The sequence below is a fragment of the Neobacillus cucumis genome, from assembly GCF_023715505.1.
On record NZ_JAMBOH010000004.1, the window covers coordinates 288,357 to 346,027 of the forward strand.

The 57,671-nt window shown below is 38.2% G+C and carries 38 protein-coding genes and 2 pseudogenes (2 of these 40 cut by a window edge); 34 read left to right on the top strand and 6 right to left on the bottom strand.

The window, feature by feature from the left end; translation table 11 throughout:
• The 4 genes from M3226_RS08700 to M3226_RS08715 form a co-directional block, all read left to right on the top strand.
• Positions 1–173 carry the end of an alpha/beta hydrolase gene (locus M3226_RS08700; protein ID WP_251564408.1) on the top strand. Its footprint begins 781 nt before the window's first position, so only the last 173 of its 954 coding nucleotides appear in the window; the start codon falls outside the window, past its left edge; the stop codon is at positions 171–173.
• A gap of 886 nt (positions 174–1,059) precedes the next feature.
• On the top strand, positions 1,060–2,331 hold the full coding sequence (locus tag M3226_RS08705) for an MFS transporter (RefSeq protein WP_251564410.1): 1,272 nt from the start codon (positions 1,060–1,062) through the stop codon (positions 2,329–2,331).
• Positions 2,332–2,503: 172 nt separating this feature from the next.
• Positions 2,504–5,158, top strand: a complete 2,655-nt coding sequence (locus M3226_RS08710; protein ID WP_251564412.1) for an alpha-L-rhamnosidase — start codon at positions 2,504–2,506, stop codon at positions 5,156–5,158.
• Positions 5,107–5,334 carry a hypothetical protein gene (locus M3226_RS08715; RefSeq protein ID WP_251564414.1) on the top strand — a complete coding sequence of 76 codons (228 nt, stop codon included), beginning with the start codon at positions 5,107–5,109 and terminating at the stop codon, positions 5,332–5,334. Before M3226_RS08710 ends, M3226_RS08715 begins: the two co-directional genes overlap by 52 nt.
• Positions 5,335–5,560: 226 nt before the next feature.
• On the opposite strand, the gene dcuS is transcribed toward M3226_RS08715, so the two are convergent.
• The 4 genes from dcuS to M3226_RS08735 form a co-directional block, all read right to left on the bottom strand.
• Positions 5,561–7,150: a DcuS/MalK family sensor histidine kinase gene (dcuS, locus tag M3226_RS08720; RefSeq protein WP_251564416.1), complete on the bottom strand. Its 1,590-nt coding sequence runs from the start codon at positions 7,148–7,150 to the stop codon at positions 5,561–5,563.
• A 31-nt stretch (positions 7,151–7,181) separates the two neighbouring features.
• Positions 7,182–7,859, bottom strand: coding sequence for a response regulator (locus tag M3226_RS08725; protein ID WP_251564418.1), 678 nt, complete (start codon positions 7,857–7,859; stop codon positions 7,182–7,184).
• A gap of 111 nt (positions 7,860–7,970) precedes the next feature.
• The gene (gene dctA / locus M3226_RS08730) at positions 7,971–9,224 is read right to left on the bottom strand and encodes a C4-dicarboxylate transporter DctA (RefSeq protein WP_251564420.1); all 1,254 of its coding nucleotides are present in this window, start codon (positions 9,222–9,224) and stop codon (positions 7,971–7,973) included.
• 160 nt (positions 9,225–9,384) lie between these two features.
• Positions 9,385–10,431, bottom strand: a complete 1,047-nt coding sequence (locus tag M3226_RS08735; RefSeq protein ID WP_251564422.1) for an AraC family transcriptional regulator — start codon at positions 10,429–10,431, stop codon at positions 9,385–9,387.
• A gap of 237 nt (positions 10,432–10,668) precedes the next feature.
• Here M3226_RS08735 and M3226_RS08740 point away from each other — a divergent pair, with 237 nt between their 5' ends.
• The 13 genes and pseudogenes from M3226_RS08740 to M3226_RS08795 all read left to right on the top strand — a co-directional run bounded on the left by M3226_RS08740 (position 10,669) and on the right by M3226_RS08795 (position 29,428).
• The gene (locus M3226_RS08740; protein ID WP_251564424.1) at positions 10,669–11,586 is read left to right on the top strand and encodes a DMT family transporter; all 918 of its coding nucleotides are present in this window, start codon (positions 10,669–10,671) and stop codon (positions 11,584–11,586) included.
• Between the two features lie 173 nt (positions 11,587–11,759).
• Entirely contained in the window at positions 11,760–12,968 is a 1,209-nt protein-coding gene (locus M3226_RS08745) for an MFS transporter (protein WP_251564426.1), read from the top strand.
• A 163-nt stretch (positions 12,969–13,131) separates the two neighbouring features.
• A complete protein-coding gene (gene rhaB, locus M3226_RS08750; RefSeq protein ID WP_251564428.1) occupies positions 13,132–14,550 on the top strand; it encodes a rhamnulokinase in 1,419 nt (472 codons plus the stop codon).
• A 21-nt stretch (positions 14,551–14,571) separates the two neighbouring features.
• Complete coding sequence (gene rhaA, locus M3226_RS08755) at positions 14,572–15,825, top strand: L-rhamnose isomerase (protein ID WP_251564430.1); 1,254 nt, start codon at positions 14,572–14,574, stop codon at positions 15,823–15,825.
• Between the two features lie 234 nt (positions 15,826–16,059).
• Positions 16,060–17,085 carry an AraC family transcriptional regulator gene (locus M3226_RS08760; RefSeq protein ID WP_251564432.1) on the top strand — a complete coding sequence of 342 codons (1,026 nt, stop codon included), beginning with the start codon at positions 16,060–16,062 and terminating at the stop codon, positions 17,083–17,085.
• Between the two features lie 165 nt (positions 17,086–17,250).
• A pseudogene (locus M3226_RS32695) lies at positions 17,251–17,688 on the top strand (family 1 glycosylhydrolase); the annotation flags it as partial.
• A 378-nt stretch (positions 17,689–18,066) separates the two neighbouring features.
• Positions 18,067–18,519, top strand: a complete 453-nt coding sequence (locus tag M3226_RS32700) for a family 1 glycosylhydrolase (protein ID WP_374110576.1) — start codon at positions 18,067–18,069, stop codon at positions 18,517–18,519.
• A gap of 207 nt (positions 18,520–18,726) precedes the next feature.
• Positions 18,727–20,019, top strand: a complete 1,293-nt coding sequence (locus M3226_RS08770; protein WP_251564436.1) for an MFS transporter — start codon at positions 18,727–18,729, stop codon at positions 20,017–20,019.
• Between the two features lie 117 nt (positions 20,020–20,136).
• A complete protein-coding gene (locus tag M3226_RS08775) occupies positions 20,137–23,058 on the top strand; it encodes an alpha-L-rhamnosidase (RefSeq protein WP_251564437.1) in 2,922 nt (973 codons plus the stop codon).
• A 429-nt stretch (positions 23,059–23,487) separates the two neighbouring features.
• Positions 23,488–24,249, top strand: a complete 762-nt coding sequence (locus M3226_RS08780; RefSeq protein WP_251564439.1) for a DeoR/GlpR family DNA-binding transcription regulator — start codon at positions 23,488–23,490, stop codon at positions 24,247–24,249.
• Between the two features lie 91 nt (positions 24,250–24,340).
• Positions 24,341–26,845, top strand: coding sequence for a GH39 family glycosyl hydrolase (locus M3226_RS08785; RefSeq protein WP_251564441.1), 2,505 nt, complete (start codon positions 24,341–24,343; stop codon positions 26,843–26,845).
• 276 nt (positions 26,846–27,121) lie between these two features.
• Positions 27,122–28,414, top strand: a complete 1,293-nt coding sequence (locus tag M3226_RS08790; protein ID WP_251564443.1) for an MFS transporter — start codon at positions 27,122–27,124, stop codon at positions 28,412–28,414.
• A 108-nt stretch (positions 28,415–28,522) separates the two neighbouring features.
• Positions 28,523–29,428, top strand: a complete 906-nt coding sequence (locus M3226_RS08795; RefSeq protein WP_251564445.1) for an alpha/beta hydrolase — start codon at positions 28,523–28,525, stop codon at positions 29,426–29,428.
• Positions 29,429–29,467: 39 nt separating this feature from the next.
• Here M3226_RS08795 and M3226_RS08800 read toward each other — a convergent pair whose 3' ends face one another.
• Complete coding sequence (locus M3226_RS08800; RefSeq protein ID WP_251564446.1) at positions 29,468–30,448, bottom strand: AraC family transcriptional regulator; 981 nt, start codon at positions 30,446–30,448, stop codon at positions 29,468–29,470.
• Between the two features lie 228 nt (positions 30,449–30,676).
• Between M3226_RS08800 and M3226_RS08805 the strand changes: the two genes are divergently transcribed.
• Both M3226_RS08805 and M3226_RS08810 read left to right on the top strand, forming a co-directional pair.
• Complete coding sequence (locus M3226_RS08805) at positions 30,677–31,987, top strand: glycoside hydrolase family 1 protein (RefSeq protein WP_251564448.1); 1,311 nt, start codon at positions 30,677–30,679, stop codon at positions 31,985–31,987.
• Complete coding sequence (locus M3226_RS08810; protein ID WP_251564450.1) at positions 31,984–33,504, top strand: glycoside hydrolase family 43 protein; 1,521 nt, start codon at positions 31,984–31,986, stop codon at positions 33,502–33,504. Before M3226_RS08805 ends, M3226_RS08810 begins: the two co-directional genes overlap by 4 nt.
• Before the next feature lie 199 nt (positions 33,505–33,703).
• Here M3226_RS08810 and M3226_RS08815 read toward each other — a convergent pair whose 3' ends face one another.
• Positions 33,704–34,714: a phosphotransferase gene (locus M3226_RS08815; protein WP_251564452.1), complete on the bottom strand. Its 1,011-nt coding sequence runs from the start codon at positions 34,712–34,714 to the stop codon at positions 33,704–33,706.
• A gap of 422 nt (positions 34,715–35,136) precedes the next feature.
• Here M3226_RS08815 and M3226_RS08820 point away from each other — a divergent pair, with 422 nt between their 5' ends.
• The 15 genes and pseudogenes from M3226_RS08820 to M3226_RS08890 form a co-directional block, all read left to right on the top strand.
• A complete protein-coding gene (locus M3226_RS08820; protein ID WP_251564454.1) occupies positions 35,137–36,249 on the top strand; it encodes an alpha/beta hydrolase in 1,113 nt (370 codons plus the stop codon).
• Between the two features lie 297 nt (positions 36,250–36,546).
• Positions 36,547–37,209, top strand: a complete 663-nt coding sequence (gene pgmB, locus M3226_RS08825) for a beta-phosphoglucomutase (protein ID WP_251564456.1) — start codon at positions 36,547–36,549, stop codon at positions 37,207–37,209.
• Positions 37,210–37,214: 5 nt separating this feature from the next.
• Positions 37,215–38,939: a glycoside hydrolase family 3 protein gene (locus M3226_RS08830; RefSeq protein ID WP_251564458.1), complete on the top strand. Its 1,725-nt coding sequence runs from the start codon at positions 37,215–37,217 to the stop codon at positions 38,937–38,939.
• 215 nt (positions 38,940–39,154) lie between these two features.
• The gene (locus M3226_RS08835) at positions 39,155–41,998 is read left to right on the top strand and encodes an alpha-L-rhamnosidase (protein ID WP_251564460.1); all 2,844 of its coding nucleotides are present in this window, start codon (positions 39,155–39,157) and stop codon (positions 41,996–41,998) included.
• Positions 41,999–42,251: 253 nt separating this feature from the next.
• Positions 42,252–43,847: a glycoside hydrolase family 43 protein gene (locus tag M3226_RS08840; protein WP_251564461.1), complete on the top strand. Its 1,596-nt coding sequence runs from the start codon at positions 42,252–42,254 to the stop codon at positions 43,845–43,847.
• 45 nt (positions 43,848–43,892) lie between these two features.
• Positions 43,893–46,421 (top strand): glycoside hydrolase family 3 N-terminal domain-containing protein, encoded by a 2,529-nt coding sequence (locus tag M3226_RS08845; protein WP_251564463.1) that lies wholly within the window; start codon positions 43,893–43,895, stop codon positions 46,419–46,421.
• A 109-nt stretch (positions 46,422–46,530) separates the two neighbouring features.
• Entirely contained in the window at positions 46,531–47,403 is an 873-nt protein-coding gene (locus tag M3226_RS08850) for a sugar phosphate isomerase/epimerase family protein (protein ID WP_251564464.1), read from the top strand.
• A gap of 21 nt (positions 47,404–47,424) precedes the next feature.
• Positions 47,425–48,522: a Gfo/Idh/MocA family protein gene (locus M3226_RS08855; RefSeq protein ID WP_251564466.1), complete on the top strand. Its 1,098-nt coding sequence runs from the start codon at positions 47,425–47,427 to the stop codon at positions 48,520–48,522.
• Positions 48,523–48,680: 158 nt separating this feature from the next.
• A pseudogene (locus tag M3226_RS08860) lies at positions 48,681–50,957 on the top strand (glycoside hydrolase family 3 N-terminal domain-containing protein).
• A 123-nt stretch (positions 50,958–51,080) separates the two neighbouring features.
• Positions 51,081–52,205, top strand: a complete 1,125-nt coding sequence (locus M3226_RS08865; RefSeq protein ID WP_251564469.1) for a chitobiase/beta-hexosaminidase C-terminal domain-containing protein — start codon at positions 51,081–51,083, stop codon at positions 52,203–52,205.
• An 11-nt stretch (positions 52,206–52,216) separates the two neighbouring features.
• Positions 52,217–53,059, top strand: coding sequence for a polysaccharide deacetylase family protein (locus M3226_RS08870; protein WP_251564471.1), 843 nt, complete (start codon positions 52,217–52,219; stop codon positions 53,057–53,059).
• A 196-nt stretch (positions 53,060–53,255) separates the two neighbouring features.
• Positions 53,256–53,471 carry an acyclic terpene utilization AtuA family protein gene (locus tag M3226_RS08875; RefSeq protein ID WP_285857773.1) on the top strand — a complete coding sequence of 72 codons (216 nt, stop codon included), beginning with the start codon at positions 53,256–53,258 and terminating at the stop codon, positions 53,469–53,471.
• A 266-nt stretch (positions 53,472–53,737) separates the two neighbouring features.
• Positions 53,738–55,228, top strand: a complete 1,491-nt coding sequence (locus tag M3226_RS08880; protein ID WP_251564475.1) for an ABC transporter substrate-binding protein — start codon at positions 53,738–53,740, stop codon at positions 55,226–55,228.
• 106 nt (positions 55,229–55,334) lie between these two features.
• Positions 55,335–56,495, top strand: coding sequence for a serine hydrolase domain-containing protein (locus M3226_RS08885; RefSeq protein WP_251564476.1), 1,161 nt, complete (start codon positions 55,335–55,337; stop codon positions 56,493–56,495).
• 561 nt (positions 56,496–57,056) lie between these two features.
• Positions 57,057–57,671, top strand: partial view of a sensor histidine kinase gene (locus M3226_RS08890; RefSeq protein WP_251564477.1) — the start only. 1,110 nt of this gene lie beyond the right edge of the window; 615 of the gene's 1,725 nt are visible here — the first part of the coding sequence; it begins with the start codon at positions 57,057–57,059; its stop codon lies beyond the right edge, outside the window.

Genomic DNA, 57,671 nt, shown 5'->3' on the forward strand with positions numbered 1-57,671 from the left:
ATCTTATTAATGGGCTGGGCCATGGATTCCTGAATCGTACAAATTTAGATGAAGGTGGCCCAAGGATATCAACGTATTATGCCTCAAAGAATGAGGTAGAGGAGATTGTTGAAGAAATGGATTTGTTGATTTTTAATACAATAGAAGATTTTTTTCGAAGAGAACTTTCATAAGGGAAAACTAGTACAAGTAGGGCCGATATTTAAATGTGCCTTCCAAGGGCCTTCTGGTAAACATTAAATAAAATTGCAATTTAATAAGATAAAAGAATTGGAGATTCATGCATTGTACTTTAGATAAAAGTTTATGATGAGTAAAAGAAGTTTGGCTAAGTCCACGCACATAAATGCGTGGATTTTTTAATCAACATAAGAGAGTGGTTTTTTGCTTCTCTGACAGTTATAAACGACCTTTACCATGAAAAAATCGTAAAACTATTGTTTAAATAAAAAAAAACTAGTCACATTTCTTAATAAAACTAATTTGAAGTTGAGACGACATAAAAAAGATGATTTCATCATATTTATCATCAATGAGAGGTTAAAGAGGTGAAAATATGTTACACAATGTTGGCAGAAGATTCATCTGGTTTCTGATCGGAAGTACGATCTTTGCTAGCTTTATCGGATATGCCCTGTTTAAGGCTGGCCTCATATCATTTCCAGGTAGTCCTAAGTCCCAAAGAGCACTGAATATTAAAGATGGTAATGGAAATAGAAGAGTTGGTAAAATTCGAGTTACTTAGAGCTTTCTAGATCAACACTGTGTGCTTTTAGTTGCTCAAATCTTGATTAATTTTAATATAGAAATTATTTATTTAAGGGCAAGCAGTTCGGAATAAACTGCTTGCCCTTTTTTATGATGGTCCCGCTAGAATGGTTATCCTTCTTTACAATTGCTAGTGCGAATAAAAATTCAGACTATTTTAATAAACTTATGTTTGAAATGGATAGGAATTATGTCGCATATGGCTATAGTTAACCATTAGTGTCTCCTTTAAACTAAGAATAGAAGCGCTCTCAAATTGTTGAAAAATAAAATAGGAAAGAAGGTTAAATAATGAATCCTAATGTAATCAAAACACCTTTTCCTCGTTTAATTGCTGGTATTTCGATTGGAAGCTTTGGTTATAATCTCGCACTCATTACACCACTAGCGTTCCTGCTAACAGTGAAATTAGCTATGCTTGACCCTGCGAACGTTACCAAAAACTTTAGTATCATTGGTCTAACTACAGGCATTATTGGTATTTTAAGTCAATACATGGCAGGCGTGATTAGCGACAGAACAACTTGGAAAATAGGACGAAGACGCCCTTGGATCTTGATTGGTTCAATAGGGGGAGCCGCTGCACTTTACGGGGTGGGGGCTGCTAAATCGTTTACAATGGTCTCGTTATTTTGGGCACTTGCCAAACTCTTGTTAAGTTTTATGAGTACGGCCATAACCGCTTTAATTCCTGATCAAGTTCCGGAAAACAAACGTGGTACTGCTTCTGGGATATATGGGCTTGTCAGCCCGCTTGCGATTATGATTGGGATTAACTTTATGTTTATCTTAAATAGCTGGGCGATTGAAAAGAAATTTTTATTACTTGGAATGATTTGTGTTGTCTTTGCCATTATTACAAGCTTTTTAATAAAAGAAGGAAAAGTGGAGTATCAACAAGAACGCGGTAAAAATGATTCCTTAACATTCGGTGAAAAAATGTCTCTGATTTATCCAAGTCCAAGAAAATATCCTTACTTCACATTTGGAGTATTAACCAGATTTTTCATGGGTATTGCCTATACGGCTGCTTCTTTTACTAGTGTCTATTATCTAGAGCGTTTTCATGTTTCTCAGCAAGATCTAGCAGGTATTGTCTCTACAAGTATGAACATTACCATCCCAATCTTAGCAGTGGCCAGTATCATCGGTGGTGGTCTCTCTGATAAATTTGGACGCCAAAAACCATTTGTATTTCTTGCGGCAGCCGTAACGGCAATCGGTATTTTAGGCTATGGTTTTGCTCCTAGTATTGGCTTTTCCTATGTATGTGGTTCAGTCATTTCCCTTGGCTTTGGAATGTTCTTAGCAGTCGATATTGCACTGATGTCAAGAGTCCTTCCACATCCTGAAGATGCAGCAAAAGATATGGGAATCGTCAACATTGCCAATGATATTGGAGGATCGCTTGCCAACTCGGCAGCAAGTCCAATTGTTGCGGCAGGAGGCTATCCATTATTCTTTGGAGTACTGGCTATTTTCGGAATACTAGTAGGAATTATCGTTAAACCAATTCCAGAATTGGAAAGGAAAGAAGCTGCTAATATTGAAATTGCCCAGTAAAAAAATGATAAGATCCGCTCCTTAATTGCGTGGATTTTATCCATATGTTGGAGGTTACACGTGAATATAACCTTGATACTCATTGCAATAGCAGTGGTTCTTTTTGAAATAATGGTAGCACCACTTATTGTAAACAACATGAGATATAGAGGGCAAATGAGGAGGAAAAATCTTGATCCAGGTCATCAAGTTAAAAATAGAAAATCAAGATAGTCTGATGGGAGCAGATATCCTGCAGCCGCGTTTCAGCTGGATAATAGAAAGTGAAGGGACAGGCATAAATCAGTCTGCCTATCAAATAAATGTGTTTGAAAAAGAATCTTCAGGTTTTAAAAAGCTGATTTGGGATTCCCATATGGTACATTCTCAAATTTCGGTAAACATTCCATACGAAGGTCCTTTATTGAAGAGTAAAACCACCTACACCTGGCAAGTCCGTGTTTGGAGTTCTAATGATGAGGAATCAGCATGGAGAAGTGAAGGACATTGGGAAATGGGCCTTTTACACGAGGATGAATGGGTAGCAAAATGGATTGAACCACAGCAAGAAAATGTAATAGAAGAACCGGAATTGACATTAGAGGATATGTTTATTAATAAGAAGAAAGGGGATTTACCATCCCCAGAAGGTAGATTGCACCCGCCAAAATTGGTTCGTAAATCCTTCCACATTGACCAGAAGAAAATAGCGAAAGCTCGCCTTTACATTACTGCTCATGGACTTTATCACGCAAAAATCAATGGTCAAAAAATCACGGATGCAGAATTTACACCTGATTACACATCATATTCCAACTATCTGCAGTATCAAACCTATGATGTTTTGCCGTATCTTTGTGACGGTGAAAATGTTTTGGGCGTGATTCTTGCAGATGGATGGTATGCAGGTAGGATAAGTATTCCGGGAGGAAGCGCCCAATACGGCTACAGATTAGGATTGCTAGCACAATTGGAAATATCTTTTACAGACCAAACAAAACAAATAATCGCAACAGACAGTTCGTTTTTATCATCTAACAGTCACTTTGTTTACAGCGATATTTTCATCGGGGAAAAACAGGACAAAAACCTTGAAAAGTCTGGATGGGATCGACCTGGATATGAAAGTGTAACACATGAATGGACACCCGTTGCAGTTGCTGATTATAGGTTAGATAACTTACGAGCACAATATGGTGAATTTGTTAAGCCGGTTGAAATTCTATCTCCTGTTGATATTTGGAAGGATCAGAGCCAAGCATATATCATCGACTTCGGCCAAGTAATTGCAGGTCGTATCCGGTTTCGCGTGTATGGTTCAAAAGGGCAGGAACTTAAATTTGAACACAGTGAAGTCTTGGATGCAAACGGTGAGTTTTTTAACAATATAGTAGGAAGAAATAAAGAGCAAACGGATTATTATGTTACGAGCGGTGAGATTGGAGAGGTTTTTGAACCAACATTTACTTTCCATGGTTTCCGTTATGTCCGGCTATCAGGCTTTCATTCTGAGCTTCATCGAGAGGATATCTCAGCAATTGTCTTGTACTCAAATATGAAGGTAACAGGACATTTTACAACATCTGATCCAGAGATTAATCAACTCTGGAAAAATATCCAATGGAGCCAAAAAGGGAATATGCTGTCAATTCCGACAGATTGCCCGCAACGAGAACGAGCAGGCTGGACCGGTGATTTACAAGTTTTTGCTCCCACCGCTGCTTTTAATATGGATGTCCAGGCATTTTTGACAAGGTGGCTTTGGAATTTACAGCAAGAGCAGACAGAAGATGGAGAAATTCTTAATTTCAGCCCTGCTCCAAAGAACATTTGGAATGACAAAAAATTTACTGGAACTATTTCTTCAGCCGGCTGGGGAGATGCTATTCTTATTGTTCCTTGGGTACTTTATCGGAGATACGGGGATAAACATATCCTTGAACAATGCTTCCCTGCAATGGAAAAATGGCTTGATTTTGTACAAAAAAGTGCAGCAGAAAATAAAGAAAATGTGGAAGAAGACTATGTTCGCTATTTATGGGATACAAAGTTCCATTTTGGTGACTGGATGATCCCGAGTTTTATGCTTGGTAAAGAGCCGCAAGGACCTATCGCTTCTGCATTTGCTACCAAGGATTCTATTGCTACTGCCTATTATGCTTATTCCGCTGGTTTATTAGCTGAGATTGCAAAAATCCTGGGAAAACAAGAGCAGTCTGATTATTATCACACTCTTCATAATAAGGTAAAGGAAGCATTTGGAATTGCTTGTGTCACAGAATCAGGGATGATGACTTCGGATTACCAGGGTGTTTATACGTTAGCACTTGCATTTAATCTGCTTTCAGAAGTGCAAAAGAAAAGAGCGGTAGAAAGATTAGTAGCGTTAATCAAGAAAAATAATTATAAAATTGATACAGGATTCTTATCTGTTCCGTATATTATGGATGTCTTATGTGAAAATGGCTATGAGGAAATTGCCTATAAGCTGCTCTTCCAAACAGCCTGCCCTTCATGGCTTTATGAAGTCAAGAATGGTGCAACAACCATTTGGGAATCATGGGAAGCGATTAAACCGGATGGTACTGTGGGGGCTTTCTCTTTTAACCACTATGCATTCGGTTGTGTAGGGGATTGGCTGGTTCGCCATATTGGCGGCTTAACTCCAATTGAACCAGGATACAGCAAGTTTAAGATCGAACCGCATTATAATGACCGATTAAAATATGCGAAAACGCAATTTGAATCTATTTATGGTGATATTAAGGTGAAATGGGAGATAAAAGAAGAAAAAAAATGTTCTTACAAGTCATGGTACCAGCTAATTCAATTGCTGTTATTTCACTAACAAATGTCGAACCAGGCTGCATTCAAGAGCTGAATGATTATGTGACCGAGATGGAATATTCAAATTATCAATATTATGAAAAGGAAAGAAGAGTTGAATTCACTGCACCATCTGGACAAATTAATATTGAATACAAATTAAATGAGTTATGTAGGATAAATGAGCTTAAAAGCTAAAAGGTTAAAATCCATGAATCGCTTAAAGAAAAAGGGACCGCCTCTTATCATTGGCGGTCCCTTAACTCTAATATAGACTAATAGGTTATTACGACCTAAATTTTGGCTGAATTTGCTGCCCTCCGAAGCTCTTTGCATGCCACACCTGTTTCATGCGTTGCTTTGACAACCGCTGCCCGGACTTTTTCTCTTGCTCTATCAATAAACACACTGTTAGCTCTTCCCTTTAATTGTAGGGGAGAGTAACAGTAAATCTCGTTCCTTTTCCAACCTCTGTAGAAAGTTCTATCTGACCGTGAAGTTTATCTACGCTGCGTTTAACAAGAAATAAACCGATTCCTCGATCGTTCCCTTTTGTAGAAAACCCCTTCGAAAATACCTGCTTAACTATATCCTCTTCTATCCCGGGACCATTGTCCGCTATTTCAATTAAAAGCTCATGATCATAATAATCAAAATGAATGAATACCTTTTTATTCTCTTGACCGGAAAGAGCCTCTAAAGCATTATCAGTTAAGTTTCCAATTATAGTGATTATTTCATGAGTAGTTTCAGGCAGGGCAGGCTCAGGCAAGGTACTTTCTCCTGAAAAAGAAAGTTCTGCCCCCATTTCCCTTGCGTAGCTCATTTTTCCAAGTATGAACCCTGCTAGAGCGGGGTCCTTTATTTTACTGACAATATAACCGACTTCATTTTGAAGTTGGTCGGAAATCTGATCAATATAATCGGAAAGCTTTTCATATTGCTGCAAGTGAACTAATCCTAACACAACATGAAGTTTGTTCATGAATTCATGGGATTGGGCCCTTAATGCCTCTGCATAAAGTGTGACCCCAGTGAGCTCTTCTGCTAACTTATTAATTTCTGTTTTGTTACGAAAAGTAGTAATGGCACCAACCATTTGATTACCGACAATAATCGGTAGTTGGTTTGCAAATAGGGTAATACCAGATAAATCAACTTCAATATTCAGACTCGGTTTCCCTGTTTCTAAGACATTTCGCAATTGAAGTTGAGGGAGGTATTGGTCCACTAAGTGGCCGACAGGGTTTTCTTTCATTCCCGCTTCTTCGAATAACCGCAGTGCCTCATTATTAATGAGTGTGATGCGGGCATCCTGATCAACAGCTAGAATTCCTTCCTTAGTTGATTGAAGCATGGCACTTCTTTCTTCAAGTAATTTACCAATTTCAAATGGTTCCAGTCCAAACATACTTTTCTTTATTTTTCTAGCTAAAAAAATTGCCCCAATAACTCCAATTAATACGCCGAAAATAACAGCTAAATAAATGACATGTTTGCTGTTTTTAACGTCATGCTTCACCTTATTAAGAGAAATTCCTACCGCAACAGCGCCAATTTGTTTTCCAGAGTCTGAAAATACGGGAGTAAAGGCTCTTAAAGAGTACCCTAATGTTCCCTTTGCGATGGAGGTCTTTTCTTGACCCCGGAGAACGGGTCCTTCATCGCCTCCAACAAAATGTTGACCAATTTTATCTGGACTAGGATGCGTTTTCCGTATCCCATTCATATCCATCACAACAATAAATTCGACGGCAGTTATCTTAGTCATTTCGCTGGTATAATTCTGTATCTCCCGTTCATTTTGCTTTTGTTCCAAATTGTTAATAGTAAGGGGAGAATGCGCAACCATCCTGGCAATATTCATCGCTTTATCCGTTTGATTATTTAGTGTCGTTTCTCCAATTTCATGACTTATGAGCAAATCGGTGACAAATAAAGCAAGGGCCACAACCCCGCATACTAAAAAGGTCATAGTTGTTTGAAGACGAAACCGTGGTCTTTTTTTTCGCACAGGATCACCCCTTTCCATTTTAAAAAAAAGGCTATAACCTGTACTTATTCATTGGACGGCCGACAGAACCATATTGAATCTCCATCACAATATCGCCTTTTTTCTCTAGATAGTCTAAATACCGGCGAACAGTGACACGTGCTAATCCAATGCCTGCGGCAACATCTTCAGAAGAAAGAGGTTCAGCTTGTCCTTTTAAAAATTGTAAAATTTGTTGGAGAGTTCTGTCATTTAACCCTTTTGGCAAATATTCCTCTGACTCGCCTTCCTTTAGTTGAACTCCCATTAATGCATCCAAATCCGCCTGCTCAAAGGGTCTATTTTCTTTGAATTTTTTTAAGGTTTGACGATATTGCTCAAGTGCTGTTTGAAAACGGTCAAACCGGAATGGTTTGACAATATAATCCACAACACCTGCCCGGAAAATCTCCTGGATATGTTGTGGATCGCGATTGGCTGTTAAGAGAATAACGTCTAAAGGATAATGGTTATTTCTAATGGTTTGTAACAAAGTAAGTCCATTTGTGTCTGGTAAAAAGAAATCTAACAAAACGAGATTTGGCTTTTCTTCGTTGATGAATGAGAGCGCTTCTTTACCATTGAAAGCTTTTCCAGCTAACTTAAAGCCAGTAAGCTTGGAAACGAATTGAGCATTAATCTCCATGACCATTGGGTCATCCTCGACAATCAAAACTTTGATTGGCTCCATACTTTTCTCCTTTAATATCTTTTCTACCATTATACCCTACTTTTTTTCCTATCCTCAAAAAAACAGCCACGGTTTTCGTGGCTGAAGTCTATTATCTAGATTTGAACGAGGTTAGGCCGTTTTACTAATAGATTGCTTGGAATTAACATTCTCATCGAACTCATTTTCCATTTTCGAAACAACAACTGTTGCGACCCCATTGCCAATTAAGTTTGTTAAGGCACGAGCTGTAGACATAAATCGGTCAACCCCTAGAAGAAGGGCAATTCCTTCAACTGGAACACTTGGGAAGGCAGCTAGTGTTGCCGCCAAAGTAACAAACCCGGAGCCTGTTACACCCGCAGCTCCTTTGGAGGTAAGCATTAATACTCCTAGTAATGTAACCTCTTGAACAAAGCTTAAGTGAACCCCGAAAGCCTGCGCAATAAATAGGGCAGCCATAGAAAGATAGATAGATGTTCCATCTAGATTAAAAGAGTATCCAGTAGGAACGACAAGACCTACAACTGACTTAGAACAACCATATTTCTCTAGCTTTTCAACCATTTTAGGAAGAGCCGATTCAGATGATGATGTCCCTAGGACTAAGAAAATTTCATCTTTGATATAACTTATAAATTGAAAGATATTAAATCGATAGAACTTCGCAATACCGCCCAGAATGACAACAATAAACACTACCATAGCTAAGACAGTTAACCCGAATAATTTTCCAAGAGATACGAGGGAACCGATACCGAATTCACCAATTGTATAGGAGATAGCACCAAACGCTGCTATAGGTGAATAGTACATAATAATATTTACAATCCGAAAGAATGTTTCAGACAGTTTTTCAAAAAGATCAATAACTGATTTTCCTTTTTCGCCAAGGCCAGATAAGGCAATTCCAAATAGTACAGCTAAGAAAAGAATTGGAAGAAGCTGACCGTTTACCATCGCGCCTAAAAAGTTATCAGGAATGATTCCCATGATAAAATCCATGAAACTGTGACTTCCTTCGGCGGCTTGTTTAGTAAATTGAGTAATATCTGCTTTCGCACTATGTGCATTAACTCCCGCACCAGGTTTAAAAATAGTGGCAAACAGGATTCCGATTGCCAAAGATATAGTGGAAACGATTTCAAAGTATAATAATGCTTTTCCGCCGATCCTTCCGACTTTTTTCATATCCCCCATACCGGCAATCCCAACGACAATTGTTAAGAAGATAATCGGTGCAATCACCATTTTGATCATTTTAACAAAGATATCCGATAAGACTTTTAAATCCGCACCTGCTTTAGGAAATATCGCACCAAAGATAATACCAAGAACTATTGCGATTACAACCTGTGTTGTCAGACCTTTAAAATTGATTTTCATTTCCCAATCCTCCGATTCTTATAAAATTGTAAACACTTACAAAAAATGAATTAAGCCAAGATGTAAACTCTAATTGAAAGTATAAATTTTAAAGAATAGTCTGACAATGTTTTGGTTATATCGTTCTTTTTGGTGATTTTGGTCACAATTTGTTCACAAATTAATTTGCAACTAAAAACCACGAAAGTCTACTAAGGAATAGGGCTTTCGTGGTTCTTTTTGCGATATCGGCAGGAGTAACGCAATGAATTTTTTTAAATGATTTATAGAAAAAGGTAATATTGGTGTACCCAACTTTATTTGCGATCTGATCGATTGTAAAATCAGTATTCTCTAACAGGGTGCAGGCATTTTTTATTTTTAATTGATGTGATAATTCAATAAATGTCTTACCTAAATTGGTTTTTAGTAATCTAGTTAGATGATTCGGATGAAAGTGAAACTTCTCAGCCGTTTGTTCTAGTGTCATCGATTGATAATTTTGTTCCATAAAACTTAGAATCTCCGAGATAATCGCTTTCTTAAAGGTTTGTTCTTCTTTGTCTTTAGAATAGCTATTATAAATCCTTAAAAGCTCTATAAAAATTAACAGCATATAAGAATTGATGGCCTCATTCGAGCAAAGCTGCGGATGAAAGAATTCTCCCAATGCTTGGATGATGATTTCTTTAAGTCGATTGTTGGAACCTTTAGGAAAAATGATATACCTGCTATCTTTCTTTTGTTGATAAATGGCATTTACGAAAAAGTCGGTTAATAAATCATTTCCTGATAGTCTTTGAAGCAGTGCCGAATCAAAATAACTTGTTCGAATCATGATGTTGATAATAATATCATTTTCGGAGGCGCTTTCAATTCCGTGCATAACATTGGTATCTAGTAAACAAAGATCTCCTTCTTTGAGGATAACCTCTTTGCCATTAATGTATTGTGTACAAGTACCTGAGTATACATAGTTCATTTCAATAAAGGAATGTCTATGTTCGGTAAATTTGATAAAACGAGGATGTTTTAAAAAAACAACATTTTGAAAAGGTTTAAAAAAGTAATCTACTGGAACAATGTCGGGTGCTTGAATGCCCTTAGAAAAAGTAAGTTCTGAGTCTTCTAAGTGGGAGTAATGTCTTGGGTGTTCAGCTGTGCCTGAATACCTTTTTTCATATTCACTCATTTCCATCAATTTTTTCTCAATAACAGTTGTATCCATGTTAATCACCCTCCTTTGTTGGCCTAAAATTCTTATAATTATAGTTTATCAATATCCTATTCTTATATATAGTAGAAAAAGGGATAGACTGCTGGCAAATAAAGAGAATCTACTCCGTTATCCTTTAGGAAAAATGAATGAAATTTCCCTTTGATACTTCTTTCGATATGCGAAATACCGTGCTATACTAATAAAAGTCACCAACAAAATCGTTTTGAGAAGGGTTGTCTAAGGTAAATGTCGAGTAGTATGATAAAAGCTTTTATTAGTCTCTTTTTGGTTTCTGTTTTATGGGGGTGTAATTATCCGGTCAGTGCCTTTTTACTGCAAGGTTTTTCACCTGTTTTTTTATCAACCGTTCGAATTTGCTTTACATCACTTTTTTTGATAATCGTTGCTATGATTCATAAAGGAATGAAGCGTCCCACCCTTTCAGAGTGGAAATACCTCATTGGTGTTGGAATCTTTGGAACCCTGTTAAATCAAACCTTTTATTTTACTGGTCTCCATCATACAACACCAGCTAACGCATCATTAATTATTTCCTTGGCACCAGTAGCGACAATTTTAATGGAACGAATCATCCTTAAGGTCAAGTTTACAATAAAAAAATCGGTAGGAGCCATTATTAGTTTAATTGGTGTTTTTTCAATTATTGGCGTTGCAAATGGGGGTTTGGGAATATCCTGGGGAGATTTTAACATACTAATCGCCATGCTTTGCCTTTCGATTAGTATATTGTTTATCCGAGGTTTATCCAAAACTATGAACACGTTTATTATTACGATATACTCAACCGTCCTAGGAAGTGTACTGATGATTCCTGCTGCCGGAGTCGAAAGTTTTGTTAGCGGCTCTGTCATCAGCCATTCTCTTTTTATGTGGATTTTGTTGATTTTTGCTGGAATCATGGCTCAAGGTATTGCCGGCTTTTGGTGGAATAAAGGCGTAGCTAAAGTGGGTGCAGGTACAGCTTCAATGTTTATGAATATTCAGCCGTTTGTCGCCATTCTTGCCTCTCATTTTATTCTAGGAAATCATATTTTATTAAATCAAATTATTGGCGGTATTTTGGTATTATTAGGTGTATTTATTGCGAATATGCCATCGGCTAAAAGTGCAGTGTCTACTGGGTCAAATAAAGCGGCAATGTGATTAGTTCTCCCACTCAGGGAAGACTTTTTATTAGTCTAACAGATCGTCTGACCGGTTAATAATCTGTCTCCTCAAATAATAATTTTTCTTGCGTGAAAATGGAGTGATTCTTTTCTAATAGAGTAAAATAATTAAAATATGACTAACGGGATTGGGAATAGGGAGAAATACGAATGACAAACAATGTAACAGAGCTTGAAATGAATAAACCAAAAGGGCAGATACTAACAAAACGACTAGTCTTACTGATGTCAATCACATGTGGACTTGCAGTGGCAAACCTTTATTACAATCAGCCGCTTTTAGCTGATATGGGCCGTACATTTCATGCGAATTCCCACCAAATCGGCAACATTTCAATGTTTACACAAATTGGTTATGCGATTGGCATGTTTTTGTTTGTACCGTTAGGGGATATGAGGGAGCGACGTCTGCTTATAACTATTTTATTAAGTGCCGTAACGGTTTCACTCGTTGGAGTAGCAGCCGCTCAAAATCTCCCCTGGATTTATATCGCTAGTTTGGCCGTTGGGATTACAACGGTTGTACCTCAAGTCATTATTCCACTAGCAGCACAGATGGCTGAGCCGCTAGAAAGAGGAAAAGTGATTGGAAGTGTCATGAGCGGATTACTTTTTGGGATTCTTCTTGCTCGAACCATAGCGGGTTTTATTGGTGGAAGTTTTGGCTGGCGGTCAATGTATTGGGTAGCTGCTATTTTAATGCTGGCATTAGCGGTCATTTTGCGAAGTTTCTTGCCAAAAAGCCATCCGGAAACGACGTTGACGTACCGTCAAGTATTAACGTCCTTAGGAGAGTTAATCATAACCCAGCCAACTTTACGAGAAGCCTCTCTTGTAGGTGCACTGTTGTTCGGAAGTTTCAGTGTATTCTGGACATCGCTTGCTTTTTATCTAGAGGGGAATCCTTATAATTTTGGAAGTCAAGAGACCGGCCTATTTGGATTAGTAGGAGTGGTAGGGGCGGCCGCAGCTCCAGCTGTCGGACGGTTAGCCGATCGGTTTAGTACAAAGTCTATGGTTGGCATGTTCATACTGATTACGTTGTTATCCTATTTATTCTTTGGTCTTTTTGGTTCATCTATATGGGGATTGATCGTAGGAGTGATCCTATTAGATTTAGGAGTTCAGGGAGCACAGGTTTCAAATCAAACAAGGATTTACAGTTTAGTCCCAGAGGCTAGAAGCCGGTTAAATACCGTTTTTATGGTGACTTACTTCCTTGGTGGTTCACTTGGTTCATCGATTGGCAGCTATGCTTGGAACATGTGGAAGTGGCAGGGGGTTTGTTTGACTGGAGGAACGATGATTGCTCTAAGTTTTATTGTATGGGGAGTTCATCGCCGTAAATATATTGGATAATTTTAAAACACCACAGGAGGATTTGTGGTGTTTTTTATATGAGAAATCAAAGGAAAATGCAAATAAGGACAATAAATTAGTTGAATCAAGTTATAGGAAATACGTCATTTTCTAGTATTATATAAGTATATCAGTAAGCGTTTCCAACCGAGAGGTGATGTTAATGACAAAATACAGTATTGCTGTAGATATTGGTGCATCAAGCGGCCGGCTTATTTTAGGCTACTTAGAAAATGGGTTATTAAAACTAGATGAAATTCATCGTTTTGAAAACAATATTGTCAAAAAAGGTGACTCCTATTGCTGGGAAGCTGACAAGCTTTTTCAAGAAATAAAAAATGGATTAAAAAAGTGCAATGAACTTGGCATAAAGCCGGATAGTATCGGAATTGATACTTGGGCAGTCGACTTTGTGTTATTGGATGAAAAGGATCAACCATTAACAGAGGCAGTCTCTTATCGTGACCCTAGAACAGATGGAATGATGGAACAGGTTTTTGAAAAAATCATGAAGGAACGCCTTTATCTAGAAACAGGTATCCAGTTCCAAAAGTTTAATACCATTTATCAACTTTATTCTATTAAACAAAACTCACCGGAAATCCTAGATAAGGCAAAATCATTCTTAATGATTCCGGATTATTTTAATTATCTACTTACAGGAAAAAAAGCAAATGAATATACCAATGCTACATCGACACAGTTAGTTAATGCCTTTACGAAAAAGTGGGATCATGACTTATTGGATCTATTGGGAATAAATAAGGAAATGTTCCATGAAATTAAGACACCGAAGACTGTTCTTGGAACATTAACAGAAGAACTGGTTTCAGAGTTGGGTTTTGACCTCCAAGTGATTCTACCGGCAACACATGATACAGGTTCAGCTGTTATTGCCGTACCTGAAGAAAATGAAACGATTTATATCAGTTCTGGTACATGGTCTTTAATTGGGGTAGAAAACTACTTCCCTATCTGTGTAACAAAGGCACTGGACTACAATTTTACGAATGAAGGCGGAATCGATTATCAATACCGGTTCTTAAAAAATATTATGGGCCTTTGGATGATTCAAGAGGTAAGACGCAACTACAATAATGAGTATTCGTTTGCCGAACTGGTGGATTTGGCCAGAGAAGCAGAGAACTTCAGAGCTATTGTTAACGTCAATGATGACCGTTTCTTAAAACCTGAGAACATGGTTCAGGAAATCATGAATTATTGTGTGGAAACGGGTCAGCCGATTCCTAGCACACCGGGAGAAGTCGCAAAATGCGTATATGATAGTTTAGCAGTCAGCTATCAGGACGCCGTTCACGAAATTGAAGAAATTTTTGAAAAGAGATTTGAGAAAATCAATGTCATCGGCGGCGGCTGTCAAAATGGGATGTTAAATCAACTTGTCGCGGATGTAACGAAGAAAGAAGTATATGCAGGACCAGTTGAAGCTACTGCGATTGGTAATATCGTGGCGCAGTTAATGGCCCTTGATGAAATTGAAGATATTAAAGAGGCGCGTACGATTGTTAAAAAATCATTTGAGGTAAAGAAATATTTACCAACGGCACCGATTACAAACTAACCATGGAGAGGAAGAAAATACATGTCTATTCAAGAAAACTATGAACTTGCTAAAAAGGCTTATGAAAAATGGGGAATTAATGTTGATGAAGTAATCGAAACCTTAAAGAATGTTCCGATTTCGATTCATTGCTGGCAGGGTGACGATATCGGTGGTTTTGAAGTAAATCAGAAAGAATTATCAGGTGGAATTTCCGTTACTGGAAATTATCCTGGTAAAGCATCAACACCTGAAGAATTAAGAGCTGACTTAGAAAAAGCACTTTCTTTAATTCCAGGGAAACATCGTATTAACCTGCATGCCATCTATGCAGAAACAAATGGAGAAGTAGTAGAAAGAGATCAATTAGAACCAAAGCACTTCGAAAACTGGGTGAAATGGGCAAAGGAAAATGGTTTAGGGTTAGACTACAACCCAACGTTGTTTTCACATCCTAAAGCAGATGATGGCCTGACACTTTCCCATCCAAACGAAGAGATTCGCGAATTCTGGATTAATCACTGCATTGGCAGCCGGAAAATTGGTGAATATTTCGGAAAAGAACTTGGTACACCAGCCTTAACAAATATTTGGATTCCAGATGGCTACAAGGATATTCCAAGTGACCGTTTAACTCCAAGAAAAAGATTAAAAGAATCATTAGATAAGATTTTTGCAGTAGAGGTAGATGAAAAATATAATCTTGATGCCGTGGAGAGTAAGGTATTTGGACTTGGCTCAGAATCTTATGTAGTGGGTTCTCATGAATTTTATCTAAATTATGCAATGAAAAATGATAAATTATGCTTGTTGGATACAGGACACTATCATCCAACTGAAACCGTATCAAATAAGATTTCATCCATGCTTTTATTTAGTGAAAAGCTTGCCCTTCACGTTTCAAGACCTGTACGTTGGGACAGTGACCATGTAGTTATCCTTGATGATGAATTAAAAGAAATCGCCTTAGAAATTGTACGTAATGATGCGTTAGACCGTGTGATCATCGGACTTGATTTCTTTGATGCCAGCATCAACCGAGTTGCTGCTTGGACAATCGGAACTCGCAATATGATTAAGGCATTGCTATCTGCTATGTTAGTACCAAACGAGTATTTAAAACAGCTTCAAGAAGAAGGAAACTTCACAGAAAGATTAGCGTTAATGGAAGAGTTCAAGACCTATCCATTTGGTGCAGTTTGGGATTACTACTGTGAAAAAATGGGCGTACCAGTAAAAGAATCTTGGTTAGAAGAAGTAAAGGCGTATGAGCAAGAGGTTTTATTAAAGCGATAAGTGGATTTTTTGGGGAAGACTCAAATAAGGAGAATAATAGACTCCTTTTTGGGTCTTCTTTTTTAGGAAAAAGAAGGGATTCTACAAAAAATTGAAGAATTCAACGAAATAAATGAAGAATTCTACGAAGTTTTAAGTTATTCTACAAGATAAAGAAGGAATTCTACAAATTAATAAAAGAATTCCACATTAATTGTAAATTAATTCCCAATTCGGTTTGATGGGAGGGTTCATATGAATAGTACTGATTTGCGGTCTTTACTCGAAACCAACAACACCAGGGAGGCACCTGATTGGAATGTTATTAAAAACACCTATAATCCAGAGCCGGTAACTGTATTAAATGGTGAGCCAGTATACAATTTCAATATGATCTTTGATCCCACAATTAATCCGATTGAGGATAACATTTTCATATCCCAGTGTCCCGTCGCTGCGCTCGTCCCTATGCATATTCATCAGTATATTGAATTAATCTACGTCTACAAAGGGAAATGCACGGTTACCATGGAGGATCACGAAATAAACATTACTGAGGGCGGAACCATTATGATTGATAAAAACACCCCTCATACGATAAACGAGACATCAAAATCTGATATCATTATTGAAATGAAGCTTAAGCATGACTATTTATCAACAGGATTCCTCAGCCGTTTCACCAATAAGAGTATTATCTCCCAATTCCTAATTGACTCCCTGATCGATAGTCGAAGAGCAAATAACTATCTTTTCTTCCCTTTTGAAGTACATTCAAAAGTGGTTGGTATTATGGAGCAAATTATGTGTGAGTATTTTGAAAAGGACATTTTTACGTTGGAAATGATTGATGCTTATCTTTTCATATTGTTTACCGAACTAATCCGTCATAGTAACAGTTCGAACAATACACAAAAGGACGAAATCATGCAAAAGGATGCCATTGTCCTTGAGTTTTTAAAGTATATTGATGATCATTTTAAGGATTGTAGTTTAACGGAAATGGCAGATCACTATAAATATCATCCAAACTATATTTCTGCTGTTCTTAAAAAGGCAACCGGTAAGTCCTTTAAGGATCTCCTTCAAATTCAAAGATTGAACAAGGCTGCTCTATATCTAAGTAACTCAGATCTGCCAATACCTGATATTGCAGAAGAAGTTGGGTATTCAAGCGTATCTTTTTTCTATAAGAAATTTAATCAAGTTTACCTCCAGACACCGAAAGAATATCGAGATAACAGGTCTCAAAATGATATTATTAAAAGTCAAATCACGTAATGAAACCGCCTAAACAGCGGTTTTATTTTTTTGAGAAAAAGTGAGGTATCACCAAAATCTTTGATTCAAGCAATAAACCTCTTTGTTTTTAATATTAAAACCATTGAAAACGTTTGCTACAATATAGGTAATCAGCAGGATATAAGAATACAAGGAGTGTTAAAAATGGAATTTAACTTTCCAACCAATTTTCTTTGGGGTTCGACGACAGCAGCATACCAAGTTGAGGGGAATAATTATAACAGCGATTTCTGGGCGGAAGAGCATGCAGAAGGCTCGCCATATAGAGATAAATCAGGCGATACCATTGATCATTACCGGCTTTATCGAGAGGATATTGCCCTTATGGCTAGTCTAGGATTGAACACTTATAGGTTCTCAATCGAATGGTCTAGAATCGAACCCGAACCAGGGCAATATTCACGTTCGGCAATTGAGCATTATCGGGATGTGCTTGAAACATGTCATAAACATGGAATAACACCTGTCGTTGCTTTGCATCACTTTTCTTCACCAAAATGGCTAATGAGACTGGGAGGATGGGCCAGCCCGGAGGTTCCTGATCGTTTTGCTAAATATTGTGAAGTGGTATTCCGTGAAATCGGGCATTTAATCCCGTACGCATTAACGATGAATGAAATAAATCTACCAGTTATGTTACGTGAGATTTTCTCAAAAATCGGCTTTATACCTCCAGTTGGGATTGATAGAGATGCCTGGGTGGCTCCTAAATGGAGAGAGTCAGCAGCTAAATTGTGTGGAACGACGATTGAAAATTACTTCACGTTCCATATGATTTCGGATGAGTCCTCTATTAATATTTTAAAAGAAACACATCGAAAGGCACGTGAGGCAATCAAACGGATTCAGCCAGATACCAAAGTAGGCTTATCGATGGCTCTATCAGATATCCAGTCTATCCCTGGAGGCGAAGAATGGGCCGCGCAAAAATGGCACAGTTATTTTAGGCAATATTTACCGATGTTAGAAGGGGATGACTTTTTCGGGCTTCAAAATTACACCAGAGAAGTATACGGCCCGGAAGGACAAGTGAAGCCTGCCGAAGGAGCTGAACTTACACAAATGGGATATGAATTTTATCCTGAAGCTCTTGCTAACGTGATTCGAAAAGTCTCTAAAGACTTATCTATACCAATTATGATCACAGAACACGGTATAGCAACGGATGATGACGATAGACGGGTAGAATTTATCCAAAGAAGTTTAGAAGGTGTGAAGGCTTGTCTGGATGAAGGGTTTGACGTCAGAGGCTATCTTCACTGGACAACTTTTGATAACTTTGAATGGCAATCCGGCTATTCGATGAAATTTGGCTTAATTGAAGTAGACCGAACCACACAGGAACGAAAAGTAAAAGAAAGCGCATGTTTGCTAGGTCGTATTGCACAAATGGACACATTCGTATCAAAATAAATTACTGCGGCTCCCGGGTCCAGCTCGGGGGCTGACAATATCTTTGAATCAAGCAATACACTACTTTACTTTTAACATTAAAATTATTGAAAACGCTTGCTAAAATTGAAATATCAAAAGGGAGGGGATTTGTACAAGGATTACGGCAAATGTCGACTCCAAGCGTTTACCTAGAATAACGGTTTAAAATTAAAGGGGGTTAAATCAATGGAAAATAGTATGATGAAGAAGACGCCTTTTGGAAGATTATTAGTAGCTGCAATGCTTGGTGTAGGCACCTCGATCGCGCCATTAGTACTGCTTGGTTTTGGACTTTCTACATTTATTGTTATTAAAATAGTTGGACAAGAGCATGCAACTGCTGCCTTTGCTACAGCATCTGGGATTTCCGGTATTGCCGTCGTTATTTTTGGGCTTTTTAGTGGAGTGATTGCTGATAAGACCCGGCTAAAGATGGGGAGAAGAAGGTTTTGGATGATTGCGGGCAGTATTGGTGGAGCACTTTCCATGTTAGCTCTTACGTATGCTTCATCCATCCCAGTGTTTATCATTGCTTTGTGTCTAACAAATTTCTTCTATGGAATGGTTTCACTCTCATGTTACGCCATTGTCCCTGAACAAGTTGAACCAGAGAAGTTCGGACGAGTTTCTGGTCTAATCGGTGCAGCCGCACCAGCTTTCGTTATGACAGGACAGATGATAATGGGAGCCTTTGCTAAGTCAACTCTTGAAGAGAAAATGATTACGATGATTATTGTCCAACTGGTTGGTGGAATTTTAGCAGCACTGTTGATTAAAGATAATTATTTTGCAGGGGCATCAAATAGTGAGAAAAAGTCCATAGGGATTCGAGGTTTCTATCCGAGTGTTAAAAAGTATCCGTCTTATACTTGGGCGTTATTAACAAAGTTATTTATTAATTTTTCAAATGCTGGAATGGGTATGTTAACTCTTTTCTATATTGCAAGATTTCACTTGGATCAAACAAAGATTTTTCAATTAATGGCGCTTACAGCACCTGCTATCATGTTAATGGTTTTAGCTGGTATCCTAGGAGGATTTCTTTCAGATAAGGTGAAAAAACAAAAGCCGTTTGTTATGGGGGCAGCCCTTGTAACAGGGATCTGTTTAATTGCCTTTGCCTTCTCCTCTAATATTACATGGGTTATTGTTGGAAACTTTATCTTTAACTTTGGTTTTGGAATGTACGGTGCAGTAGATAACGCCCTTGTAAACCGAATTCTCCCTTCCAAAGAGAATGCAGCAAAAGATATTTCGATTATGAACACAACCACCAATCTATCAGCAACATTAGTGAATTTTGCAGCACCTGCCTTAATCGGTTTAGGGGTAAAGTTATTTGGCGGAGATGGATATACTCTCTTCTTCTTGGTTTTAGCAGCATTCTCTATCTTTTCTGCTGTTGTAGTCCTGCCAATTCCTGAAATGGAATCTAAAAAGGAAAGCAGCCATGATTCTACAAACGAAATAGTTATATAATCAATTGTTGAAAAATGAAAAGGGGGATGAATGTACTTGGTATACATTCATCCCTATTGTCTTTAAGTATTTGGCAGTTTTTTTAGAAACAAAGTATGGATTGAGAGGAATAAAAAAATGACACTGTTAAAAGTAAATGCATTAACATGCGAATATCGAAATAATCCGCTAGGAATTGATATAAAAAGACCACGTATTAGCTGGAAAATCCAATCAGACCGACGGGGAACGATGCAAAGAGCATATCAGATTCAAGTAGCTATAAATCATGAAGACTTCACTTCCAACTTATGGGATACCGGGGTTATCACATCAGATGAATCAATCCACATCAAATATGATGGTCCTGATTTGCATTCTCGAACAAGGTATTTTTATCGTGTAAAAGTATGGGATAACTTTGAACGTGAATCCAATTGGAGTGATGTTGCTTGGTGGGAAACGGGTCTGTTATCTCCTGAAGAATGGAAGGCAGAATGGATCACACCAGATCCAGAAGGAATAGATCCTCTAAGCGAGCCTGCTTTTCTATTAAGAAAAGAATTTTCCTTAAAACCTGGTATTACTTCTGCCCGAATTTATGGGACTGGCGTAGGTCTTTACGAATTATATTTAAATGGAAACCGTGTCGGTGATGAACTTCTCGCGCCGGGTTGGACGAGCTATCATAAACGTCTTCAGTATCAAACATATGATTTGACCGAACAGCTTCAAGAAGGTTCCAATGCAATGGGCATTATACTGGCAGATGGCTGGTATAAAGGAAACCTTGTCAGGGAAAATAACTGCAATATCTATGGGGACAGACGGGCAGCAAAATTTCAAATCCATGTAACCTATAAAGACGGAACAGAAGAAGTCATTGTAACGGACAACAATTGGAGGGCTTCAACAGGCCCGATTTTATTTTCAGAAATTTACCATGGGGAGACGTACGATGCAAGGATTGAAAAAGAGGGCTGGAGCCAGTCCAATTATAATGATCAGGATTGGACAGGTACGATTCTTCAAGAAATGCCAATTACTCAGTTGGTAGCACAAGAAAACGACCCAACCCGTGTAACAGAAGTTCTAAATCCAATAAACTCTTTTGTAACCCCTGCTGGTGATACTGTTTTAGACATGGGGCAAAACATGGTCGGTAGAATTCGATTTAAAGTGAATGCACCTAAAGGAACTCGAATTGTCTTACGGCACGCCGAGGTACTGGATAAGGACGGGAATATTTACTTTGGCAATCTAAAATTTGCAAAGCAAACGGTAGAATATATGACAAAAGGCGATGGAATAGAAACCTTTGCTCCACATTTCACATTCCAAGGTTTCCGGTATGTGAAAATCGAAGGATATCCGGGACAAGAACATGGACTGCCGCTTGAAAACTTTGTAGGTGAAGTCATTCATTCTGATATGGAGAAGTCAGGCGAATTTGAGTGCTCCGATCCACTGGTTAATCGCTTGCAGCAGAATATTGTTTGGGGCCAAAGAGGTAATTTCGTGGATGTGCCCACAGATTGCCCGCAGCGGAGTGAACGGCTTGGATGGACAGCCGATGCACAGGTCTTTATTCCAACTGCACTATTTAATTATCATGGTGGCCCATTTTTTACAAAGTGGCTCAGAGATTTAAAAGCGGATCAGCTTCCAGATGGCAATGTACCGTTTGTGATTCCAAATGTAGAAGGTGGAAAGGGTTCTGCTGCTTGGGGCGATGCAGCCACGATTATTCCTTGGACTATGTATCAAACATACGGAGATAAACGATTACTGGCAGAGCAATATGACAGCATGAAGGCATGGGTAGAATATATCCGCAGGCAGGGCAAAAACGAATATCTATGGAACACTGGTTTTCATTTTGGTGATTGGTTAGCCCTGGATGCGAAAGAAAATAGCTTTGTTGGCGCCACAGCAAGAGATTTTATTGCCACCGTCTTTTATGCCCAGTCAACTAGGATTCTAAGAGATGCGGCCAAGGTCCTTGGGAAATCAAATGAAGTGCAGGAATATAGTTTCTTATTGGATAAGATTATTGAACAATTTAATGATGAATTTGTTTCGCCATCAGGCAGACTGGTGTCTCCAACACAAACAGCCCATGTCATTGCTCTCATGTTTGATATGGTGGACGGAAAAGCCAAAGAACGGACAGCCTATGAACTAAACCAATTACTCATTCAAAATGATTATCATTTGAATACAGGATTTGTCGGAACACCGTATATTAGTTTAGCTCTTTCAAAAGGCGGATATCACGAAACAGCCGTCAAATTATTAATGAAGGATGATTTTCCATCCTGGCTTTACCAAGTTAAAAAAGGAGCCACAACCGTTTGGGAACATTGGGACAGTATTAAGCAAGACGGTTCATTCTGGAGTGACCAAATGAATTCCTTCAATCATTATGCTTATGGTTCGATTGGAAATTGGATGTATAGAGTCGTAGCGGGGATTGATATGGATCCAGCTGTTCCAGCTTATAAGAAAATAAAAATCGAACCAAAATTCGCGGGAATTTCGTTTACTCAAGCAAAAGCTTCCTATGAATCCATGTATGGAAGGATTATATCAGCCTGGAAACTTACTAATGAAGTGGTAGAAATAGAGGTTGAAATTCCTGTGAATACAACCGCAGAGATCCTTTTACCTAAAGCAAGGCTTGCTGATGTCCTGGAAGGAAATAAACCATTGGTTTCAGGGGGTATTCATTCATATATGGAAACCATAGAGGGTGTACGATTAACGGTTGGTTCTGGGTCTTATTATTTTAGGTATCGAAACGGGAGTGGATTGAGACCAAGCTTTACCGAAGATACACGAATTATTGATTTCCTTGATTATAATGAGGCTGTTGCTATTTTAGAGAAATTTGCCCCTGGTATCACAAAACCACCTGCTATTTTTTCAACAAAAGCTAGAAGCTTGAAGGAATTGGCGGAATTACAAGAGGAGAATCTTAAAGTGGACAAGGTTGAAGCCATTATTGACGAGTTAAGAACTCTAAAATTGGAAACTGTTTTAGTAAAAGAAATAGATTAAAGCCAATCACTTGTCGTGATTGGCTTTTTTGGCGATTGTGGGGGGATTTGTTAATATCTCCTGGAATTTGTTAATATGTTATCAAATTTTGTTAGTATCTCCTGATTTTTGTTAATATCTCTTGGAATTTTGCTAATATCGTACAGAAATTTGTTAATAAAGCGTTAAAGCGGTAAAGTGAAGTATTCTTTAGATAATTTAGCTCATTTAAGTGGCGCTGTTTTTTAAATAAGTTGGCTTGATTGAGGATAGGCGTGTGTAGAGAGCCTGTCCTTTTTCGCTTGAAAAACAAAAAAATATTCGTTGGATCTTTCTTTTTGTATTATATGTGTTTGTTTTTCAAAAAAATATGTTATAGTTATAGTGAGAATAGGTAAAAAACAAATATAAAACAACATAAATAAAAATTGTTAGAAAGGGGCAGAACAAGTGCTGGTAGCAGAACGACAAAAAAAGATTGTGGAATTGGTGAATGAACGATTAAGCATTCGGGTAACGGAACTAAGTAAAATTTTCTCCGTAACAGAGGAAACGATTCGCCGGGATCTAGAAAAGCTAGAAAAAGAAAATTTATTAATGCGCTCTCATGGCGGTGCGGTTAGTATAGAAAAGGATCAAGGGGAAGTTTCTTATTTAGAAAGAGAAATCACAAATGCGGAACAAAAGAAAGCGATTGCTGCGGCTGCAGTCCGTTTAATTGAGCCAGGTGATCAAATTGTACTTGATGCAAGTACGACAGCATGGTATGTCGCAAAGGAACTGCCCGATATGCCTTTAACCGTTTTGACAAATTCAATTAAAGTAGCGATTGAGCTTAGTAAAAAAGAACAAATCAAAGTGATTTCCACTGGCGGAACATTGCTGTCGCAATCTTTATCCTATGTCGGACCGCTAGCAGAACGATCACTTAGCATGTATCATGTAAATAAAGCGTTTCTTTCCTGTAAAGGGGTCCATTTAGAACGAGGATTAAGTGATTTTAATGAATCACAAGCGTTATTAAAGAAGCAGATGAGGGAAATCGCCGATGAAACCATTTTAATGGTGGATTCTAGTAAATTTGGAACACGTGCTTTTTCACAGATCGTTCCAGTTACAAACATCGACTGCATTATTACAGATTCAAAAATAGATAAAGAAACTAAAAACGAACTGGAAGAAAAAAAGATAAAGTTATTAATTGTAGACTAACAGGCCATAACTGGTCTGTTTTTTTACACTTTACGATAGATAGATGTATACTAGAAAAAATAATTTGATTTAATCAAGATGGGTGACCGTTATGAATTTTACCTATGAAATCATCGAAATGAATAAAGAACTGCCCTTGCATATTTTTTTAAATAGTGTGGATTATGTAACAAATCATTGGCATGACAGCATCGAGATCATTTTTGTTCTAAAAGGAAAAGTGAGTGTGTCAGTGAATGATAAGCGTTTTGAGTTAAATGAAAAAGACGTATTCCTGATCAATGCAAACGACATTCATGCCATTGGACACCAAGAAGAGAACTTATTATTAACGATTCAACTGCCGATTCCTGACTTAAAAGAAAGTATAAAAGATGTCGACTCCTTTGTCTTCTCTTGTAAATCGTTTTTATATGATGAACAACACCAAGCAGAGTTTAATGAACTCCGCTCCTTGTTAGCGCAGATGATGTGGGTCATCAACAAAGAGGGCGAAGGATACGAATTACAAATAAAGTCCTTCTATTTTCAGCTAATCTATCTATTAATCAAAAATTTTAAAGAAGAGACAGAGAAGGAGAATAAACTTTCCAGCCAGAAACACATTGAACGATTACTAAGAATTACCTCCTATGTAAAGGACAATTTCAAGCAGCAGATTACGTTGAATGAATTATCGCAGATTGAGTTTTTGTCTGTGCATTACTTATCAAAGTTTATCCAAAAACATTTGGGGATGCCTTTTTCGAAATACGTCGATAGTATTCGGCTTGATCATGCTGTAAAAGATATTGTCTTTACCGATATTCCACTGACGCAGATTGCGCTTGATAATGGATTTTCAAGCGTAAAGGCCTTTAACCGGGCTTTTAAGGAATTTTACCATCAGACACCGAGTGAATACCGTCGTGCGATAGAGATGGAACCAAAGAAAACGGAGAGTAATAAGGTAACGCTTGCGAACTATGTGGAAATTGACAAAACACAGGCATTCCACCAATTATTTGCCTTTTTGCCTAGTAATGAACAAGCATTAGTGGTCGAACATAAGGCCGTTCAAAAAAAGACGATTAAAATTAATATGGATGTAAAGGTACGAAGGCTTACACATACTTGGAAGAATCTTATGACTGTTGGAAAGGCCAAAGAGTGTCTATACACCGATATACAAAACCAACTGAAGATGGTTAAGGGTGCGACGGATTTCAAATATCTCCGTTTTCATGGGATTTTTGACGATGAAATGATGGTTTATGGTGAAGATGAACAAGGAGTACCTGAATTTAATTTTCTCTATACAGATAAGCTAATAGAATTTTTACGAAGTATTCAAGTTAAGCCGTTTGTCGAGTTAGGCTTTATGCCAAGGGAATTAGCAGATCGTATTGAATCCGTATTTTTTAAAGAGAGTAATGTAAGTAAACCCAAGGACATAGAAAAATGGAATGATCTCTTAAAGGCGTTTATTGGACATTATGAGAATCTTTATGGGGAAGAAGAAATCTTACACTGGTATTTTGAAGTATGGAATGAACCTGATTTTTATGTGTTTTGGCGAGGAACCTTTGAAGATTATTGCACATTATATAAAAATACGTACGATACGATCAAGGGAATCAATCCACTTTATAAAGTAGGCGGACCAAGTATTGTTTCGATTAAAAACAATGACTGGCTGCAGCAATTTTTAGATTTTTGCAGGAGAGAGAACTGTATCCCTGATTTTATCTCGTTCCACAATTATTCACATGATGAAATGGATGTAAATAAGAAAAAGAATCTAACTAATGAAGATACTATGGATTTTGGTTACATTTCAAGAGATGAAAGCTTCCTGAAAAACCGAATCGCTGATCTCAAACAGATATTGGCGGACAATAATTTAGAAGAAATTGAAATTCACCTATCTGAATGGAATTCTACTGCTTATCACCGTGATTTAACGAATGATACCAGCTTTAAAGCTGCCTATATCGTAAAAAATCTCTTGGAGAATATGGATTCGATTCAAAGCTTTGGCTATTGGACGATAACGGATTTAATTGAGGAAAGAAGAGCGTCGACGATCGATTTTCATGGAGGTCTTGGGTTAATCACCAATCGGAATATTCCAAAACCAGCTTTTTTTGCGTATCAGCTGCTGGGTAAATTGGGGAATCAACTTATTTCTCAAGGAGATGGCTATTTCCTTACAAAAAATTCTAATGGCTATCAACTTCTTTTATATCACTATTGCCATTATGACCGGCTGTATTGTATGAACCAGCATGCAAACATCGATTTAGAAAATAGATACAATGTGTTTCTTAATCAGAATCCAATTGAAATGAAATTCATCTTGAACGAATTGAAAAAAGGAACATACAAAGTAAAGCAATACCAATTAAACAGAGATAATGGAAGTTCATTTGATAAGTGGGTTGAGATGGGTGCACCTCAAAACATGAGTACGGAAGAAATTAGTTATTTGAAAAATTCTAGTGTACCTAGACTTCAAATAAGTGATGTCCGTATTGAAGAAAATTATATTTTAACAGCCAATCTTGAACCCCATGAAGTTCAATTATATGAAATTATTCCACAAAAAACACTATAGGCAGGATTCAACCCGGTTAGAGTAAGTTTGAATACAAGTTGAGGCAGGAACCAACCTGCCATTTTTTGTTGCGGTAAATTAGTACAAAGGAACCATAATGACCAGAAATGACAATTTACGTACCTGCTTTGAACAAATAACGGATAGTGTAAAGGTTTTCATATCTCTATAATGAAGTACATAAGGAAGCGTTTCCAGTAAGAAGGATTCATAGGGAATAATAAAAAGTAGTTTTTTAAGGTGAAATAAAGCGTTTTAAAATAAGGAGGCTATAAAATGGAGAATACGGTAATGAATAAGACACCTTTTGGAAGATTGATCGTCGCATCAATCCTTGGAGTTGGAACTGCAATAGCACCGTTAGTATTATTAGCGTTTGGACTAATTCAATTTATTATTATAAAAATTGTTGGGCCGGAACATTCAACAGCTGTGTATGGTACAGCATCTGGGATTACAGGTATTGCAGTTGTTATTTTTGGACTATTCAGTGGGATCATTGCAGATAAAACTCGTGTAAAGATGGGTAGAAGGCGATTCTGGATTATTGGTGGAAGTATCGGCGGAGCCGTTTGTATGTTAGCTCTAGCTTATTCTACCTCGATCCCAATGATGGTCATTTCCTGGTGCTTGGCACAATTCTTTTATGGAATGGTATCACTCTCTTGTTATGCGATTGTTCCAGAACAAGTAGAACAAGAAAAGTTTGGTCGAATTTCGGGCATTATCGGTGCTGCAGCACCTGCTTTCGTAATGACTGGACAAATGTTAATGGGGGTCTTTGCTAAGTCTACCCAAAGTGAAAAAATGATTACTATGATTATTGTTCAATTAATTGGTGGGTTCCTAGCTGCTCTTCTCATTAAAGATAATTATTTTGCCGGAACAGCAACAAAAGCTGATAAGAAGTCGTTTGGAATTCGTGTTTTTTATCCAAGTTTTAAAAAGCATCCTTCCTATACATGGGCATTATTAACGAAGCTATTTATTTATTTTACAAATGCCGGAATGAATATGTTAACGCTTTTCTATATCGCAAGATTTCACTTGGGTGAAACAAAGATTTTTCAATTAATGGGACTTACTGCTCCAGCTATCGGGGTAATGGTTGCAGCTGGAATACTTGGTGGCTTTTTATCCGATAAGGTGAAAAAACAAAAGCCTTTTGTTATCGGTGCAGCCCTTTTAACAGGAGTTTGTCTCATCACATTTGCCTTCTCATCGAATCTCACTTGGGTTATCGTAGGGAACTTTATCTTTAACTTTGGGTTTGGATTATACGGTGCGGTAGACAATGCCCTTGTAAACCGAATTCTCCCAAACAAAGAGAATGCTGCAAAAGACATCTCGATTATGAATACGACAACAAATCTAGCATCAACACTAGTAAATTTCGCAGCACCTGCTTTAATTGCTTTAGGCGTAAGCCTATTTGGCGGAGATGGATATACTTTCTTCTTCTTAGTATTAGCGGCTTTCTCCATTCTTTCAGCAGTGTTTGTTCTTCCGATTCCGGAAATGGGATCCAAGTTGAAGGTCAATAATGATCTTAACGAAAAAGCAGTTTAATCAAATATTGAAAAATAGGGGTGAACTATACTTAGATTCACCTCTATTGTTGTATAAGTTAAAGTATAATAGAAAATATAGGAAATTTATCAAGGGAGAGAAGTTTAAATGCTAATTGAAAAAATCCAAGTTTGGGATGATAGTGAAACAGTAACCTTACATACTTATATTCTTAATAACTCGATGGAATTTCAAAAGGACCAGTTGCGCCCTGCGGTCATAATTTGCCCAGGCGGTGGATATCTAGGGACCTCGGATCGTGAGGCTGAACCGGTGGCTATGCGTTTTGCTTCTCTCGGATATCATACGTTTGTTCTTCGCTATACGACCTATTTTAAGAAGAAGGTTCAAGATTTCAATAACCTCCCTGCTCCTAATGAGAAATCTGCTTATCCACAGCCATTGTTTGATTTAGCCAAGGCAATGCTAATTATCCGCGAAAGTGCATCAAAGTGGTTAGTGGATACAGATAAAATTGCTGTATGTGGTTTTTCGGCAGGAGCTCATTTGTCAGCCAGTCTTGGTGTTCACTGGAATAGCAGCTTATTAAATGAAAAGTTTAATGTTGATCATGAAGTGTTTAAGCCTAATGCAGTAATTCTTGGATACCCGTTAGTAGATTACCAGATAATGAAGGAGAAAGTAGACACAGAAGCTAATGAGTTTATTAAAGGGTTCTGGGAGATTTCGGGCAAAGCTGTATTTGGTAAGCCTAATCCTAGTGATGAACAACTTTTAGAAGCTAGTCCAGTAAACTATGTATCATCGCAAACACCGCCGACATTCCTCTGGCACACTGCTGATGACGATCTTGTTTATGCGGAGAACTCTTTAAGATTTGCGACCATGTTGGCAAAGAATAAAGTACCATATGAACTGCATGTTTTTGAGAGTGGTGTCCATGGCTTATCCCTATGTGATGAGACGACTGCAGGCGATGCAAGTCATATAAACCCAGAATGCAAGGTTTGGTTTGATTTAGCTAATAGTTGGTTGAAAAAACATTTTAAATAGAATACCAAATGAAAACCATCCTTCAAGGGATGGTTTTTGTCATTGTTTATGCTTTTCCTTATAGATAGAGGGGGTCTCCTTAAACAGTTCTTTAAACTTTTTATAAAAGAAGGTAACGCTGGAATATCCTACTTCTTGAGCGATTTCAGGTATTGGTAAATCAGTATTAGACAAATACAAGGCAGCCTGGTTCAGCCGTTGCATCTGAAGGAGTTCTTTAAATGATTTCCCAGTACCTTTTTTTAGCAATGTAGACAGATAACTTGGATTAAAGCCAAAGGTCTGCCCCATTCTAACTAGTGAACAGTCCCGGTAATTGTCTTCGATATATTTCAAAAAGTCTATTAATGAATTATTCTCCACTTCAGCATCATAACTTGTCTGGTAATGATTGTAACGGATTAAGGTAGAAAATAAAACAATCAAATAAGAGTCAATGATTTCTGAAGAACAAAAGTCACGATTAAAAAATTCACACATAATATTCTCCATGATTTCCGTTACCTTGTTTCCTTCTGGTCTAAAAATCAAGTATTGATTTAGCTTCCTATGACTCACGAGTGATTCGATCATGAACTGGGGGATAATGCTTTTCTGTGACAATCTTCTTAGAAAGCTCGGTGAAAGATAGTCCTGCTTCAGTATAATATTAATAACAATATCTTCTTTAGTAATTGCAGCTACGCTATGAGGTACTTCTTTATTAATTAAAATAAGTTCCCCTTTGTGCAAATTAACCTTTTTTCCTTTTATTAAGACGGTACATTTCCCTCGATAGACAAACATCAACTCAATGTAATCATGCATGTGAAGAGGAATAACCGAGCCATATGGTTGCTGGGAAATGGATATGTTCTCATCAATGGGTGTATCGTTTATATCAAATGCTCTATTAAATAGATAAACAGGTTCTTCATTTACCATTACAGTAAGAGGATAATACTCCTTTAAAACTCTTTCTTTATCAATTGGCCCTATATGATAGGCGTCTAAGTATCCTTCAAGATCTAGTCGGTCCATATCTGCTCCCTATGAATAATGATTTGAGTAATCGATTTCTTAATTTTATTATAAATAAATTCTAACAATAAGTACAAAAAGTCAATAATACAAGTTTCTACTTTATAAATTAATATCTATGATTCGAGCAATTACTAGCTAGTCTTTTAACATTATATCTTTTGTAGTGGATTGCTATTATTACTTTATTAGGAATGATTTTTCAATGAGTTCAGGAGGTAAATTACTATGAAATATGTTTTTCCTAGTTCCTTTCTATGGGGAACCGCAACATCTGCCTACCAGGTAGAAGGAAACAACAATAAATCAGATATGTGGGCTGAAGAATATTCTGAAGGATCACCTTACAGAGATTATTCGGGAGATGCGGTCGATCACTATAATCGCTACAAACAAGATATCGAACTCATGGCAAGTCTTGGTCTTAACAGCTATCGTTTTTCCATAGAGTGGTCAAGAATAGAGCCTGAACAGGGTGTTTATTCTCAAAAAGAATTGGACCATTATCGAGATGTTATTAAAACATGTTACGACAACAACATTACACCAGTGGTTACTATGATGCATTTTACGTCGCCACAGTGGCTTATGAAGATAGGCGGTTGGAAAAATCCTGAGACTGCAGACCTTTTCGCGAAATATTGTGAGGTTGTATTTAAGGAGTTTGGTCAGGATATTCCTTATGTATTGACCATGAATGAAGTCAATCTGCCAGTAATGTTAAAAGAATTATTTATTAATATGAACTTTATGCCTCCTGTTGGTATGGATGCTAAATCTTGGACAGCACCAGGCTGGCGTGAATCGGCCGCCGCAAAATGCGGGACAACCATTGATCTATATTTTACTTTCCATATGGCTTCCGATGAGGAGTCATTAGAAATTGTGAAAGATGCGCACTGCAAAGCACGGGAAGTAATGAAGAAAATTAACCCGTCCACCAAAGTTGGACTTTCATTAGCATTGCCTGAAATTCAAGCCATTGAAGGTGGGGAAGAGCTAGCTGCAAAAGTTTGGCATGATTATTTTGGACAATTTAAATCTATCATTGAAGGCGATGACTTTATCGGCGTACAGAATTATACACGTGAAGTATATGGTCCAGAAGGGCAAGTTCCGCTGGCGGAAGGAACAGAAGTGACCGCGATGGGGTATGAGTATTATCCAGAAGCACTAGCTAGAACGATTCGAAATGTAGCCAAAGAGTTAAATATCCCTGTGCTGGTAACGGAGCACGGAATTGCAACAAATGATGATAGCCGTCGGGTTGAATTTATCCAACGTGGTCTTAAAGGGTTGCATTCGTGCCTTGGGGATGGGATTCAAGTCCTGGGTTATCTATATTGGTCCACATTTGATAACTATGAATGGACATTTGGCTATGATCCGCACTTTGGGATTATTGGATTAAACCGTGAAACACAAGAGAGATTTGTAAAAGAAAGCGGCCGTGTGTTAGGGGAGATCTCAAAGAACAACGCCGTGTATTACGAACCGGAAAAACTATTAAATCTATACAGAAGCGAATTCGAAATATGATATATAAAAATCCTGTCATTAGCGGCTTTCACCCAGACCCCAGCATTTGTAGAGTAGGAGAGGATTTTTATCTAGTTACAAGTTCCTTTGAATACTTCCCTGGTGTACCGATTTTTCACTCAAAGGATCTTGTCAATTGGAAACAGCTAGGTCATTGTTTAACTCGCGATAGTCAATTACCTTTACAAGAATCAAAGAGTTCCATGGGGATTTTTGCCCCAACCATTCGATATAATAATGGCCGGTTTTATATGATTACTACGAATCTATCAATCGGAAAAAATTTTATTGTATGGACTGAAAAACCTGAAGGTCCTTGGTCAGAACCAATTTGGCTGGATTGGTCTGGAATAGATCCCTCTCTTTTATTTGATGAAGATGGGAAGGTCTATTTAACCGGCACACAGGATATCTTTTGTGGAGAATCTTCGGGGATTTATCAGGCTGAAATTGATGTTAATACAGGAGAGATTCTTACTGAGCGCCGCTTAATATGGCAAGGTACAGGCGGGGCCCATCCTGAGGGACCGCATCTCTATAAAATAAACGGCTTGTATTATTTAATGATCGCAGAAGGTGGAACCGAATACGGGCATATGGTGACAATGGCTCGAAGCAAACAGCCTTTTGGTCCTTTTGAAAATCACCCCAATAACCCAATTCTTACCCATCGCAGCAGTGCAAGCCCTATTCAAGCTACCGGACATGCCGATCTAGTTGAATATACAGATGGCAGCTGGTGGACGGTATTTTTAGGAATCTGTCCTGCCCCCATTCCATTTAGCGGAAAGCATCATCATCTTGGCAGGGAAACTTTTTTGGCACCAGTGGATTGGAATAACGAAGGCTGGCCAATAATTGGGGCCCAAGTCGAATTAGAAATGGACGGAAGAACACTCAAAATAGAGGACAAAGAGCAGCTAAGTTGTAAAGATGATTTTAATGAGGCTGCCTTAGGCTTCTCTTGGAATTTCCTGCGTAATCCTAGTGAGGATAGCTGGTCTTTAACTGATAGACCTGGATTCCTAACGTTATATGGGCCTTTAACAAGTTTAAATGACTTAGACTCTCAAGCGTTTGTTGGTCGTAGGCAGCAGCATTTTGAATGCAAAGTTTCAACAATGCTAGAATTCTCTCCAACTGAGGAGGGGGAAGAGGCTGGGCTAACTGTCTTCATGAATGAGCGATTTCATTATGAAATAGCACTAGGAATAAGAGATGGTGTAAAAAAGGTCTTTGTAAGACGAAGAATAGGATCCCTTTGGAAAGTGGAGTCTGAACATGAGTATGGAGAAGAAGCGATTGTTTTAACGGTTCATGCTGATGCTAAAAACTATACATTTTCCTATAAACAGCAAGACGGAGAGTCTACTATTTTAGGCTCAGGTGAATGTTCTCTTTTATCGACAGAAGTAGCGGGTGGATTTACGGGTGTATACTTTGGAATTTATGCTGCGGGAAATGGACAGAAAAAGAGTACCCCTGCTTATTTTGATTGGTTTGACTATTCTATATAATTTCTAATTTAATGGAGCATCATTGTGGTAACGGGGTTAGAGAACAAAAATATTGACCCCCGTCAATCAAGAAGATGGACCATGAGGGTAGTCAACAGAGCTTATTGACGACCTTCATCCAAGAAAATTAATCATCAGACTAGTCAATACCATTTTTGTAGTAAGCTGCCATAGGTTGGCAGCTTTATTTTTATTTATACTATTTATCACAGAATTTGATGAACTTGTCTTGATGTATTAAAATCCATGAAACTCTTTGTGCAGCCTTACGAATATACTTCTTGACCGTATCAATAGAGTCAACTCCGTCCCAATAACGGCCGAGAAAATGGATAAACACATCTAAACTTCGAAGTTGGATTAGAAGAGGAAGAGCTTGAATTTCTCCTTTTGTCAGCTTAATCCTACTACCATATCCCGTTAGGAAGGCAATAATCTTTTTAAAAATAATGGTCTCATCCTCTTCATCATCTATAAAATCGGAAATAGAAACCGCAACTTCCATGACTCGCAAGTCATGTGTAATAAATTCAAAATCAAGAATGGCGGAAATCTTTCCATCCCTTCCCGAAAGGATGTTGGAAGCATTTAAATCTCCATGGACGGGCTGGTGGGGTAGCCTTTTTAAAAATGGGACTCTGTCTTGAAAAGAGATTAGTTGTTTGTAGATCATTAATAATTCTTGAGTTAACTCCACAAAGTCCTCTGGTGGAGTTAGGGAAAAGTCTTTAATCTGATCCAAAGAACATCTTGGGTGTGTACTATCCATATCATAATACGGTTTATATATTGGCAGTTGATTTACACTGACCTCGGCAAGCTCTGCAGTAAGCTGACCAGCCACCTTACCAAATGAATATATTTGATCTAAGTCCTCTAAGGCAGGATTCTTCCCATCGATAAATTTAAACAATCCTGCAAGAAATCCGGATTCAGTTTTGACAATGGTTTGCCCATCTTTTGTTCTCATTGGTACTGGAATGGAAAAGGAAAGAGGCCGTTCTTTTAATGCTAATAATACAGCATGTTCATAGCTTACCTTGTCTTCATCTCGATGGGTCTCGTAAATTCTCAGTACGTATTGCTCATTGTTTGCCACAATAAATAGAGTTGTATTGTTTTCCCCACTTGGTCCGGGGACAATCTCCCAGTTTTCATTTGGGAAGTACAAAGGTACTATCTCTTCAATATATGATAAATTTCTTTTCATCCATCCAAAATCCTTTTTAAAAAGAAGTCTATCATGTACATGAAAAAGAAGAAAGTAATTTTGAATAGAGAAATTGAAAGTAATGCATTATTGCAATAAACATAATCTTTGATTCAAGCAAAAAGCCCTTTGAATTTAATATTAAACATTATGAAAACGTTATAGAATAAGGACACCATTCTATTATGGTGCTTTATAATTTTTTAGGACAAAAATTTGCCTATTTTCAGTCAAAAAAAGGGATGTATTATACAAGAACTAGGTATATTATAAAACTCATATAAGAAAGCGTTTTCTATAGGTGGGATCGTACCAGAGCACTTTGTCCTTTAGTTTAACAATCATAGTCTTATACTCCACTTTAAAGGGAATCTTTTAAAAGGTTAGATCGAAAAATTATAGTTTAGAGAGGAGATATTATCATGCGAAAATATGATACAAGTGCCATCGACCAGTTACAAAAGGAAACTACGATTATAGAAAATCAGGGAGTTAACATAATAGTAAAACCAAGCCTAGGTGAAGACAGACCAGGATATATCGATCCTACGGAATTAAGTCTTATGGAAAATCATTGGGCTGGAAAATTAGAGGGAGAAGAACCTGCAGCCATGCCGCCAATGGAAGTATTAATTCCCATCATGCGGGAAAACATGGGGTTCCCTAATTATAATTTAAACACTGTGGAAATTCATACAAAATATGAAGAAATCACAGATAGCGGAAATACAGTAGGCTTGTGGCGTTACTATCCAAGAAAATCCGAAAAGAATCCAAAACGGCCTGCATTCGTATTTTTTCATGGAGGCGGCTGGATTGGCGGCAGCGTCTATACGGTTGAAAACTTCTGCAAATTGTTAGCTGAATTAACTGATGGAGTGGTATTTAACGTAGATTATTCTTTAGCTCCAGAAAAGCCATTCCCTAATGGTTTTAATGACAATTATTATGCGGTAAAGCATGTTTATGATCATGCAGAAGCATATGGAATTGATCCTGAAAAAATCAGTGTTGGCGGAGATAGTGCCGGAGGAAATTATGCAGCGGCAGTCTGTTTGAAAGCAAGAAATGAAGGAACACCAAAAATTGCGATGCAGGTACTGATTTACCCGGCAGTTACGATGGCGGATGCAAAGGTTGACGGATATGAGTGGAGTGAGAACTTTTTTGAAAAGTCAGAGGAGCACAAGGACATCATCAATGGGCTTATTTCACTTGGAAGACCTACAAAAGTTGAAGATGATCTGTTTTTAGGAGCTTATATTTCTGATAAGGAAGAAATCTATAATCCATATGTTAGTCCAATGCTTGCGAAATCTCATACAGGACTTCCTAAAGCTATTTTAGCAGGGGCAGAGTTTGACGGGTTACGTATTCACACAGAGTTTTATGCCAAACAGCTTCAGGATGCTGGAGTAGAAACCACTTGTTTCCGTTATAAAGGGATGACTCATGCATTTATTGATAAATTAGGACATGTCGCTCAAGCTGAAGATTTATGTATAGAAATTGCAAAAGCAATGAGGGATTTATAGGTATCTGACTGTGGTATGGAAGAATATTTTTAGCATTAAAAGCTGGTATAAAATAATGACATAATGATTCATAGTCGATTGGAGCTCTTGTTAATAGGGCTCTTTTTTTTCATCCTCCCTTAATCTACAAACATATTGAAAAAGAAAATAGAACAAATATCGGCCTGTTTTCAGCCAAAAAGGGGAAAGCGATTTTAGTCGGTTTTTTATATCATAATAATAGTAATAGGAAACGCTTTCAGATGATGCGGCAATTGATGGCAACATCGCTTACTATTTGATATAAGGATGGGAACTATGAAAATTTCAGCAGTTATTTTTGATTTGGATGGTGTGATTGTTTCGACGGATGAATATCATTACCAAGCCTGGAAACAAATCAGCGATCAAGAAAATATATATTTTGATAGGAATATAAATGAAAGACTTCGCGGTGTAAGCAGAATAGAAAGTCTGGATATTATTCTGAGTCATTCGGACAAAATCTACAGTGAAAGTGAAAAGTACCTTCTTGCACAGCGAAAAAATGACATCTATTGTGAACTGCTTAACAAGTTATCGCCCAATGACATTTTACCAGGGATTATTAATCTTTTAATAAGTTTAAAAACAAGGGATATAAAAATTGCCATTGGTTCTTCTAGTAAAAACACGCCTTTTATTCTAGAGCAGATTGGATTAACTTCGAACTTTGACACTATTGCCGATGGAAACAGTATCAAAAATAGTAAGCCTGATCCGGAGGTATTTTTACTAGCAGCCAAAATGCTCGGAGTGGAGCCTGAAGAATGCGCTGTTATTGAAGATGCCCAAGCTGGAGTTGATGCGGCAAAGGCTGCTGGGATGAAAGCGGTAGGTATAGGTTCCGCAGCCACTTGCTTAAATGCGGATATGAAATTACAGGATTTAACGAATTTAGATATAGACCAGCTATTAGAAGTTAATGAGATTAGGAGTTGAAAGTAATGTTAAAACTTAATGCCAGTCTAGCCCATTTAAAAAATAAACCTTTCTTCTTAAGTGATAAAGATATCGAGTGGGTGGAAGAAACTCTACAATCGATGACTTTACATGAAAAAGTGGGGCAATTATTTTGTCCGATTGGCAGTTCAGATATTAAGCAAGATTTAGAAGCATTTATTGCAGAATATCATCCTGGAGGTATCATGTATCGGCCAGATACTGGGGCAAAGATGCAGGAAACACATCGATTGTTACAAGAGTTATCTCCAGTTCCTTTATTGATTTCTGCTAACTTAGAAGCTGGTGGGAATGGGATTGCTACGGATGGCACCTATTTCGGAAAACAAATGCAGGTGGCTGCAACAGACAATGAAGATATGGCCTATAAATTAGGATTAGTAGCTGGCCGTGAAGGACGGGCAGCCGGGTGTAACTGGGCTTTTGCGCCGATTGTTGATATTGATATGAATTATCGAAACCCTATCACAAATGTAAGAACGTATGGGTCTGACCCAATTAGAGTTGCTCAAATGTCTAAAGCTTTTATGAAGGGAATACATGAAAGCGGACTCGCAGCAGCTGTCAAGCACTTCCCAGGTGATGGGGTCGATGACAGAGATCAGCATCTTTTATCATCTGTAAACACCTTATCCATCGAAGAATGGGATCAAACCTTTGGGATGGTTTACCAAGAAATGATAGACAGCGGGGCTAAATCGATTATGGCAGGACATATTATGCTCCCAGAGTATTCAAAAACTCTTTTGCCAGGAATTGAAGATGAACAAATCAAGCCGGCCACACTAGCACCAGAAATACTTAATGGATTATTAAGAGAAAAATTAGGTTTTAATGGTTTAATCGTTACAGATGCAACACCGATGCTTGGTTTCACTGCTTCAGAAAGAAGAGAAATCGCTGTACCTAAGGCAATTGCTTCAGGCTGTGATATGTTCCTCTTCAACCGAAATATAAAAGAAGATTATGAGTTTATGTTAAAAGGGATTAAGACAGGTATTCTAACCTTAGAAAGAGTAGATGAAGCTGTTACTAGAATACTTGCTCTGAAAGCATCACTAGGTCTGCATATACAAAAGGAGATGGGAACTTTAGTACCTGGGGAAGCGGATTTATCGGTATTACAGTGTGGAGAGCATAAGGATTGGGCAAGAGAATGTGCAGACCAATCGGTTACATTAGTAAAGGATACACAAAAACTGCTGCCTATTAATGTTGATCAGCATAAACGGGTCCGTCTATATGTATTAGGTGATCAAGAAGGGGGACTAAAGGAAGGTGGTTCCGTAACCAATCCGTTTATTGATTCCCTTGAAAATGCCGGTTTCCAAGTGGAACTTTATAATGACAAGCAAGTTAATTTCCCAGAGCTATTTATGAGTGTCAACGATTTTAAAGCGAAATATGATCTGATTATTTACGTTGCCAACCTTGAAACGGCTAGTAACCAAACAACGGTTAGAATTAATTGGCAGCAGCCGTTAAATGCAAACGCTCCTTGGTTTGTTAAAGATATTCCTACATTGTTTATTTCGGTTGCGAACCCGTTCCACCTGCAGGATGTGCCAATGGTGAAGACCTATATTAATGCCTATTCATCTAATGAATTTGTGGTTGAGGCAATAGTGGATAAGATTCTAGGAAAATCTGAGTTTAAAGGGAAGAGTCCTGTCGATCCGTTTTGCGGGAAATGGGATACTAGATTTTAAATAAGAGTAAGCACTCCATTATTACGATGGAGTGCTGCTCAATTTAATCCATCCCTAAACCCTTTTAACTATATTCTTTGATTCGAGCAATGTTAATCTTGTTTTTCAATATTAAATTAAATAAAAGCGTTTGCTACAATAAATTTATGGCAAGATCAACTTGAATTAATAAAGATACATGTTTTATGAATACTTATGGAGAGGAAAAAGAAAACATGAGAATAAAAAATTTGAAAACAAACCGGATAACAAACCCACTGGGATTTGATTTAGGAAAGCCTCGTTTGTCTTTTGTTACATATGACACAACGGCTAAAAAACAATCAGCTGCGCAAATTGAAGTTGCCCTTGATGAGAAATTTGCGAACATTATTTTTGACACTGGAAAGAGTGTGGAGATTGATAGTCTTGCATTCGAACTTCCGATTAAATTAGAGCCATGTACACGCTACTTTTGGAGAGTAAAAGTTTGGGCGGATAATGGGGATGTAGCTGCTAGTGACACTGCTTGGTTTGAAACGGCCAAAATGGCAAAAACTTGGGAGGCAAAGTGGATTACACCAGATTTTGATAAGGAAATACACTCTGTGTTAAACAGGAATTTTGACCTGTCAAAGGAAGTTGTTTCTGCCCGTGCCTATGTATGTGGCTTAGGTTTATATGAAATGGAGATTAACGGTGAAAAAGCTGGGAATGAGTATCTTACTCCAAATTTCAACGCATATGACAAATGGCTGCAATACCAGACCTATGATATTACCAATCTAGTTAGAACGGGACAAAACTCTGTCGAAGTTAGTCTTGGAAATGGATTATACAAGGGCCGCTTTGGTTTTGAAGGCGGACAAACGGAAGTTTATGGTAATCAGTTTGCCCTTTTATGTGAAATTGTTTTAAACCATGCAGATGGAACAACGACCGTCATTCATTCGGATGACTCATGGAAAGCCAGAAAGAGCAATATCTTATTTAGTGGTTTATATGATGGTGAGATTTACGATGCAACCTTTACTGATGGTACGCCGTACAATGTTAAGATTCTTGACTCAGGATACGACAGACTAAAGGCAAGATTAAGCCTGCCGGTAGTAGTGAAGGAAGAGTTAAAGCCAATTGAAGTGATTAAAACTCCAGCTGGAGAAACAGTGCTGGATATGGGTCAGAACATGGTTGGCTGGGTTCAGTTTAGAACTAATGCTACAAAGGGGTCCGAAATTGTTTTACAGTATGCTGAACTCCTGCAAGAAGGAAATTTTTATCAAGACAATCTGCGTACTGCAAAGGCAGAGTTTAGGTATATCTCCAATGGAGAAGAATCAACGGTAAGGCCGCATTTTACTTATTACGGCTTCAGATATGTGAAAGTCTCCGGTTGGAACGGGGAAGTAAATAAGGATGATTTTACAGGATGTGTCTTGTATTCGGATATGGATCAAACGGGAAGTTTAGAAACTAGTAATCCATTGGTTAATAGATTATTCTTGAACGCCTTATGGGGTCAAAAAGGGAATTTCTTAGATGTACCAACAGATTGCCCTCAGCGAGACGAACGCATGGGCTGGACGGGTGACGCCCAGGTCTTTTCAGGAACAGCTGCCTTCAATATGGATACCTATGCTTTCTTCAGTAAATACGGTTATGACCTTGCACAGGAACAATCATCACTAAATGGAATGGTTCCAATGGTAGTCCCTATGGCAACTGTTAAAGGCGGCGGTTCAAGTGCATGGGGAGAGGCAGCTACCGTTATCCCGTGGAATGTTTATCTTCACTATGGAGATAAAGCGATACTCGAACAGCAATTCGAAAGTATGAAGGGCTGGGTAGATTTTATTAAGAGGGCAGACGAAGCTTCTGGTTCTAAAAGGCTTTGGACAACAGGTTTCCATTTTGGTGACTGGCTGGCATTGGATGGGGAGGACCCTAATTCTCCAATGGGTGGAACAGAAACAGCTTTTATATCCTCTGCCTATTATTGCTATTCTTCAATGCTCGTGGCTAAAGCAGCCAAGGTACTTGGCAAGAAGGAAATTGCTTGCGAGTACGAACTGTTATCAAATGAAGTAAGAGCGGCAATCCAAGCAGAATACTTTACTTCCACGGGACGACTAGCCTTGAATAACCAGACGGCGTTAGTTGTTGCCTTATTTATGGACCTTGTTCCAGATGAGCATCGAAACAGACTAGCTAATGATTTGCGTGAAAGATTAAAAAAGGACAAGAATCACTTGAAGACTGGTTTTGTTGGGACACCGTATCTATGCAGAGTGCTTTCTGAGAACGGAAACAATGATTTAGCTTATACGTTACTTTTAAATAAGGATTATCCGAGTTGGTTATATGCTGTCACAATGGGTGCGACAACGATTTGGGAACGCTGGAATTCCGTGTTGCCTGACGGCAAAATTAGCGGAACGGATATGAACTCTTTAAATCACTATGCTTATGGATCGATTGTGGAATGGATGTATCGAAACGTGGCAGGTATCAACCCTGTTGAAGATCAACCAGGCTTTAGGCATGTAAGATTGGCACCGCAGCCCGATTATCGATTGAAGTATGCTAATGCAAGATTGGATACTGCTGCAGGTTTATACGAAAGTCAGTGGGAGCTAAATGAAGAAGGACAGTTGAAGTTTAAGTTTGTTATTCCTTTTAATGCGACAGCTACTGTTGAATTGCCTGATGCTAAACTAGAAAACGTACTTCTGAATGGAAGGTCATTAAACGACTTAGAAGTTAGTGCAAGTCAATCAGGTAAACAGGTGCAGGTTGAGTTAAACAGCGGAACCTGGGAATTCTCCTATACGCCTGAAGTGGCCTATTTAAAATATTACAGTACACATTTGCCATTAAGTGAACTGCTTGGAAATGAAGAAGTAAAACATGTATTGGCGGATACAGTACCTCAAACTGCAGCATTTCCTCAGGAGATGATTGCCAACATAGGCCATCAATCCTTAAGAGAACTGTCCCATATGCCGTTCTTGCAAATTTCAGCGGAAGTTCTGGACGAGTTAGATGTGAAGCTTAATGAAATAAAAGTGATTGTGCAATAATAGCTTAGCCATTTAATAAAAAGAAAAAGGTCAGAATAGGACATTAAAAAGGTTTAGTGAGTAATAAGCCAAACACAACAACGTGTTTGGCTTTTGACCTTATAAGTAATTTAAAGTGTTATAAAAAGTCGGAAATTTGAAAATGATTAGTCGTATTTACAGTAGGAAAGGATTTTTATTTGTTCTATTCTTAAAGTAGAAAAGACTATTAATAAAGATTCCAAATCTAATAAAGATCGGACGTGATATTGAAATGATATATACTAATCCAATCATAAGCGGATTTCACCCTGATCCAAGTGTTTGCAGGGTTGGCAAAGATTATTATTTAGTAACCAGTTCGTTTGAATATTTCCCAGGCATACCGATTTTTCATAGTACAGATTTAGTGAATTGGAATCAGATTGGTCATGTACTAACTCGTGAAAGTCAATTGCCGCTGACCCGTATACATAAAATGGGACCTTCACAGGGAATATTCGCCCCCACAATCCGGTATCACAATGGACTCTTTTATGTAATTACAACCAATATCTCAACAACTAAGAATTTTTATGTATATGCTGAACATCCAGATGGCCCTTGGTCCGAGCCAGTATTCATTGAGGGCTGGGGCGGAATTGATCCATCCTTATTTTTCAATGAAGATGGAAGGGTTTACATAACTGGAACAAGCGCTTTTGGAAGTGGTGAAGCGGTGGGAATCTATCAGGCTGAGCTCGATATTGAGTCTGGACAACTGTTAACTGAGCGTCGGTTAATTTGGAAAGGAACAGGTGGCAGCTCCCCGGAAGGACCGCATTTATATAAAATCAATGGGTGGTATTATTTACTAATTGCCGAGGGCGGTACAGAATATGGCCATATGGTAACAATCGCAAGAAGCAGAAGTCCTTACGGGCCTTTTGAGGGCAATCCGAATAATCCAATTCTTTCGAATCGAAGTACGGATAAACCAATTCAAGCCACAGGGCATGCTGATTTAATCCAAGCATTAGATGGCAGCTGGTGGTCTGTGTTTCTAGGAATCAGGCCTGTCGGTTATCCAAAACGTCATCACATAGGGCGCGAAACCAACCTAGTTTCAGTCCATTGGACCGAAGGAGGGTGGCCTATTATGGGAGTAGAAGGGCATGCTGAAGTAGAAAATGATGCAAAGTCCCTGCCTTTAGGCCCATCTCAGCCATGGCAGGAGATAGAAGATTTTGATACCACCTCCCTTCCGCTAGAATGGAATTTTTACCGTAATCCGGCTCCAATCTCTTGGTCCTTAACGGAACGATCTGGTTGGCTAACCATTCGTGGTCAATCATGCACTTTGAATGATACAGACTCTCCCGCATTTGTGGGACGAAGGCAGCAGCATCTTAATTGTGAAATTTCTACCCTAATGGAATTTATCCCTAATGATGAGGGAGAAGAAGCAGGGCTGACTGTATTTATGAACGAGCATTATCATTATGAAATAGCTAAGATTCAAAAAGAAGGAAAATCTTTTATTCAATTCCGCCGTAGAATTGGTAGCATGTGGAAGGTGGAAGCAGAGGTGGAGTACGATTTGCCAAGGGTCATCCTTGGAATAAACGCCGATGATTTTAGTTTTACTTTTTCCTTTATGTCCTCAAATGGTGAAAAAATTACTTTAGGTAAAGGTGAAAGTTCCATGCTCGCATCTGAAGTTGCCGGTGGTTTTACGGGCCTGTTTTTCGGAATGTATGCGACTGGAAATGGAAAAGCATCCACTGCCCCAGCCCATTTCGACTATTTTAGCTATAAACCAGATGAAGATTCAAAACATGATTTATTAGCCGCTTTGACAGGTGGAAATACAGAGAATTCAGTTTTATAAACGTTTTCGCCAACGAATCTAGCTTTACTAATAGGAGGACGTAGCATGATAGGGACATGGAATACCATTTTGGAAACTCCACTGGCTAAAATGAAGGTTGTTTTTATAATCGAAAAAATAGACAATGCTTATTGCTTACAAGTCAAAACTGAGCCGATTCCATTAAACTTTGAATTTAATCTAGTAACAGTTGAAGGAGATGTCCTTCAGGCTGCAGGCAGGTTTAAACTTTTATCCGAGGAAAAGGTTGAAATTAACTTTACCTTTTCTGAAGAAACATTTACAGGCCGCATGAACCTTCACTCATTTGGCGAGCTGCAAATTAAGGGGCAAAAGGGAGAGGGTGATTCCATATCAGAGGCCTTATTAATGGAAGTGGAAAAATACCGAAACTCTGAAAATATAGTTGAAAGAACTAATGAAGAAATCCAAGAAAAAGTTAATCAACTAGTTGCTAGGATGACAGTTTTAGAAAAGGTTGGACAAATGAGTCAATGTATGGCTTCTAATTTCTCCTTTGGTAGAGATATTGAAGCAGATCCCCCAGAGAAATTGGTAGAGGACGGAAGAGCTGGTTCCATTTTAGGAGCATTTGATATTAATAGAGTGTTTGAATTACAAAAAATTGCTGTAGAAAAATCACGATTAGGAATCCCTTTACTATTTAATGCTGATATTATTCATGGCTATCAAACGATTTTTCCTGTTCCATTAGCCTGGGCATCAAGCTGGGATTTGGAAGGAATCAAAAGGGCGTGTGCCATTTCAGCCAAAGAAGCGTCTGCATCAGGAATTACATATAATCATGGCCCGATGGTGGACATCACAAGGGATGCCAGATGGGGAAGAGTGGTTGAAGGCGCAGGTGAAGACCCGTACTTAGGATCTTTAATTGCAAAAGCTCAGGTAGAGGGATTTCAAGGGGATAGCCTCTTTAGTGAGGAAACAATTATTGCTTGCTTGAAGCACTTTATTGCCTATGGTGCAGCAGAAGGCGGCCGGGATTATAATACCGTGGACATTTCTCAGGGAACATTAAGAAATGTTTATCTCCCGCCATTTAAGGCAGGATTAGAGGCTGGAGCAGGTTCGGTAATGAATGCGTTTAATATTTATCAAGGAATCCCTGTAGCCGGCAATAAAGGATTGTTGAAAGATTTGTTAAGAGAAGAACTAGGTTTTGAAGGGATCCTGATTTCCGATTACGGTTCTGTCGATGAAATTGCTGTTCATGGAGCTGCCAAGGACAGTAAGGAAGCGGCAAAAATGGCAGTTGATGCCACTATGGATATTGAAATGGTCTCTACTTCTTATTTACAGTATCTGCCTGAATTAATTGAGGAAGGAAGAATACTAGAAAGTCAATTGGATGATGCGGTAAAAAGGATTCTTACTTATAAATTTAAAATTGGAATCATGGACGATCCATTCCGCTATATAAGACCAGATAAAGAAATGGAATATCATTTCTGTAAGGAACATTTGCAGGCAAGCCGGGAGCTGGCCCAAAAATCAATCGTCCTGTTAAAAAATAATGGGGTGCTTCCTTTAAAAAAAGAAAAAGGAAAAATTGCTGTAATAGGACCATTTGCTAATAATAAAGATTTATTAGGTCCTTGGCAGTTCTCCAGGTATAGCGATAAAACAGTTACTTTGATCGAAGGTCTGAAATCAAAATTCGTCAACCAAAGTAATCTTTTATTTGCAGAAGGTTGTAGAGTCGATAGCGAAATGGAAGGTGGAATAGAAGAAGCTCTTCAGCAGGCAAAACAGGCAGATGTAATCATTTTGGCGTTGGGAGAAAACAGTGTGATGTCTGGGGAAGCTGCCTCTAGGATGGATATAGAATTACCTGAAGCCCAAAGAAAATTAACTGAAGAAATGATCAAATTGGGTAAGCCTACTGTGCTTGTCTTAACAAATGGACGTCCACTGGTCCTAGAATGGTTTGATAAAAATGTAGATGCCATTGTTGAAACATGGTTCTTAGGATCGGAAGCAGGACATGCCATTACTGATGTACTAGTTGGAGATTATAATCCTTCAGGAAAGCTAACGATGAGTTTCCCTATCCAAACCGGGCAGGTTCCAGTTTATTATAACCACTTTAATACAGGAAGACCGTTAACGAAGAAAAATCAGCATGAGAAATTTATATCCAAATATCTTGATGGACCAAACGAGCCTCTTTACCCTTTTGGTTACGGCTTAAGCTATACAACCTTTACCTATTCGGAAATGAAAATCGATAAGAATCAACTGACAAAGACAGAAAAAATAAATGTTAGTGTCACCGTCACGAATACTGGATCCATGCCAGGGGAGGAGGTGGTTCAGCTTTATATTCAGGATCTCTACGGCAGTGTTGTACGCCCAGTTAAAGAACTCAAAGGATTTAAAAAGGTTGATTTACATCCTGGTGAAAGTAAGGATGTAATTTTCACAATTACCGAAGAGGATTTGAAATATTATACTGCTGACATGAGGTATCAAGCGGAGGCAGGAGAGTTCAAAGTTTACATTGGTTCCAACTCGAAAGTTGTGAAAGAAGCGTCTTTTGAATTAGTTTGTTAATTTTTAAAAAAACAATTATAGCAAGGATTTGGAGCTGTGAATTAATAGTGAATTAAGAAACTTTCGAGATCTGAGTTTACAAATAAAAAAGAAATGGGGAAGTTACGTGATGGAAATTGGATTAAATCTATTTTCAGTGTTCAGAGAGTTAAACGAAGATTATTTCGGTACCTTAGAAAAGGTAGCTGAAATAGGTTACAAAAATGTAGAGTTGATTTCTGCTAATTTTGCTACGGGTGAACGGTTTACTGATACCTTTTCCCTTCCTTTAATAAAACAAAAGTTTGACGACTTGGGATTAAAAGCATTTGCAGCACATGAAGGTGTTGCTCCAGGCAAGGCGCTGCTTGATGCCGATTGGGATAAGATTATTGAAGAAAATGCATTACTTGGATGTCAGTCAATTGTTTTCCCAATGGCGTTCATATCCGGACGTGAGGACACCCTTAGAACAGCAGAACAGCTTAATCAATTAGGAAAGAAGTGTAAGGAAGCGGGGTTAAGCTTTTATTATCATAATCATGCACATGAGTTTAAGAGAATTGGAGAAACCTCCTTATTTGAACTTCTAGTCGAAAATACAGATTCAGAGAACGTAAAATTTGAACTTGACCTTGTTTGGGTGATGAGAGGTGGATATGATCCGATTTCATTGCTTGAAAAATTGGGTAATCGCTGTGACATAATCCATCAAAAGGATTTAGGTAAACATGTCAATCCGGTTAACATATTTGCCGCTTTAAGCCAAGAGGATAACCAAGATACGATGAAATTATATACAGAAATTGTGAAGCCAAACGATTTCGTTAATCTCGGTACTGGTATTGTTCATTTTCAAGAAACATATCAAACGCTGAATGAATTAGGATATATCCGTTATGCCATTGTGGAAAACGAAGGACAGCTTGGAAATAAATTTACAAGCATTGCGGACGATTTAAAAGTGATGGAGAACTATGTGCAAGGATTTATCAAAAAATAATTCAAGAGGAGTGTTTTTCATATGTCCAAGAAGTTGAAAATTGGTATTATCGGCTGTGGTGGAATTGCTAATCAAAAGCATATGCCCTCATTGGCAAAGTTAAGTCACTTAGGAGAAATGACTGCCTTTTGTGACGTGGTTGAGGAAAGAGCCGTTACAGCAGCACAGCAATTTGGCACCGAACAAGCAAAAGTTTATAGCAATTATAAAGAGCTATTACAGGATGACTCGATTGATGTTGTGCATGTACTTACTCCAAATTTGCAACACTCCTTTATTACTATTGATGCACTAGAAGCGGGAAAGCATGTTATGTGTGAAAAGCCAATGGCCATTAATTCTAAAGAAGCCCAGGAAATGATTGATGCAGCTAATCGGACAGGCAAGAAACTGACAATAGGCTACCAAAACCGTTTTCGGGATGATTCAGAAGTATTGTACAAGGCCTCAAGAGAAGGTGAATTCGGCGATATTTATTTCGCAAAGGCACATGCCATACGAAGAAGAGCTGTTCCTACATGGGGTGTATTTCTAGATGTAGAACAACAAGGGGGAGGACCTCTAATTGATATTGGTACTCATGCATTGGATTTGACTCTTTGGTGTATGGACAATTACAAACCGCAATCTGTAACAGGATCAGTTTTCTATAAGCTTGCAGATAAACATGAAGGTAATTTATTCGGTCCATGGGACCCGGAAACATTTAAAGTAGAGGATTCTGCTTTTGGATTTATTAAGATGCAAAACGGAGCCACAATCATTCTAGAATGTGCGTGGGCACTAAATACCACGGATGTTCGTGAGGCGATGACTTCGTTATGTGGTACTGAGGGTGGCGCAGAAATGAAGGCATTACCAAAGTCACCTACAAGTGAGCTAGTTTTCAATAGCGCGAAATACGGTAAGTTGGTGGAAACCAAACCAGCGACTGGCGGGGGGATTGCCTATTTTGATGCCGGTGCGGAAGAACCTGGTGTAAAAGAGGCGAGACAGTGGCTCGATTGCATTATTCATGATACAGAGCCACTAGTTAAACCGGAACAAGCATTAGTTGTCACACAAATTTTAGAGGCAATCTATACCTCGGCAAAGACAGGAAAAACAATCGAATTCTAACCAAAGTGTAAAAAAAAGAAATGGGGGATATTGAAATCCTCCTTTTCTGAGAAAATAAGAAAAAAATTTCGACTTTAAGAATTGTCCAGCCACAGCGCCCTTCGTCATTATGAAAGTTATTCTTAGTTGAAATAACAATATAGTTGGGAGGATTTTGAATGAATGATCATAAAGCGTTAATTAATACTGAAGACCAGATTAAATATATTGAAAATAATGATGGACCAACGTTAGGTTATTCAGAAACCTCTGGGGTTACCATTATCCAAAAAGATGGATATTTTTTTTAGGATTTAAACAAAGACGGAAAAATAGATAAATATGAGGACTGGAGGTTAACTCCTGAAGAAAGAGCAAAGGACCTTGCATCTAAAATGACAATTGAGCAAATTGCCGGACTCATGCTATACAGCAGGCATCAAGCCGTACCGGCAGGGAGTAAGGGCTGGTTTGCTGGTACATATGGAGGCAAATCTTACGAAGAAAGTGGTGTAAAGCCATGGGACTTAACCGATGAACAAATCGAGTTTCTATTTAAAGATAATTTGAGACATATCCTTGTAACAACTTTAGAAAATCCTGAAACGGCTGCGCGCTGGAATAACAATATTCAGGCATTTGCAGAAGGAACAGGGCTTGGCATCCCAGCAAACAATAGCTCAGACCCACGACATGGTTCAGATTCGAGTACCGAATTTAATGCAGGAGCAGGCGGTAAAATTTCCATGTGGCCTGAGCCGCTGGGGCTTGCAGCTACATTTAATCCAGAAATAGCAGAAAAATTTGGGGAAATTGCCTCAAAGGAGTATCGGGCATTAGGGATTACAACTGCTCTTTCTCCCCAAATTGATATTGCAACCGATCCACGCTGGTTCCGTTTTAATGGAACCTTTGGGGAAGATTCACAGCTATCTGCAGATATGGCTCGTGCGTATGTGGTCGGGTTTCAGGATTCATCGGGTGATAAAGAAATTGCCGAAGGCTAGGGTTACGACAGCGTCAACGCAATGGTAAAACATTGGCCCGGGGGCGGCTCTGGCGAAAGCGGAAGAGATGCCCACTATGGATATGGTAAGTATGCCGTTTATCCAGGTGGTAATTTTGCAGAACATTTAATTCCATTTACAGAAGGTGCCTTTAACTTACCTGGTAAAACAAAGATGGCTTCTGCTGTTATGCCTTATTATACCATATCAGTTGATCAAGATCCGGTTAATGGGGAAAATATCGGTAATTCTTATAACTCTTACTTAATTAATGAGTTGCTTCGAAACAGATATGGTTATGATGGTGTTGTTTGCACGGATTGGATCATTACTGCCGATGAACCGGAGAATATTGATACATTTGTCGGCGGGAAGCCATGGGGTGTCGAAGAACTGTCCGTTTCAGAACGACATTACAAATTAATTATGGCCGGAGTCGATCAATTCGGAGGAAATAATGAAGCTGGCCCGATTTTGGAAGCGTACCAAATGGGCGTTGCTGAACATGGTGAAGCGTTTATGCGACAACGCTTTGAAGAATCGGCAGTACGTCTATTAAAAAATATCTTTCGTTTAGGTCTTTTTGAAAACCCTTATCTAAAAGTAGAAAAAACTGTCCAAGAGGTTGGGAAACCAGAGTATATGCAGGAAGGATATGATGTGCAGCTAAAGTCTATTGTTATGTTGAAAAACAAGAATCAAATACTGCCATTAAGTAAGGGCAAGGCAGCATATATTCCTAAAAGATTTACGCCTGCCGGCAAAGATTGGTTTGGTAATCCAACACCTGAAAAATACGAATATCCAGTTAGTGTCGAAGTGGCAAAGAAATATTTCAAGGTGACAGATAACCCAGATGAAGCAGATTTTGGTCTGGTTTTTATCAGTACACCAAAATCAGGAACAGGTTATAGCCATGAGGATGTGAAAGAAGGAGGTAATGGGTATGTACCAATCAGCCTTCAGTATAAATCTTATACGGCGAATTTTGCCCGCGAAAAAAGTCTTGCAGGTGATGCGCGTCCGGGTGACGTTTTAAACCGATCTTACAAAGGGAAAACGGTGGTACCAAGTAATACAACCGATTTGGATATGGTGTTAGATACAGTTGAAATAATGAAAGGCAAACCGGTAGTAGTTTCGATTTTGTTATCAAACCCGACGGTTGTCGAAGAATTTGAAGGTAATGTTGATGTTATTCTTGCGAATTTCGGAGTACAAGATCAAGCGATTTTTGAGATTTTAACAGGCGGTACTGAACCCTCAGGTCTTCTGCCAATGCAAATGCCTGCCAGCATTAAAACAGTCGAAGAACAATTGGAAGATGTGGCTCACGACATGGAATGTCACGTGGACACTGAGGGAAATAAATATGACTTTACCTTTGGTCTAAATTGGTCTGGCAAGATTCAGGATGAAAGAACCGAAAAATATCAAAAAAACAAATAAAATTACAATTAAAATTACAGTTACAATTACAGTTACAGTTACAAAAAACTTTAAAACTAATTATCTATAACTTCGATCCCAGAAAGTGCATTAAAAAGTTTTATAAGGGGGAAAGGAAGACAAATGAAAAATAGAAGATTAAGAAAATTAATTGGTTTACTAATGTTAGCTTTACTTATTTTTCCATCATATACTATCACAGCCTTTGCAAAGGATACTGATAATAGAGGGAAAGTTGCCGCTCCAACTCCCTCTTTGCCACCAGGAGAATACTATAAATCACAAACTATTGAATTAGGTTCTGTTACACCAGGTGTTAGTATTTACTATACGCTTGATGGAAGCATTCCAACAAAACAAAGCCTCTTATATACTGAACCAATTACTATAAGCCAAAATACGGTCATAAAGGCAATTGCTATAAGGGGGAACGTTAATAGCAGCGTATTAGAAGTTACCAATGGAAAGACAAATAGTGAGGTGGTTGATTTGACTTATACATTTGTAACAAGAGAGTCCATTGCTGATAAATTTTTAAAATTAACTTATAACTCAATGCCATATCGTCTTTATGTACCTGAGAATTACGACCCAAATAAATCTTATCCACTAGTACTATTTTTACATGGCGGCGGGGAACGTGGAACGGATAATGTAAAGCAGATTACTGCTAATGATGGTGCAGTTATTTGGGCTGCACCTGAAAATCAAGCTAAACATCAGGCCTTTGTATTAGCTCCACAAGCTCGAAACGTACCTGATGGTGGATTTGGAATAACTCGGGATTCCGATAATAATATCAATTTAAGTCGAGTTTTTGAGTTTTCTACAGACCTTGGGACGGCCTATGAAATCCTGCAGCATGTTAGAAATAATTATAATATTGACAGTAACCGCTTATACTCAACAGGATTGTCCCAGGGGGGCTTTGGTACGTACAATTTAAATATGAAGTATCCGGATTTGTTTGCTGCGATGGTACCAATCGCGGGCGGTGGTGATCCAGAAAAGGCTTATTTACTCGGAAATAAACCAATATGGGAATTTCATGCTGTGGATGACAGCGTCATTCCGGTATCTTATTCTCAAAATATAATTGAGGCTATTCGAAATGCTGGGGGAAATCCAATTTACACCGAATATCCAGCTGAATTCAAATATAACCATGGTTCGTGGGTACCAGCTTACGAAAATAAAGAAATGATTGAATGGGTCTTTAAGCAAGAAAAACTTGCCAATGTAAGGTAGGTGTAGAAAAAATGTCAAATGAACGTTTTTTAATTCTCAATGCTGATGATTTTGGAATGTGTCATTCAACAAATGAAGCTATCAATACGCTATTTACGGAAGGAGCGATTACCTCCGCTAGTCTCATGATGACATGTCCTTGGACATTGGAAGCCATCCATCTTATTAAAAAGAATCCTTCGATGGACGTTGGAATCCATCTAACCCATACATCTGAATGGAATGCCTATAAATGGGGACCGCTTAGTTCAAATATGAATACTCTGGTGGACAAAAATGGGTATTTTCCTGCAGATACCGCTACTGCTTTAAAGCAGGCTGACCCTGACCAGCTTAGGGAAGAAGCAATCGCTCAGATAGAGTTTGCGCTTAAATCAGGGCTAGACCCCACCAACATTGATAATCACATGGGAAGTATGCACCATGTCATGGACATTCTGTTAGACCTTTGCGAAAGGTATCAATTGCCATTAAGATATGCCAAACAAGGTCACTCGTTCAGAACCCAGACAAATCATGAGGAAATTGTCACTCTTGCAGACAAAAAGGGGATACAATTGCCAGATCATATTGAAATGTTACCTTTTTTTGCACCTGAAGGAAAAGAACCAGCCTATCAAATCACAAAAGAGGCAGCGATTAACTGTATTCGCTCATTAAAACCAGGTGTAACGGAATTAGTCTTCCATCCGTCCCTGGATACCAGTGAATTAAAAGGCATCACGGAAACTTGGCCAATGAGGTGGTTTGAATTTGAAATATTTCGGGATGAAGAAATCCAGGAACTACTGCGTTCAGAGAATATACAACTGATACAATGGCGTGATTTGCGTAATCGACAAAGACAAATGTGATAAATGAGGCCCGAAATTTGGACGCTTGAAAAAAGTTCAATTTTTCGGGTTAACCTGTTTTTTGGAGGTTTTTTAACTTGAAAAAGATAAGAACAGGTTCCGGAGCCGGATATGCTGGAGATCGGATTGAACCAGCTTAAAAAGGGAAACTGGGACTATATTATTTTCGAATGTCTAGCAGAAAGGACCATCTCACTTGCACAATAGCAAAAACTCCTCGATCCAACAAAAGGATATAAAGAAACTACTAGAGTACCGTATGGAAAAGATACTCCCTTTATGTATTGAAAAGAATGTAAAGAGTATCACCAATATGGGGGCAGCCAACCCTTTGGCAGCCGTAAGAGCAACAGAAAGACTGGCAAAACAATTGGAAATCAAACAGCTCAAGATGCAGCAGTTCTTGGGATGATGTTTATCACAATGTTGAAAAATACTTGGATTATACGGTAATTGAGACAGGTGAGAAACTTTAATGAGTGATAATAATCCATAAGAAAAGCCGGTATTCGGTAGAAAAGTCGGAAAATTGAAAATGATAAGTCGCTTTTTTAGTAAGTCTATCTTTGTATTCTCTTTTAAAATGAAGGTAAGAAGGAGATCATATCAAATTCTTAAAAAATATTTTGATAGCGTTTCCAATGTGCGTGATCAAAATCAAAAATAAGGGGGAAAACAATGGGTAAGGGTAAATTTTTTGTCAGATTTATCGTGGTCATAATGTCAGCTTTTTTAATTCTGACCGGATGTTCCTCGAAGCAAAGCGGCACTGCTAGTAAAGGTGATTCTAATGGAAAAGGCGAACCGTATCAACTGACAATGGCATACCTAGCCTTTACAAAAATTGACGATTTGCCATTGGTTCAAAAGGAAATCAATAAAATTACCAAGAAAAAGATCAATGCAACCGTTAAACTAATGCCAATTAACGGCTCCGCTTGGTCGCAGCAATCTAACCTGCTGCTGACAGGAAATGAAAAACTCGACTTAATCGTATCCTCATCATTCTTTGGCTATAATACATCTGCTGTCAAGGGGCAATATCTTCCGTTAGATGAACTTCTGGAGAAATACGGTAAAGGGATTTTAGAAGCAGTGCCTAAAACGCTTCTTGAAGGAGACAGAGTGAACGGGAAACTCTATGCAGTCCCAAGTGCAAGAGACTGGGGCGTCGATTATGGTTTTGTTATGAGAACGGACATTGTGGATAAATATAACATTGACCTTTCTCAGGTAAAATCCTTTTCGGATTTAGAGAAGGTGTTTAAAGTTGTCAAAGAAAAAGAACCAACTTTAGCCCCAATTGTTAATACAGGTGCCATCACAACGACAAGCGTCTTAAATGGCGGAAAGTATGATGTTCTTGGTGATGGCTTGGGCGTCATGTCTTTTAAAGACAAAAAATTTATCAATATGTTTGAAGATCCAGATTATAAGGATTCAGTAGCATTAACAAGAAAATGGTTCAAAGCAGGGTATGTCATGAAGGATGCTGCAACATCACAAGAAGCAGCAGCTAATATCGTAAAAGCAGGAAAAGGGTTTGGTTACTTTTCTCATATGAAGCCAGGTTTTGAAGTACAGGAACAAGGAATCACAGAGCATGAAATGGTAGCTGTTAGATTTACAGATGTTTACTCTTACACTGATTCTGCTACATCCTTTGGGATGTCCATTGCGAGAAACAGCCAAAATCCAGAAAAAGCAATGGAGCTTATGAACTTACTTTACACTGACAAAGACATTATGAATTTAATTGCAAATGGTATTGAAGGGAAGCATTACGTAGTTAAATCAGATGGAACTATTAAATTACCGGATGGTGTTAAAGAATCTAAATATGTTTTTGGACAATGGGAAATTGGAAATAATTTCCTAACCTATCCTTGGGAAGGAAACCCGCCAAATTATTGGGAAATTTTTAAGAAGCACAACGACTCTGCTATCTTCTCTCCAGCTTTTGGTTTTACATTTAATCCAGATCCAGTAAAAACAGAAATCGCCGCAGCAACAAACGTACTTAATCAATATAAAGTAGGGATTGAATCAGGTACATTAGATCCCAATAAGAGCTTACCAGAATTCAATAAAAAGCTGAAACAAGCAGGTTTGGAGAAAATCATCGCTGAGAAACAAAAGCAATATGATAAGTGGAAGAAAAATAAATAATTTTTGATGGTTAGGGAGCTGGATTTTACTCCAGTTCTCTTTTTCTATAAGTCTACTAATACCATTCATAATAAAATAAAAGTTAATAGAGGAGTTGGAAAGATAGATGTTGTCATATCAAAACTTACGACCATTATTGAAAAGTTTTGTAGAGAAGGGGCCTGTGGGCTGTTCTTGTGCTGTAATGCACGATGGGGAAAAGGTATTTGAAGAGTACATTGGCTATGCGGATTTGGAAACGCAAAAACCAATTACATCTGATACGATTTTTCGAATCCACTCTATGACAAAGATCGTTACATGTACTGCAGCTTTAATTTTATACGAACGAGGAAAGTTTTTGCTGAATGATCCGCTTGAGGAATATTTGCCCGAATTTAAAAGTCCTCAGGTCTATCGGACCAGTAAAGAAGGAAAACAGGAAATTTCGCCTGCGTCGACACAAATTAGGGTCAAGGATCTGTTCACAATGACATCAGGGCTAAGTTATAGCTGGGGAACAATGGAACAGGAAATTCGGGTAAGGGAAGTAGAAGAACAATTAAATAGCCAAGAGGACTTTACTAAAGAAACCTATATTCAAGCCCTTTCTAAAGCACTAAGTACTATTCCGCTAGCATTTGATCCCGGAACGGCATGGAAGTATGGATATAGTCACGATGTTTTAGGTGCTTTAATAGAGGTCATATCTGGAAAAACGCTTGGTCAATTTCTAAATGAGGAAATCTTTAAACCTTTATCAATGAATAACACATATTTTAATCTGCCTGAAGAGAAAAAAGAGCATCTTTCCAACTTTTATATCCGAAATGAAGAAGGTAAGCTAATTAAAACCTTAGATATGTTTCCGAAAGTTGATACAAGTTTTGAGAGCGGAGGTGGAGGGCTTTTCTCTACTCTAGGTGATTATAGCCAATTTGCCCATATGTTAGCCAGTGGAGGAGAATTGAATGGTAATCGAATTATAGGAAGAAATACAATCCAACTAATGTCAACAAATCATTTAAACTCACAAAATTCCTCAGATTTTAATTGGAATCGCCTGGCAGGTTACGGCTATGGTCTTGGAGTGCAGGTCATGATAGATCCACCAACGTCTGGCAGCAACAGTCCTGTTGGTGAATTTGGCTGGAACGGGATGTCAGGAACATGGGTAACTATTTGTCCTAAAGAAAAACTTTCAGCTGTTTATATGCAGCAAATGCTCCCAAACTTTGAAGATTATCAGCAGCCAAGACTAAGATCCGTTATTTATGGATCACTATAAGTCTAATAAAATAATACTTTAACACGAGTCTTGAGTGAATGCTCAAGGCTTTTTGCTTTACTAGCAGGTTTTAAGTATACGACGCTATTGACGACCGAGCAAAAGAAAAAAGAGCGCCGAAGGTAGACAATAGACGCTATTGACGACCGAGCAAAAGAAAAAAGAGCGCCGAGGGTAATCAATAGACGCTATTGACGATCGAGCAAAAGAAAAAAGAGTGCTGAGGGTAGTCAATGGACGTTATTGATGACTGAGCAAGAGAAAAAAAGAGCGCCGAGGGTAGTCAATAGACGCTATTGACGACCGAGCAAAAGAAAAAAGAGTGCTGAGGGTAGTCAATGGACGTTATTGATGACTGAGCAAAAGAAAAAGGCGCGCTGAGGGTAGTCAATGGAAGCTATTGATTACTAAGCATGAGAAAAAGCGCCTCAAGGGTAATCAATATAGGACTTTTGAATGAATTTGATGACAATTTATTTAAAGTTTTTTCATTATTTAAAAAATAAATCATGTATAATATAATTTAGTAGTTTGTAAGGGATTACATCAGGAGGGCTATCTATGCGGACGATAAAGCCAATTATTAATTCGTTACTGTTTAAACTCTTTTTAAGTGTATTTTTAATTATCGGCCCACTAATCGTTGTCCATATTGTAAATAACTATTATGCAGTGGAAGTGATTAGGAGTCAGGTAGCCCAATCAAATAAAAATATGCTGAATATTTATATGGACCAAATTGATAAAGGGTTAGACGGTGCTGGAAAATACATCTTTCAAATGACTCAGAACAATACAGATTTGTATTATCTTCAATATAATGATGCCTTAGATCCCAATGAATATGAAGAAGCAAAAATACGTTTATTTAATACGATTACCAATCAGTCTTATTTATACACCTCAATCGATTCTATTTTTATCTATTCGGAGGCCTATAAGGATTTATTATTTACACAAAATTCTTCAGATAATTATTTTGAGCGTTATGAGGCAAGAGATGAAATTTATCAGTTACTAGAGAAACACCCAGAGGAGCTTAGTGAAGGGAGATGGAATATCTGGAAAGGGGCAAAAGATTATTATTTGATTCAATTTTATAACGTTGATGGAGTATATGTTGGCGCCTGGGTGAATATGGACAAACTTATTACACCGTTTAAATATATTGATTTT

Bases quoted from the DNA above. Each gene is read 5' to 3' on its own strand.
- M3226_RS08705 (WP_251564410.1), top strand. From the start codon at position 1,060: ATGAATCCTAATGTAATCAAAACACCTTTTCCTCGTTTAATTGCTGGT.
- M3226_RS08715 (WP_251564414.1), top strand. From the start codon at position 5,107: ATGTTCTTACAAGTCATGGTACCAGCTAATTCAATTGCTGTTATTTCA.
- M3226_RS08725 (WP_251564418.1), bottom strand. From the start codon at position 7,859: ATGGAGCCAATCAAAGTTTTGATTGTCGAGGATGACCCAATGGTCATG.
- dctA (WP_251564420.1), bottom strand. From the start codon at position 9,224: ATGAAAATCAATTTTAAAGGTCTGACAACACAGGTTGTAATCGCAATA.
- M3226_RS08735 (WP_251564422.1), bottom strand. From the start codon at position 10,431: ATGGATACAACTGTTATTGAGAAAAAATTGATGGAAATGAGTGAATAT.
- M3226_RS08740 (WP_251564424.1), top strand. From the start codon at position 10,669: ATGTCGAGTAGTATGATAAAAGCTTTTATTAGTCTCTTTTTGGTTTCT.
- M3226_RS08745 (WP_251564426.1), top strand. From the start codon at position 11,760: ATGACAAACAATGTAACAGAGCTTGAAATGAATAAACCAAAAGGGCAG.
- rhaB (WP_251564428.1), top strand. From the start codon at position 13,132: ATGACAAAATACAGTATTGCTGTAGATATTGGTGCATCAAGCGGCCGG.
- rhaA (WP_251564430.1), top strand. From the start codon at position 14,572: ATGTCTATTCAAGAAAACTATGAACTTGCTAAAAAGGCTTATGAAAAA.
- M3226_RS08760 (WP_251564432.1), top strand. From the start codon at position 16,060: ATGAATAGTACTGATTTGCGGTCTTTACTCGAAACCAACAACACCAGG.
- M3226_RS32700 (WP_374110576.1), top strand. From the start codon at position 18,067: ATGTTAGAAGGGGATGACTTTTTCGGGCTTCAAAATTACACCAGAGAA.
- M3226_RS08770 (WP_251564436.1), top strand. From the start codon at position 18,727: ATGGAAAATAGTATGATGAAGAAGACGCCTTTTGGAAGATTATTAGTA.
- M3226_RS08775 (WP_251564437.1), top strand. From the start codon at position 20,137: ATGACACTGTTAAAAGTAAATGCATTAACATGCGAATATCGAAATAAT.
- M3226_RS08785 (WP_251564441.1), top strand. From the start codon at position 24,341: ATGAATTTTACCTATGAAATCATCGAAATGAATAAAGAACTGCCCTTG.
- M3226_RS08790 (WP_251564443.1), top strand. From the start codon at position 27,122: ATGGAGAATACGGTAATGAATAAGACACCTTTTGGAAGATTGATCGTC.
- M3226_RS08795 (WP_251564445.1), top strand. From the start codon at position 28,523: ATGCTAATTGAAAAAATCCAAGTTTGGGATGATAGTGAAACAGTAACC.
- M3226_RS08800 (WP_251564446.1), bottom strand. From the start codon at position 30,448: ATGGACCGACTAGATCTTGAAGGATACTTAGACGCCTATCATATAGGG.
- M3226_RS08805 (WP_251564448.1), top strand. From the start codon at position 30,677: ATGAAATATGTTTTTCCTAGTTCCTTTCTATGGGGAACCGCAACATCT.
- M3226_RS08810 (WP_251564450.1), top strand. From the start codon at position 31,984: ATGATATATAAAAATCCTGTCATTAGCGGCTTTCACCCAGACCCCAGC.
- M3226_RS08815 (WP_251564452.1), bottom strand. From the start codon at position 34,714: ATGAAAAGAAATTTATCATATATTGAAGAGATAGTACCTTTGTACTTC.
- M3226_RS08820 (WP_251564454.1), top strand. From the start codon at position 35,137: ATGCGAAAATATGATACAAGTGCCATCGACCAGTTACAAAAGGAAACT.
- pgmB (WP_251564456.1), top strand. From the start codon at position 36,547: ATGAAAATTTCAGCAGTTATTTTTGATTTGGATGGTGTGATTGTTTCG.
- M3226_RS08830 (WP_251564458.1), top strand. From the start codon at position 37,215: ATGTTAAAACTTAATGCCAGTCTAGCCCATTTAAAAAATAAACCTTTC.
- M3226_RS08835 (WP_251564460.1), top strand. From the start codon at position 39,155: ATGAGAATAAAAAATTTGAAAACAAACCGGATAACAAACCCACTGGGA.
- M3226_RS08840 (WP_251564461.1), top strand. From the start codon at position 42,252: ATGATATATACTAATCCAATCATAAGCGGATTTCACCCTGATCCAAGT.
- M3226_RS08845 (WP_251564463.1), top strand. From the start codon at position 43,893: ATGATAGGGACATGGAATACCATTTTGGAAACTCCACTGGCTAAAATG.
- M3226_RS08850 (WP_251564464.1), top strand. From the start codon at position 46,531: ATGGAAATTGGATTAAATCTATTTTCAGTGTTCAGAGAGTTAAACGAA.
- M3226_RS08855 (WP_251564466.1), top strand. From the start codon at position 47,425: ATGTCCAAGAAGTTGAAAATTGGTATTATCGGCTGTGGTGGAATTGCT.
- M3226_RS08865 (WP_251564469.1), top strand. From the start codon at position 51,081: ATGAAAAATAGAAGATTAAGAAAATTAATTGGTTTACTAATGTTAGCT.
- M3226_RS08870 (WP_251564471.1), top strand. From the start codon at position 52,217: ATGTCAAATGAACGTTTTTTAATTCTCAATGCTGATGATTTTGGAATG.
- M3226_RS08880 (WP_251564475.1), top strand. From the start codon at position 53,738: ATGGGTAAGGGTAAATTTTTTGTCAGATTTATCGTGGTCATAATGTCA.
- M3226_RS08885 (WP_251564476.1), top strand. From the start codon at position 55,335: ATGTTGTCATATCAAAACTTACGACCATTATTGAAAAGTTTTGTAGAG.